General features: G+C 74.9%; 56 protein-coding genes (1 of these 56 running past the window's edge). 31 read left to right on the forward strand and 25 right to left on the reverse strand.

What is annotated here, in order from left to right:
* Both ACFPBZ_RS23855 and ACFPBZ_RS23860 read left to right on the forward strand, forming a co-directional pair.
* Positions 1-581, forward strand: a 581-nt coding sequence (locus ACFPBZ_RS23855) for an HNH endonuclease signature motif containing protein (RefSeq protein WP_378038606.1), incomplete at its 5' end; no start/stop codon positions are given.
* A 17-nt stretch (positions 582-598) separates the two neighbouring features.
* A complete protein-coding gene (locus ACFPBZ_RS23860) occupies positions 599-958 on the forward strand; it encodes a DUF3253 domain-containing protein (protein ID WP_378038607.1) in 360 nt (119 codons plus the stop codon).
* Here ACFPBZ_RS23860 and ACFPBZ_RS23865 read toward each other — a convergent pair whose 3' ends face one another.
* The 4 genes from ACFPBZ_RS23865 to ACFPBZ_RS23880 form a co-directional block, all read right to left on the reverse strand.
* The gene (locus ACFPBZ_RS23865) at positions 959-1,351 is read right to left on the reverse strand and encodes a VOC family protein (protein ID WP_378038608.1); all 393 of its coding nucleotides are present in this window, start codon (positions 1,349-1,351) and stop codon (positions 959-961) included.
* 105 nt (positions 1,352-1,456) lie between these two features.
* Positions 1,457-2,866 carry a pyridoxal phosphate-dependent decarboxylase family protein gene (locus ACFPBZ_RS23870; RefSeq protein ID WP_378038609.1) on the reverse strand — a complete coding sequence of 470 codons (1,410 nt, stop codon included), beginning with the start codon at positions 2,864-2,866 and terminating at the stop codon, positions 1,457-1,459.
* Positions 2,853-4,145, reverse strand: a complete 1,293-nt coding sequence (locus ACFPBZ_RS23875; RefSeq protein WP_378038610.1) for an MFS transporter — start codon at positions 4,143-4,145, stop codon at positions 2,853-2,855. The genes ACFPBZ_RS23870 and ACFPBZ_RS23875 overlap by 14 nt, the downstream gene beginning before the upstream one ends.
* Positions 4,146-4,160: 15 nt before the next feature.
* The gene (locus ACFPBZ_RS23880; protein ID WP_378038611.1) at positions 4,161-4,646 is read right to left on the reverse strand and encodes a flavin reductase family protein; all 486 of its coding nucleotides are present in this window, start codon (positions 4,644-4,646) and stop codon (positions 4,161-4,163) included.
* Positions 4,647-4,836: 190 nt separating this feature from the next.
* Here ACFPBZ_RS23880 and ACFPBZ_RS23885 point away from each other — a divergent pair, with 190 nt between their 5' ends.
* The 8 genes from ACFPBZ_RS23885 to ACFPBZ_RS23920 are packed head-to-tail and all read left to right on the forward strand — an operon-like array spanning position 4,837 to position 11,479.
* The gene (locus ACFPBZ_RS23885; protein WP_378038612.1) at positions 4,837-5,997 is read left to right on the forward strand and encodes an FAD-dependent monooxygenase; all 1,161 of its coding nucleotides are present in this window, start codon (positions 4,837-4,839) and stop codon (positions 5,995-5,997) included.
* Between the two features lie 9 nt (positions 5,998-6,006).
* A complete protein-coding gene (locus ACFPBZ_RS23890; RefSeq protein WP_378038613.1) occupies positions 6,007-6,933 on the forward strand; it encodes a dioxygenase family protein in 927 nt (308 codons plus the stop codon).
* A gap of 3 nt (positions 6,934-6,936) precedes the next feature.
* A complete protein-coding gene (locus ACFPBZ_RS23895) occupies positions 6,937-7,818 on the forward strand; it encodes a LysR family transcriptional regulator (protein ID WP_378038614.1) in 882 nt (293 codons plus the stop codon).
* 13 nt (positions 7,819-7,831) lie between these two features.
* Positions 7,832-8,929 (forward strand): mandelate racemase/muconate lactonizing enzyme family protein, encoded by a 1,098-nt coding sequence (locus ACFPBZ_RS23900; RefSeq protein ID WP_378038615.1) that lies wholly within the window; start codon positions 7,832-7,834, stop codon positions 8,927-8,929.
* A gap of 17 nt (positions 8,930-8,946) precedes the next feature.
* Complete coding sequence (gene catC, locus ACFPBZ_RS23905) at positions 8,947-9,225, forward strand: muconolactone Delta-isomerase (protein WP_378038616.1); 279 nt, start codon at positions 8,947-8,949, stop codon at positions 9,223-9,225.
* A 60-nt stretch (positions 9,226-9,285) separates the two neighbouring features.
* Positions 9,286-10,044, forward strand: a complete 759-nt coding sequence (pcaD, locus tag ACFPBZ_RS23910; protein WP_378038617.1) for a 3-oxoadipate enol-lactonase — start codon at positions 9,286-9,288, stop codon at positions 10,042-10,044.
* Positions 10,041-10,844, forward strand: coding sequence for a CoA transferase subunit A (locus ACFPBZ_RS23915; protein ID WP_378038618.1), 804 nt, complete (start codon positions 10,041-10,043; stop codon positions 10,842-10,844). Before pcaD ends, ACFPBZ_RS23915 begins: the two co-directional genes overlap by 4 nt.
* On the forward strand, positions 10,841-11,479 hold the full coding sequence (locus tag ACFPBZ_RS23920) for a CoA transferase subunit B (RefSeq protein ID WP_378038619.1): 639 nt from the start codon (positions 10,841-10,843) through the stop codon (positions 11,477-11,479). Before ACFPBZ_RS23915 ends, ACFPBZ_RS23920 begins: the two co-directional genes overlap by 4 nt.
* A gap of 70 nt (positions 11,480-11,549) precedes the next feature.
* Here ACFPBZ_RS23920 and ACFPBZ_RS23925 read toward each other — a convergent pair whose 3' ends face one another.
* Together ACFPBZ_RS23925 and ACFPBZ_RS23930 are read right to left on the reverse strand one after the other, a co-directional pair.
* The gene (locus ACFPBZ_RS23925; protein WP_378038620.1) at positions 11,550-12,215 is read right to left on the reverse strand and encodes a class I SAM-dependent DNA methyltransferase; all 666 of its coding nucleotides are present in this window, start codon (positions 12,213-12,215) and stop codon (positions 11,550-11,552) included.
* A 57-nt stretch (positions 12,216-12,272) separates the two neighbouring features.
* Positions 12,273-13,160, reverse strand: coding sequence for a hydroxymethylglutaryl-CoA lyase (locus tag ACFPBZ_RS23930; protein WP_378038621.1), 888 nt, complete (start codon positions 13,158-13,160; stop codon positions 12,273-12,275).
* A 137-nt stretch (positions 13,161-13,297) separates the two neighbouring features.
* Between ACFPBZ_RS23930 and ACFPBZ_RS23935 the strand changes: the two genes are divergently transcribed.
* The gene (locus tag ACFPBZ_RS23935; protein ID WP_378038622.1) at positions 13,298-13,726 is read left to right on the forward strand and encodes a CBS domain-containing protein; all 429 of its coding nucleotides are present in this window, start codon (positions 13,298-13,300) and stop codon (positions 13,724-13,726) included.
* A gap of 38 nt (positions 13,727-13,764) precedes the next feature.
* A complete protein-coding gene (locus tag ACFPBZ_RS23940) occupies positions 13,765-14,739 on the forward strand; it encodes an aldo/keto reductase (RefSeq protein WP_378038623.1) in 975 nt (324 codons plus the stop codon).
* Here the strand turns inward: ACFPBZ_RS23940 and ACFPBZ_RS23945 are convergent.
* The 5 genes from ACFPBZ_RS23945 to ACFPBZ_RS23965 form a co-directional block, all read right to left on the reverse strand.
* Positions 14,736-16,346 (reverse strand): adenylate/guanylate cyclase domain-containing protein, encoded by a 1,611-nt coding sequence (locus tag ACFPBZ_RS23945; RefSeq protein WP_378038624.1) that lies wholly within the window; start codon positions 16,344-16,346, stop codon positions 14,736-14,738. The genes ACFPBZ_RS23940 and ACFPBZ_RS23945 overlap by 4 nt on opposite strands.
* Positions 16,343-17,941, reverse strand: coding sequence for an adenylate/guanylate cyclase domain-containing protein (locus ACFPBZ_RS23950; protein ID WP_378038625.1), 1,599 nt, complete (start codon positions 17,939-17,941; stop codon positions 16,343-16,345). Before ACFPBZ_RS23950 ends, ACFPBZ_RS23945 begins: the two co-directional genes overlap by 4 nt.
* A gap of 68 nt (positions 17,942-18,009) precedes the next feature.
* A complete protein-coding gene (locus ACFPBZ_RS23955) occupies positions 18,010-19,239 on the reverse strand; it encodes a fatty acid desaturase family protein (RefSeq protein ID WP_378038626.1) in 1,230 nt (409 codons plus the stop codon).
* A 46-nt stretch (positions 19,240-19,285) separates the two neighbouring features.
* On the reverse strand, positions 19,286-20,356 hold the full coding sequence (locus tag ACFPBZ_RS23960) for a ferredoxin reductase (RefSeq protein ID WP_378038627.1): 1,071 nt from the start codon (positions 20,354-20,356) through the stop codon (positions 19,286-19,288).
* Between the two features lie 166 nt (positions 20,357-20,522).
* A complete protein-coding gene (locus tag ACFPBZ_RS23965; protein ID WP_378038628.1) occupies positions 20,523-21,362 on the reverse strand; it encodes a MerR family transcriptional regulator in 840 nt (279 codons plus the stop codon).
* A gap of 64 nt (positions 21,363-21,426) precedes the next feature.
* Between ACFPBZ_RS23965 and ACFPBZ_RS23970 the strand changes: the two genes are divergently transcribed.
* From ACFPBZ_RS23970 to ACFPBZ_RS23980, 3 genes are read left to right on the forward strand one after another with little or no spacing between them, the layout of a single operon-like run.
* Positions 21,427-22,485, forward strand: a complete 1,059-nt coding sequence (locus ACFPBZ_RS23970; RefSeq protein ID WP_378038629.1) for a M4 family metallopeptidase — start codon at positions 21,427-21,429, stop codon at positions 22,483-22,485.
* Positions 22,482-22,793, forward strand: a complete 312-nt coding sequence (locus ACFPBZ_RS23975; RefSeq protein WP_378038630.1) for a protealysin inhibitor emfourin — start codon at positions 22,482-22,484, stop codon at positions 22,791-22,793. The genes ACFPBZ_RS23970 and ACFPBZ_RS23975 overlap by 4 nt, the downstream gene beginning before the upstream one ends.
* Entirely contained in the window at positions 22,790-23,347 is a 558-nt protein-coding gene (locus tag ACFPBZ_RS23980) for an SMI1/KNR4 family protein (protein WP_378038631.1), read from the forward strand. The genes ACFPBZ_RS23975 and ACFPBZ_RS23980 overlap by 4 nt, the downstream gene beginning before the upstream one ends.
* A 6-nt stretch (positions 23,348-23,353) precedes the next feature.
* Here ACFPBZ_RS23980 and ACFPBZ_RS23985 read toward each other — a convergent pair whose 3' ends face one another.
* Positions 23,354-23,773 carry a GNAT family N-acetyltransferase gene (locus tag ACFPBZ_RS23985; protein WP_378038632.1) on the reverse strand — a complete coding sequence of 140 codons (420 nt, stop codon included), beginning with the start codon at positions 23,771-23,773 and terminating at the stop codon, positions 23,354-23,356.
* A gap of 180 nt (positions 23,774-23,953) precedes the next feature.
* Here ACFPBZ_RS23985 and ACFPBZ_RS23990 point away from each other — a divergent pair, with 180 nt between their 5' ends.
* The 6 genes from ACFPBZ_RS23990 (at position 23,954) to ACFPBZ_RS24015 (ending at position 28,650) form a co-directional block, all read left to right on the forward strand.
* Positions 23,954-24,418 carry a hypothetical protein gene (locus ACFPBZ_RS23990; protein ID WP_378038633.1) on the forward strand — a complete coding sequence of 155 codons (465 nt, stop codon included), beginning with the start codon at positions 23,954-23,956 and terminating at the stop codon, positions 24,416-24,418.
* Positions 24,419-24,550: 132 nt separating this feature from the next.
* Positions 24,551-25,108, forward strand: coding sequence for a YceI family protein (locus tag ACFPBZ_RS23995; RefSeq protein ID WP_378038634.1), 558 nt, complete (start codon positions 24,551-24,553; stop codon positions 25,106-25,108).
* Between the two features lie 13 nt (positions 25,109-25,121).
* A complete protein-coding gene (locus ACFPBZ_RS24000) occupies positions 25,122-26,009 on the forward strand; it encodes a patatin-like phospholipase family protein (protein WP_378038635.1) in 888 nt (295 codons plus the stop codon).
* A 78-nt stretch (positions 26,010-26,087) separates the two neighbouring features.
* Positions 26,088-26,582, forward strand: coding sequence for an inorganic diphosphatase (locus ACFPBZ_RS24005; RefSeq protein ID WP_378038636.1), 495 nt, complete (start codon positions 26,088-26,090; stop codon positions 26,580-26,582).
* Positions 26,579-27,301, forward strand: coding sequence for a hypothetical protein (locus tag ACFPBZ_RS24010; protein WP_378038637.1), 723 nt, complete (start codon positions 26,579-26,581; stop codon positions 27,299-27,301). The genes ACFPBZ_RS24005 and ACFPBZ_RS24010 overlap by 4 nt, the downstream gene beginning before the upstream one ends.
* The gene (locus tag ACFPBZ_RS24015; RefSeq protein ID WP_378038638.1) at positions 27,298-28,650 is read left to right on the forward strand and encodes a carboxylesterase family protein; all 1,353 of its coding nucleotides are present in this window, start codon (positions 27,298-27,300) and stop codon (positions 28,648-28,650) included. The genes ACFPBZ_RS24010 and ACFPBZ_RS24015 overlap by 4 nt, the downstream gene beginning before the upstream one ends.
* Here ACFPBZ_RS24015 and ACFPBZ_RS24020 read toward each other — a convergent pair.
* Entirely contained in the window at positions 28,617-32,156 is a 3,540-nt protein-coding gene (locus ACFPBZ_RS24020) for an indolepyruvate ferredoxin oxidoreductase family protein (RefSeq protein WP_378038639.1), read from the reverse strand. The genes ACFPBZ_RS24015 and ACFPBZ_RS24020 overlap by 34 nt on opposite strands.
* Positions 32,157-32,362: 206 nt before the next feature.
* Between ACFPBZ_RS24020 and ACFPBZ_RS24025 the strand changes: the two genes are divergently transcribed.
* Together ACFPBZ_RS24025 and ACFPBZ_RS24030 are read left to right on the forward strand one after the other, a co-directional pair.
* Positions 32,363-32,845 (forward strand): Lrp/AsnC family transcriptional regulator, encoded by a 483-nt coding sequence (locus ACFPBZ_RS24025; protein WP_378038640.1) that lies wholly within the window; start codon positions 32,363-32,365, stop codon positions 32,843-32,845.
* 91 nt (positions 32,846-32,936) lie between these two features.
* Positions 32,937-33,137, forward strand: a complete 201-nt coding sequence (locus ACFPBZ_RS24030) for a hypothetical protein (protein WP_378038641.1) — start codon at positions 32,937-32,939, stop codon at positions 33,135-33,137.
* A gap of 64 nt (positions 33,138-33,201) precedes the next feature.
* Here the strand turns inward: ACFPBZ_RS24030 and ACFPBZ_RS24035 are convergent, their stop codons facing one another.
* Entirely contained in the window at positions 33,202-33,933 is a 732-nt protein-coding gene (locus ACFPBZ_RS24035; RefSeq protein WP_378038642.1) for a Clp protease N-terminal domain-containing protein, read from the reverse strand.
* A gap of 372 nt (positions 33,934-34,305) precedes the next feature.
* Between ACFPBZ_RS24035 and ACFPBZ_RS24040 the strand changes: the two genes are divergently transcribed.
* The 4 genes from ACFPBZ_RS24040 to ACFPBZ_RS24055 are packed head-to-tail and all read left to right on the forward strand — an operon-like array spanning position 34,306 to position 37,859.
* Positions 34,306-35,262: a helix-turn-helix domain-containing protein gene (locus ACFPBZ_RS24040; RefSeq protein WP_378038643.1), complete on the forward strand. Its 957-nt coding sequence runs from the start codon at positions 34,306-34,308 to the stop codon at positions 35,260-35,262.
* A 37-nt stretch (positions 35,263-35,299) separates the two neighbouring features.
* Positions 35,300-36,277 (forward strand): phosphotriesterase family protein, encoded by a 978-nt coding sequence (locus ACFPBZ_RS24045; protein WP_378038644.1) that lies wholly within the window; start codon positions 35,300-35,302, stop codon positions 36,275-36,277.
* A 35-nt stretch (positions 36,278-36,312) separates the two neighbouring features.
* Positions 36,313-36,828, forward strand: coding sequence for an SRPBCC family protein (locus tag ACFPBZ_RS24050; protein WP_378038645.1), 516 nt, complete (start codon positions 36,313-36,315; stop codon positions 36,826-36,828).
* The gene (locus ACFPBZ_RS24055) at positions 36,825-37,859 is read left to right on the forward strand and encodes an LLM class flavin-dependent oxidoreductase (RefSeq protein WP_378038646.1); all 1,035 of its coding nucleotides are present in this window, start codon (positions 36,825-36,827) and stop codon (positions 37,857-37,859) included. The genes ACFPBZ_RS24050 and ACFPBZ_RS24055 overlap by 4 nt, the downstream gene beginning before the upstream one ends.
* Here the strand turns inward: ACFPBZ_RS24055 and ACFPBZ_RS24060 are convergent.
* From ACFPBZ_RS24060 to ACFPBZ_RS24070, 3 genes are read right to left on the reverse strand one after another with little or no spacing between them, the layout of a single operon-like run.
* The gene (locus tag ACFPBZ_RS24060) at positions 37,856-38,170 is read right to left on the reverse strand and encodes an MGMT family protein (protein WP_378038647.1); all 315 of its coding nucleotides are present in this window, start codon (positions 38,168-38,170) and stop codon (positions 37,856-37,858) included. The two genes, ACFPBZ_RS24055 and ACFPBZ_RS24060, sit on opposite strands and share 4 nt — an antisense overlap.
* Positions 38,167-39,258, reverse strand: coding sequence for a DNA alkylation repair protein (locus tag ACFPBZ_RS24065; RefSeq protein WP_378038648.1), 1,092 nt, complete (start codon positions 39,256-39,258; stop codon positions 38,167-38,169). Before ACFPBZ_RS24065 ends, ACFPBZ_RS24060 begins: the two co-directional genes overlap by 4 nt.
* 14 nt (positions 39,259-39,272) lie before the next feature.
* On the reverse strand, positions 39,273-40,070 hold the full coding sequence (locus ACFPBZ_RS24070; RefSeq protein WP_378038649.1) for a MerR family transcriptional regulator: 798 nt from the start codon (positions 40,068-40,070) through the stop codon (positions 39,273-39,275).
* Between the two features lie 78 nt (positions 40,071-40,148).
* On the opposite strand from ACFPBZ_RS24070, the gene ACFPBZ_RS24075 reads away from it, so the two are divergent.
* Together ACFPBZ_RS24075 and ACFPBZ_RS24080 are read left to right on the forward strand one after the other, a co-directional pair.
* Complete coding sequence (locus ACFPBZ_RS24075; protein ID WP_378038650.1) at positions 40,149-40,511, forward strand: nuclear transport factor 2 family protein; 363 nt, start codon at positions 40,149-40,151, stop codon at positions 40,509-40,511.
* 14 nt (positions 40,512-40,525) lie between these two features.
* Positions 40,526-41,308 (forward strand): SDR family oxidoreductase, encoded by a 783-nt coding sequence (locus ACFPBZ_RS24080; RefSeq protein ID WP_378038651.1) that lies wholly within the window; start codon positions 40,526-40,528, stop codon positions 41,306-41,308.
* A 161-nt stretch (positions 41,309-41,469) separates the two neighbouring features.
* Here ACFPBZ_RS24080 and ACFPBZ_RS24085 read toward each other — a convergent pair whose 3' ends face one another.
* Genes ACFPBZ_RS24085 through ACFPBZ_RS24095 form a run of 3 tightly spaced genes read right to left on the reverse strand, consistent with a single transcriptional unit; the run spans position 41,470 to position 44,446 of the window.
* Complete coding sequence (locus ACFPBZ_RS24085) at positions 41,470-42,105, reverse strand: LutC/YkgG family protein (protein ID WP_378038652.1); 636 nt, start codon at positions 42,103-42,105, stop codon at positions 41,470-41,472.
* The gene (locus ACFPBZ_RS24090) at positions 42,102-43,580 is read right to left on the reverse strand and encodes a LutB/LldF family L-lactate oxidation iron-sulfur protein (protein WP_378038653.1); all 1,479 of its coding nucleotides are present in this window, start codon (positions 43,578-43,580) and stop codon (positions 42,102-42,104) included. Before ACFPBZ_RS24090 ends, ACFPBZ_RS24085 begins: the two co-directional genes overlap by 4 nt.
* Complete coding sequence (locus tag ACFPBZ_RS24095) at positions 43,577-44,446, reverse strand: (Fe-S)-binding protein (RefSeq protein WP_378038654.1); 870 nt, start codon at positions 44,444-44,446, stop codon at positions 43,577-43,579. The genes ACFPBZ_RS24090 and ACFPBZ_RS24095 overlap by 4 nt, the downstream gene beginning before the upstream one ends.
* A gap of 293 nt (positions 44,447-44,739) precedes the next feature.
* On the opposite strand from ACFPBZ_RS24095, the gene ACFPBZ_RS24100 reads away from it, so the two are divergent.
* The gene (locus ACFPBZ_RS24100) at positions 44,740-47,370 is read left to right on the forward strand and encodes a helix-turn-helix transcriptional regulator (protein WP_378038655.1); all 2,631 of its coding nucleotides are present in this window, start codon (positions 44,740-44,742) and stop codon (positions 47,368-47,370) included.
* A 62-nt stretch (positions 47,371-47,432) separates the two neighbouring features.
* Here the strand turns inward: ACFPBZ_RS24100 and ACFPBZ_RS24105 are convergent, their stop codons facing one another.
* From ACFPBZ_RS24105 to ACFPBZ_RS24125, 5 genes are all read right to left on the reverse strand, one after another.
* Entirely contained in the window at positions 47,433-48,293 is an 861-nt protein-coding gene (locus tag ACFPBZ_RS24105; RefSeq protein ID WP_378038656.1) for a hypothetical protein, read from the reverse strand.
* A 131-nt stretch (positions 48,294-48,424) separates the two neighbouring features.
* Positions 48,425-49,936, reverse strand: coding sequence for a dynamin family protein (locus ACFPBZ_RS24110; RefSeq protein ID WP_378038657.1), 1,512 nt, complete (start codon positions 49,934-49,936; stop codon positions 48,425-48,427).
* Entirely contained in the window at positions 49,929-51,746 is a 1,818-nt protein-coding gene (locus ACFPBZ_RS24115) for a dynamin family protein (protein ID WP_378038658.1), read from the reverse strand. The genes ACFPBZ_RS24110 and ACFPBZ_RS24115 overlap by 8 nt, the downstream gene beginning before the upstream one ends.
* 22 nt (positions 51,747-51,768) lie before the next feature.
* Positions 51,769-52,503: an IniB N-terminal domain-containing protein gene (locus ACFPBZ_RS24120; RefSeq protein WP_378038659.1), complete on the reverse strand. Its 735-nt coding sequence runs from the start codon at positions 52,501-52,503 to the stop codon at positions 51,769-51,771.
* 79 nt (positions 52,504-52,582) lie between these two features.
* Positions 52,583-54,187 carry a hypothetical protein gene (locus ACFPBZ_RS24125; RefSeq protein ID WP_378038660.1) on the reverse strand — a complete coding sequence of 535 codons (1,605 nt, stop codon included), beginning with the start codon at positions 54,185-54,187 and terminating at the stop codon, positions 52,583-52,585.
* A 410-nt stretch (positions 54,188-54,597) separates the two neighbouring features.
* Between ACFPBZ_RS24125 and ACFPBZ_RS24130 the strand changes: the two genes are divergently transcribed.
* Positions 54,598-55,676 carry part of the coding region annotated (locus ACFPBZ_RS24130; RefSeq protein ID WP_378038661.1) for an Hsp70 family protein on the forward strand (this coding region is incomplete at its 3' end). The annotated region continues 372 nt past the right edge of the window, so 1,079 of the 1,451 annotated nt are shown.

A 55,676-nucleotide genomic window follows, 5' to 3' on the forward strand; every position in this document is an offset into this window, starting at 1 on the left:
GGCCGGCCCGGGAACTGCTGCGCCGGGTCCTGCGCGCCCTCGCAAAGGAGCGGGCCCGCCCCGCCGAGGAGCACCCCGCCCGCACCCACGCCGAAGCCGGCAACCGGTTCCCGTCGACCCGGCTGCGGGACTGGGTCACCGCCCGCGACCGCACCTGCCGCGCCCCCGGCTGCTCGCTCGACGCCACCCGCTGCGACACCGACCACACCCTCGCTGTCACCGACCACGGCCACACCCTCGCCGAGAACCTCGGCCCGCTGTGTCGCCGCGACCACCGGTTCAAGCACGACCCCGACACCGGCTGGACCGTGCAGCAGACCCGGCGCGGACGCTTCGAGTGGATCTCCCCCACCGGCCGGATCCACGTCCGAGAGCCCGAGCGCTACCAACCCCTCGGCGACCCGATCGCGCGCGCCGGGCCCCCACCCGCCCTCGACGAGTACCGACCCCGACGCGGACGCCCCGGCGAACCCCGCCCCAACAAACACGGCATCGCCACCTGGGCCTCCCTCGACACCTCCTCCTACCTCCGCCACCGCGCCGCCACCCTCACCGGCCAGACCGACGAGCCCCCCTTCTGAGCGGGTACACCGGAGGCGTGGACGAGAAGACCTGCGCGACCTGCGGCCGCCGCATCGAGTGGCGCAAGAAGTGGGCTCGCGACTGGGAGAACGTCCGCTACTGCTCCGACGCCTGCCGGCGCCACAAGCCGAGCGACACCGACCGGGCGCTCGAGACAGCGATCGTCGAGCTGCTCGACCAGCGGGCGGCCGGGAAGACGATCTGCCCGTCGGAGGCGGCGAAGCAGGTCGGCGGCGACGGCTGGCGCGACCTGATGGAGCCGTCGCGCAAGGCCGCACGACGACTCGTCGACGCCGGGATGATCGAGATCACCCAGCAGGGCCACGTGGTCGACCCCTCCACGGCGAAGGGGCCGATCCGCCTGCGGCGGACGTGATCAGTCGCGCCCGGGGCTGTCCTCGTAGCGCCGGGTGATGATCTCGAGGTGGTGGCCGCCCGGGTCGTCGAAGTACAGCCCGCGACCGCCCCCGTGGTGGTTGATCGTGCCGGCGTCGCGGTAGGCGGGCCCGGGATAGTAGGTCACGCCGCGCTCCTCGAGCCGGGCCTTCACGGCGTCGAACTCCTCCTCGGACAGAAGGAAGGCGACGTGCTGACCCGGGAACTCGAACGGCGGGGCGCCGTAGTCGATGGTCAGGGTGTCGTCGACGTCGACCGCGACGAACGGCCCCGAGACTCGGGGCGCGGGCAGGTCGAGCACGTCGGCGAGGAAGCGGGCGGATTCGTGCGCATCGAGTGCGGCGAGGGCGAGATGGTCGAGACGGACAGCCATGGGAGGTTCTCCAGGGCTCCGGCGCCTCCATCCGCCGGCGGAACACCGGCCCGGACGCGACGCTGAGCGCCATCCCAGCGAAGCGCGGCCCGACCCGTCAAGCACCTACCGGGTCAACCGGTCGAGGAACGCGACGAGCAGGGCCTCCCGCAGCCGCGGGGGCGCCGCGTCGAGCAGCGCGTTGACCGGGGCCATCCGCTCGGGGACCGCCACAGTGCCGTCACCCCCCAACCCGGCGAGGGCGAGGAGCCCGTCGAACGCGGCGTCGTCGAGGGTCGCCGGGTCGAGCGACGCGGCCGCGGCGCGCAGCTCCGGCGCCACGACCACCGGCCCGGCCGCCACCGCCGCGTCGACCGACTCCCGCAGGGCCACGACGAGGTCGTCGAGCCCGCCCGCGGTGGCCGCGGACAGGGTGAGGTGCAGCGTGGCGGGCAGGTCGCGGAACGCCATCTGGGGCTGGACGAACCAGCCGCGCGACGACAGCTCGTCGGCGAGGGTGAACACGTCGAGCGCGTCGTCGGTGGCGACGGCCAGCAGCGACGCGTCGGGCTCGGCGACCGGGCGCAGGTGGTCGGTGGCCCGGACCGCGTCGGCGAGCTCGCGGGTGGCGGCGAGGGTCCGGTCGACCAGCACCCGGTAGCCGTCGTCGCCGATGTGCCGGGTCACGGCCCACGCTGCGGCGAGCGGGCCACCCGAGCGCGTGGACTGCATGGTCGAGTTGAGCATCGTGTAGCCGGGCCAGTCGGCGCTGGCGAAGAACTGCGCCCGCCGCAGGGCGGGGTCGCGGTGCAGCAGGAGCGACACCCCCTTGGGCGTGTAGGCGTACTTGTGCAGGTCGGCCGACAGGCTCGTCACCCCGGGCACGGCGAAGTCCCAGGGGTCGGGGTACGGGCTCCACGGGAGCACCCAGCCGCCGATGCACGCGTCGACGTGGCAGCGCACCCCGCGGGCGGCGGCCGCGGCGGCGACCGGCCCGACCGGGTCGACCACCCCGTGGGCGTAGGAGGGGGTCGAGACCGCCACGAGCACCAGCCGGTCGGCGAGCGCGTCCATGGCCGCCGCCATCGCGGCGGGCACGGCCCGCATCGTCGTGGGGTCGACGTCGACGGCGACGAGCTCCACCCCGAAGTAGTGGGCCGCCTTGTGGAACGCGCCGTGGGCCGTCGTCGGGACGACCATCGCGGGCCGCTGCACGGCCGCGGCGTCCCGCGCCGTCTGCACCGCCAGCAGGATCGACTCCGTCCCGCCCGAGGTGACGGTGCCGACCGCCCCGTCGGGCGCGTGGAACAGCGGCCGGGCGAGGGCGACCAGGTCGCGCTCCATCGCGGCGAGGCTGGGGAACGCGGTGGGGTCGAGGCCGTTGGTGGCGCCGAAGCTCGCGAGGGCAGCCCGGCCGACGGCGTCCGCGTCGGCCAGCCCCGAGTCGTAGACGTAGGCGAGCGTCCGCCCGCCGTGGGTGGGCAGGTCGTGGGCGCGGAGCGCCTCGAGGTGGGCGAGCACGTCAGGGTCGGACATCGGCGCTCCCGGTGAGGTCGAGCGAGTAGCGGGTGATCGGCACGAGGCTCGCGGCGACGAGCACCGCCGGCACCACGGAGAAGCCGACCGCGATCGCCAGGAGCGCGCCGGGCGGCTGGACGGCGCCGCCGTCGACGGACGCGACGTAGCCCCCGACCGCCAGGACGAGCCCGTAGAGCCCGGGTCCGAGGGCCAGGCCGAGGGTCTCGCCGGCGGTCCAGACGCCGGTGAACACGCCCGTGCGGTTGACCCCGGTCGCGCGGGTCGCGGCGGCGGCGACGTCGGGCAGCATCGCGAGCGGGCTGAGCTGGGTGCCGGCGTAGCCGATGCCCGCGAGTCCCGCGGCGGCGTAGGCGAGCCCGGGCAGATCGGTGGCCGCCGCGGACAGGGCCAGCGCCCCGACGACGAGCACCGCCGTCGAGGCGAGGTAGCCGGCGCGCTTGCCCCGGCGGGCCGAGAAGCGCTCCCACAGCGGGCTCACCAGCAGCGCCGGCCCGACGAAGGCCACGAACAGCAGCGAGGCCGCCGCCGGGTCGGCGAGCAGGTACCGGGCGACATAGGCGACGCCGGCGAGCAGGATCCCCACCCCGAGCGCCTGCACGACGAAGGCGAGGAGCAGCCGCCGGAAGTCGGGCACCGCGAGGACCACCCGCAACTGCTCGCGCAGGGTGCCGACCGGGGCCGCGACCGGCTCCTCCACCACCCCGCGGGTCGCGACGTGGGCGCCGACGGTCCCGACGAGGAGCAGCACGCCGACGTAGGCCCCCATCGCGGCGTGGCCGAGCGCGGTCACGACCAGGGGCGCCGTCCCGCCCGAGAGCAGGATGGCGACCGCGATCACCGCGACGCGCCACGACATCATCCGGGTGCGCTCCGCCGGGTCCGCCGTGATCTCGGCGGGCATCGCGTTGAACGGCACCTGGAAGAACGCGTACGCGGTGGCGCACGCCAGGAACGCCACCACCACCCACACCGCGGCCACCGCCGGCGGCCCCGCCGGGCCGGAGAAGACGAGCGCGAAGGTCACCGCCAGGGCGACGCCCGCGCGCAGCAGGAACGGACGCCGCGCGCCCCGCCGGTCGCTGATCCGCCCGGCGACCGGGTTGAGGACCACGTCCCACGCCTTGGGCACGAACACGATCAGGCCCGCCGCCGCGGCCGCGACCCCGAGCGTGTCGGTGAGGTAGGGCAGCAGCAACAGCCCCGGCACCGTGCCGAAGGTGCCCGTGGCGATGCTGCCCAGCGCGTAGCCGCGGCGGACCCGCGCGGACAGGGCCACGGCGCGGCCGAGCCGTCAGATGACGGCGTCGGTGCGCGCGTACGCGCCCCGGTGGAACACCAGCGGGGCCAGCTCGTCCTCCGCCGCGAGGTCCTGCACCGCCCCGACGACGATGAGGTGGTCACCGCCGTCGTGCGAGGCGTGCAGGGTGCAGTCGATCCACGCGGTGGCGCCGGCCAGCACCGGCGAGCCCGACGGCGACGGCCGCCACGACACCCCGGCGAACTTGTCGGTGCCCGACTTCGCGAACTTCGTCGACAGCTCGCCCTGGTCCTGCGCGAGCACGTTGACGCAGAAGCGCCCCGTCGACTCGATCTTCGGCCACGACGAGGAGCCGCGCCCGGGCAGGATCAGCACGAGCGGCGGGTCCAGCGAGAGCGACGAGAACGACTGACAGGTGAAGCCCGCGGGCTCCCCGTCGACCAGCCCGGTCACGATCGTCACGCCCGACGGGAAGTGCCCGAGCACCGAGCGCATCGTCGTCGGGTCCGTGCTCGCCATGGGGCGTCCTCCTCGTCGATGCCGTACTCCACCCACGCTAGGGGTTTCCCGATCTCCCGGCCACGGCGACTCTGAGACCTCCACCATCTCAATCGTGCTGCATTCTGCTCTTTTTCCTCCTGGATGAGCTGTGTCACGCTCGAAGCCGAGACGGACCCGACCGAGCGGCCGTCGAGGTGGAGGTGGTCGCGTGCGGGTGAGCGTGGTCGGCGCGGGCATCGGGGGCCTGACCCTCGGGCTCGCCCTGCACGCCCGGGGCGTCGAGGTCGACCTCTACGAGCGGGCGGACGAGCTGCGCGAGGTCGGCGCCGCCGTGGCGCTGTCGGCCAACGGCTCGCGGGAGCTCATCCGGCTGGGCGTCGGGGAGGCCCTCGACCGGGTCTCGACGATGCCCACGGAGCTGATCTACCGCGACGGGCGCTCGGGCGAGCGGATCGCCGCCCACCCCGGCGGGGCCGCCTACCGGGAGCGCTTCGGGGCGCCCTACTGGGGCATCCACCGCGTCGACCTGCAGCAGGGACTCGCGAGAGCCTTCGGGCCGGAGCACCTGCACCTCGGGCACGGCGTGACGGGCGTGCACGACGACGGCCGGACGATCGCCCTCGACGACGGCCGGACCGTCACCGCGGACGTCGTCGTGGGCGCCGACGGGGTCCACTCGGTCGTCCGCGGGTACGTGACCCCGGACTCGGGCCCGACCTACTCCGGCACCAGCGCGTTCCGCGGCCTCGTGCCTCGTCGGGACCTGCCGAGCCTGCCCGACCCGCTGGCCATCCAGTTCTGGGCCGGACCCGACGCGCACCTGCTGCACTACGCGCTCGGCGGCGTCGAGCGCGACGACGACACGGTCAACTTCTTCGCCGTCCTCTGCGGGCCGGAGCAGTGGGACGGGGGCAATCGTCCGGCGGCGGACGGTGAGCTGCTCGCGGCCTTCGCGGGCTGGCACCCCGCGGTCGTCGAGATGCTGGGCGCCGTCGAGCAGAGCCCGCGCTGGCCGCTGCTCTCCCAGCCGCCGCTGACGCGCTGGTCCCGCGGCCGTGCCGTGCTCCTCGGCGACGCCTGCCACGCGATGCTGCCGCACCACGGGCAGGGCGCGAACCAGTCGATCGAGGATGCCGTGGTGCTGGCCGACCTCCTGGCGGCCGGAGACGCCGACGCCGCGCTGGCCCGCTACCCCCGGCTCCGGCGCGGCCGGACCCGCGCCGTCGCCGCCAGCGCCTGGGAGACCGGGACGCTGCTCCACCTTCCCGACGACGACGTCGACGGCCTGAAGGCCCGCGACGCCCGTTTCGAGAACTACCTGCCCGCGAACGACTGGGTGCACGACCACTCCGCCACCACCACGACCTGAGGACCACGCATGACCACCACCGAGAGCCAGTCCGTGTCCGATGCCGTCACCGCCGGCAGCCACGCCACCGACATCGCCCGCTCCGGCGCGGCCACCTTCCGCACCGCGGGCGGGGGTGCCGACGAGGCCCGCGTCGCCACCGTCGTCGGGGCCGCCCTCGAGGGCATCCGCTCGGCGATCCGCGAGCACAAGGTGACCTACGAGGAGTTCGACGCCTTCAAGCGCTGGCTGATCAGCGTCTCCGACACCGGCGAGTGGCCGCTGTTCCTCGACGTCTACCTCGAGTTCGAGGTGGAGAAGGTCGCCGCCGAGACCCAGGACGGCTCGGTCGGCACCATCCTCGGCCCGTTCTGGCTCGACGGGCAGGCACAGCTCGACTCCCCGGCGACCCTGCCCATGCGCGACGACGAGCCCGGCACCCCGATGATCCTGGCCGGCCAGGTCACCGCCACCGACGGCACGCCGCTGGCCGGCGCGAAGGTCGACATCTGGCACACCGACGACGAGGGCTGGTACTCCGGCTTCGCCGCGAAGCCGCCGGCCGGGAACCTGCGCGGCGTGGTCACCTGCGACGACCAGGGCCGCTACGAGATCCACACCCGCCGGCCCGCGCCGTACACGATCCCGCTCGACGGGCCCACGGGGCAGATGACCCTCGCGGCGGGCTGGAGCCCGTGGCGCCCGGCGCACATCCACCTGCTGGTCACCGCACCCGGGCACCGGACGCTCACGACCCAGCTCTTCTTCACCGGCGACCCCTACCTCGGCCACGACGTCGCCTCGGCCGACAAGCCGGAGCTCACCCTCGACCCGCAGCCCACCGGCAACGGCGACGAGGTGCGGTCCGACCGGGACTTCGTGCTGGAGGCGGAGGGAGACAGGATCCAGGACAGCACGCCGATAGGGCAGCGGAGCTCGACCAGCGAGGCGCAGTAGGCGATGGAGGTCCGGCAGCTGCGCTACTTCGTCACCGTGGCGCACACGCGGCACTTCGGGCGGGCGGCCGAGCAGCTGCACATCGCCCAGTCGCCGTTGTCGCAGGCGATCCGGCAGCTGGAGTCGCACCTCGGCACGCCGCTGTTCGAGCGGACCACGCGCCGGGTCGACCTCACGGCCGCCGGGGAGGCGCTGCTGCCGGAGGCGGTCCGCATCCTCGAGTCGGTGGCGGCCGCGCGGGACCAGGTGTCCCGGGTGGCCGCCGGTGACCTCGGGTCGCTGCGGATCGGGACCACGGCGCTGGCCACCTACCGCCACGTGCCCGGTCTCGTCCGCCGGCTGAAGCAGGAGCTGCCGGGGCTGTTCCTCACCTTCCGCACCGAGATGCTCACGCCTGCCCTGGAGTCGGCCCTCGCCGACCACCGGATCGACCTCGCCGTGCTCCGCCCGCCGGTGCGCGACGAGTCGCTCGCGACCCACCTGCTCGCCAGGGAACGGCTGGTGCTGGCGGTCCCGGAGACCATGGCGGCCGACGACCCGGTCGACCTCGCCACGCTCGCCGAGCACGACTTCGTCGTCTACTCCGCGCCCGGCTCGGTGGTCGGCGCCGCCGCCGACCGGGCGTGCCGGGCGGCGGGCTTCGTCCCGCGGCACACCCACGAGGCCGACCAGACCTCGATCGTCCTGGCGCTGGTCGCCGCCGGGCTGGGGGTGGCGCTGCTGCCGGAGTCGGTGCTCGCCGTCGTCGTGGCGGGCGTGCGCTACCTCGAGCTGCGCGACCCCCCGCCGGTCACCGCCGACGTCGCCCTGGCCTGGCGCCGCGACGACCCCTCCCCCGCCCTCGGACGCGCCCTCACCGTCCTCACGAGTGGAGCCCCAGCATGAAGGTGGCACAGCCATGAAGATCCGCTCGGTCGAGGCCATCCCCCTCGCCATCCCCTACCGCCGCCCCTTCGCGTTCGCGAGCGGCAAGGTCACCGCCGCCGACCACGTGCTCGTCCGGATCACCACCGACGACGGCCTCGTCGGGGTGGGCGAGGCCCCGCCGCGGCCCTACACCTACGGCGAGACGGCCGCGTCGGTCGTGGCGGCGGTCCGCGACCTGTTCACCCCGGTGCTCGTCGGGGCCGACCCGTTCGCCCGCGAGCGCATCCGCGCCGACCTGGGGCGGACCGTCGCCAACAACGCCGCGAAGGGTGCCGTCGACACCGCCCTGTGGGACCTCGCCGGGCAGGCCTGCGGGCAGCCGGTACACGTGCTGCTCGGGCACGCCGCCGACGAGGTCCGCGCCGCGCACATGATCGGGCTGGGCACGCCGAAGGAGATGGTCGCCGACGCCGCGGGGATGCGCGACGAGCACGGCGTCGACGCCTTCAAGATCAAGGTGGGCCGCGAGCTGGGCGTCGACCTGGCGGCCGTCCGGGCACTGCGCGCCGAGCTGGGCGAGCACGTCGAGCTCTACGCCGACGCGAACCGGGGCTGGGACGCCGACACGGCCATCGTCGCGTCCCGGCGGCTCGCCGACCACGGCGTGTCGATGCTCGAGGAGCCCAACCCGGCCGACGACGTCCTCGGCCGCCGCCGCATCGTCGCGGCCAGCCCCATCCCGGTGGTCGGCGACGAGTCGACGATCACCCTGGGCGGGGTGGCCCGCTCGCTGCTCGACGGCGACTCCGAGGCGATCAGCGTCAAGGTCGCCCGCACCGGCTTCACCGACTCCGCGAAGATCGTCGGGCTCTGCGAGGGGCTGGGCGTGACCACGGTGATCGGCAACCAGATCGACGGGATGATCGGCACGGTCGCGTCGGTGGCGCTCGGCTGCGGACTGCGCGCGCTGGCCCGCCACCCCGTCGAGGTCACCAACTACCTGCTCATGGCCGACGACGTCCTCGTCGACCCGCCGGTGATCGCCGACGGCCGGATCGCCGCCCGCCAGGCCCCCGGTCTCGGCGCGACGATCGACCCCGACAAGCTCGCCCACTACCGCCTCGCGTGACCGACCCAGGAGTGACCGTGCAGTTCCTCGTCCGGATGGACGTCCGCCTCCCCCACGACATGAGCCAGGAGGTGGCCGACGACCTGCGCGCCCGGGAGCGCGAGCGCGCCCTCGAGATCCAGCGGTCGGGCCGCTGGCCGGAGCTGTGGCGCATCGTCGGGCAGTACGCGAACTACAGCCGCTTCGACGTGGCCTCCGGCGACGAGCTCCACGAGCTGCTCTCGAGCCTGCCCCTCTTCCCCTACATGCAGATCGAGGTGACCGCGCTCACGCGCCACCCCTCGAAGCTCGACTGACCTGCCGACCACCGGAACTCCCCGTGTCGTACCGGCGGGTCATGAGAGAGGGTGGGGCCCGTGCGTCTCCATGTGGTCGACGAGGGTCCGTCCGATGCCCCCGTCGTCGTCCTGCTCTGCTCCCTCGGCTCCACCGTCGACATGTGGGCCCCCCAGCGTCGTGAGCTGGCCGGTGAGTACCGGGTGCTGACCATGGACACCCGCGGCCACGGCGGCTCCCCCGTGCCCGACGGCCCCTACTTCGTCGAGGACCTCGGCGACGACGTCCTCGAGACCCTCGACCACCTCGACGTCGACGTGGCCGCCTTCGCCGGCGTGTCGCTCGGCGGCGCCATGGCCCAGGCGATCGCCCTGCGCGTCCCGGAGCGGGTGAGCGCCCTGGCGCTGGTCTGCACCTCCGCGCAGTTCGACAACCTCGACTCGTTCGTCGAGCGCGCCGAGACCGCGCGCACCGACGGCGTCGCCGCGATCGCGGATGCGGTCGTGTCGCGCTGGTTCACCGACGACATCGACCCCGCGACCCGCACGACGATGCGCGACATGATCGCGGCGACCCCGGACGAGGGCTACGCGGGGTGCTGCGAGGCCATCGTCGCGTGGGACTCGACCTCGCGGCTGGCGTCGATCACGGCACCCACCCTGGTCATCTCGGGGGCGCAGGACCCGGCGACCCCGCCGGCCCACGGGCACGTGCTCGCCGACGGCATCCCCGGCGCGCGCCTCGAGGTCCTCGAGCACGCCGCCCACCTCGCCTCCTACCAGCGGGCCGAGGTCGTCACCCCCCTCCTGGCCGAGCTCCTGAAAGGAACCACTGCATGAGCGAGATCGACAAGGTCTGGGCGTCGGCCGACGAGGCGGTGGCCGAGATCGCGAGCGGCGCGTCCCTCGCCGTCGGGGGCTTCGGGCTCTCGGGGGTGCCGATCGTCCTGATCGACGCCCTGAACCGGACCGACGCCGACGACCTCAAGGTCGCCTCGAACAACTGCGGCGTCGACGGCTGGGGCCTCGGTGTGCTGCTCGAGCAGCACCGCATCTCCCGGGTCACCGCGTCCTACATCGGGGAGAACAAGGAGTTCGCCCGCCAGTACCTGGGCGGCGAGATCGAGGTGGAGCTCAACCCGCAGGGCACGCTGGCCGAGCGCCTGCGCGCCGCGGGCACCGGCATCCCGGGCTTCTACACCCCCGCCGGCGTGGGCACGATGATCGCCGACGGCGGGCTGCCGTGGCGCTACGACGCCGAGGGCAACATCATCGCCACCTCGCCGGCCAAGGAGGTCCGCGAGTTCGAGGTCACCCAGGCCGACGGCACGCGGCTGCGCAAGCCCTACGTGCTCGAGACCGCGCTCGACATCGACGTGTCGCTGGTGCGGGCCGCGAAGGGTGACCGGCACGGCAATCTCGTGTTCAACAAGTCGGCGCGCAACTTCAACCCGCTCTGCGCGATGGCCGGCCGGATCGCGATCGCCGAGGTCGAGGAGCTCGTCGAGCCCGGCGAGATCGAGCCCGACGACGTGCACCTGCCCGGCATCTTCGTCCACCGGGTCGTCGCCCTGACCGCCGAGGAAGTCCAGCGCAAGCACATCGAGAAGCGCACGACCCAGGAGACGATGAACCGATGAGCCTCACCCGCGAGCAGATGGCCGCCCGCGCGGCGAAGGAACTCCACGACGGCTCCTACGTCAACCTCGGGATCGGCCTGCCCACCCTCGTACCGAACTACGTCCCCGAGGGCGTCGGCATGGTGCTGCACTCCGAGAACGGGCTGCTCGGCGTCGGGCCGTACCCGAACGACGCCGACGTCGACCCCGACCTCATCAACGCCGGCAAGGAGACCGTCACGACGCTGCCCGGGGCGAGCTTCTTCGACTCGGCGCTCAGCTTCGGGATGATCCGCGGCGGCAAGGTCGACACCGCCATCCTCGGCGCCATGCAGGTCTCCCAGACCGGCGACATCGCCAACTGGATGATCCCCGGCAAGATGGTCAAGGGCATGGGCGGCGCGATGGACCTCGTCCACGGCGCCAAGACCGTCATCGTGCTCATGGAGCACGTCGCGAAGGACGGCACCCACAAGATCGTCGAGAAGTGCGACCTGCCGCTGACCGGGCAGGGCGTGGTGCAGCGGATCATCACCGACATCGCGGTCATCGACGTCACCGAGGCGGGCCTGGTGCTGCGCGAGCTCGCCGACGGCGTCACCGAGGACGAGGTCCGCGAGAAGACCGGGGCCGAGCTCACGGTCGACCTGGACTGATTCCCCGGGCTGGAGCGAACGGCACTCTCGCGCACATAGAAGCAGCGAGAGTGCCGTTCGCTCCGCGGGGTCAGGCCACCCGCAGCGCGACCATGCGGGCGTGGACGTCGGCCGAGCGGCGATAGTCGACCACGTCGGTCGACACCACCTCGACCATCGCCATCTGCTCGAGCCGGTCGACCTCGGCGCGGTAGCCCCCCGCGTCCCAGATGTCGTCGAGCACCGTCGCGACGATCGACCCGCCCGGGCGGGTCAGCCGCACGAACTCGCCGAACGCGTGCGGCCCGACGTGCCCGTGGGTGAGCGTGCCGACGCAGACCACCACGTCGTAGGAGTCGGCCGGCGCGGGCAGGGGGCGGGAGAGGTCGGCCGGGGCGAGCCGGCGGTAGGCCCCGGTCGCCTTGGCCCGGGCCAGCATGCCGGGCGACAGGTCGACGCCGTCGATCGTGGTCGCCCCCAGCGCGGCGAGCTCGATCCCGACGAGCCCCGTGCCGCACCCGGCGTCGAGGATCTCACCGTCGGTGCCCGCCACCCGGGCGACGGTCTCCGCCGCGAGGCGCGGCCCGACGTAGCCCTGGCTGGCGTCGTTCAGGTCCTCGTCGTAGCTGTCCGCCCACTCGTCGTACAGCGCCCGGGCCTCGTCGGGCCCGGTGAGGGTGTACGCCCGCTGGATCAGCGCGCTGCCGCCGGTGTTCGTGTCGAGGGGATCGGGAGCGGTGGCTCCGGTGTCGGCCATGACCCACATCCTCGCCCATCGGCGCGGGCCCAGCTCGGGAACGTCAGCTCGCGAACCTCAGCCCGGGAACGTCCCCGCCCGCGGCAGCAGCGCCGGCACCCGGTAGCCGAGCTGGTCGGACAGGAAGTGCGCGATCGGGAGCAGCGCCGGTAGGTCCAGGCCGGTCGGCGCGCCCATCCGCTCGAGGAGGTAGACGAGGTCCTCGGTGGCGATGTTGCCGGTCGCGGCCGGGGCGAACGGGCAGCCGCCGATCCCGCCGTTGGACGAGTCGAGCCAGTCGACGCCCCACTCGTAGGCCGCGATGGCGTTCGCGAAGCCGGTGTTGCGGGTGTTGTGGAAGTGCGCCCGGGTGATCACCTCGGGGGCCACCGACCGCACGCCGTCGAGCAGGGTGCGCACCTGCGTGGGGACGCCGACGCCGATCGTGTCGGCGATCGCGATCTCCTTCGCGCCCGCCGCCGCGGAACGGCGCGCGACCTCCACGACGCGGTCGGGGTCGACCTCGCCGTCGAAGGGACAGCCGAACGACGTCGCGATCGTCACCGTCGCGAACAGTCCGGTCGACGCCGCCTCGGCCAGGACCTCCTCGGCGACCTCGGTGAGCGCCTCGGTGGTGGAGTTCTGGTTGGCCTTGGCGAAGCCGTCGGAGGCGGGGACCACGACGTTGACCTCGTCGACCCCCGCCGTGACGGCCCGGTCGAACCCGCGACGGTTGAGCACCAGCCCGATGTGCGAGACGCCCTCGGGGCGCGGGACCCGCTCCATCACGGCCTCGGCGTCGGCCATCGCCGGGACGAGCTTCGGGTGCACGAACGACGCCGACTCGATCCGCCGCACGCCCGCCGCGATCGCCTGGGTGATGAGCTCGACCTTCGCGTCGGTCTCGAGCAGCGCCTTCTCGTTCTGCAGCCCGTCACGCGGGCTGACCTCCACGATCCCGACCACCACGACCTCCGTCCGCCCGAGTCCCCGACGACCCTAACCGGGTCGCGATCGTCCGCGTCCGGGCGACGAACCCTTTCCGCGACGAACCGGACATGCGATCGTCGTCACATCGGGATCGCCTGACGAGGGAGTCGACGATGCGTATCCGGGACGTGCTCGCCAGCAAGCCCACCGACGTGCTCACCGTCTCCCCGGACACCCCGGTGCCCGATCTCCTTGCCGCCCTGGCCGACCGCGGGGTCGGGGCCGCGGTGGTCGTCGACGCGGGCGGCGCGGTCGTCGGGATGGCCTCCGAGCGCGACGTGGTGCGCCACCTGCACCGCCGCGGCGCCGACGTGCTCTCCGACGCCGTCTCGACGCTCATGACCGGCCCGGTCACCACCTGCGGTCCCGACGACGAGGTCGACTCGCTCGGGGCCGTGATGACCGAGCGGCGCATCCGCCACCTCCCGGTGCTCGAGGAGGGGAGGCTGACGGGGATCGTCAGCATCGGCGACGTCGTCAAGACCCGCCTCGACGAGCTGGAGAGCCACCGTTCCCAGCTCGAGGCCTACATCAACGGCTGACGCCGTTCCGCGCGCCCGGGCCACGGGTACGCGACCGTATGAAGACGACCAGGCTCGGCAAGACGGATCTCCAGGTGTCCCGGATCGCGTTCGGGACGTGGCAGGTCTCGGGCGAGTGGGGCTCCTACGACACGGAGAAGGCCCAGGGGGCCATCCGCCACGCGCTCGGGCTCGGCGTGAACTTCTTCGACACCGCCCAGGCCTACGGGTTCGGCGAGGCCGAGGAGGTGCTCGCGAACGCCCTGCGCCACGAGCTCGACCACGACCGCGACTCCGTGGTCATCGCGACCAAGGGCGGCATCAACCCCGGCTCCGACAGCCCCCGCGACTCCAGCCGCGAGTACCTGCGCTCGGGCGTCGAGTCGAGCCTGCGCGCCATGAAGATCGACCACATCGACCTCTACCAGATCCACTGGCCCGACGAGCAGACGCCGTTCGAGGACGCCGCCGGGTACCTGCAGGAGATGGTCGACGAGGGCAAGCTGCGCCACGTCGGCGTCTCCAACTTCGACGAGCAGCAGATGGCGGCGTTCGACCGGCGCCGGCCCGTCGAGACCCTGCAGCCGCCGTACCACCTGTTCCGCCGCGGCATCGAGGAGAAGATCCTCCCGTACGTGCGCGAGAACGACATCGGCACGCTCGTCTACAGCCCGCTCGGCTCGGGGCTGCTGACCGGGACGATGGACTCCTCGACGACGTTCGAGGACAGCGACTGGCGCGCGCAGGCCACCGCGTTCCAGGGCGACAAGTTCGAGCAGAACCTCGCGGTCGTCGAGCGGCTCCGGTCGTTCGCCGCCGACAAGGGCATCGAGGTCTCGCAGCTCGCGATCGCCTGGGTGCTCGCGCAGGACGGCATCGACGTCGCGATCGTCGGGGCCCGCTCCGAGCGCAACATCGAGCGGTCGCTGGGCGCGGTCGACGTCGAGCTCTCGCGCGACGACCTCGCCGAGATCGAGCGCATCACCGCCGACGGCGTGCAGGTCAGCGGGGCGTCGCCGGAGGGTGTGGCCTAGCCACGCCCGGTGATCTCCGCGCGGGGCGCCTCGACGGGGACCGGGGCCGTGACCCAGCGGTCGCGGGGGACGGCCACCTCGGTGGGCGCGGTGCGGCCGCGCAGGTGCTCGGAGCCGATCACGATCCAGCGGGCGGCCTCGTCGCCGGCCCGGTCGAGGGCAGCTCCGGAGGCGGCGACGTGGGTGGCGGAGGTCTTGGCGAGGTCGCAGAGCCGGGACGCCTCGTTCACCGGGTCGCCGATCACGGTGTACTCGTAGCGCCGGGCGTCGCCGACGTTGCCGGCCACCGCCTCCCCCGCCGAGACGCCGATCCCGGCGCGCACGTCGATCGCCCGCAGCCGCCCCGCCAGGGCCCGGGCGGCGGCGAGGGCCCCGGCGGCGGGGTCGGTGAGCTCGTTCGGCGCGCCGAACACGGCCAGCGCGGCGTCGCCCTCGAACTTGTTGACCCAGCCGCCGCAGCCCTCCACCACGTCGACGACCTCGCTGAAGAACACGTTGAGCCGGGCGACCACCTCGGTCGGCGGGCGGGAGGCGGCCATGTGCGTGGAGCCCACGAGGTCGACGAAGAGCACCGCCACCTCGCGGACCTCGCCGCCGAGCTCCAGCTCGCCCGCCACCGCCGCCTCCGCGACGGCCTCCCCGACCTGGCGGCCGAACAGCTCGCGCACCCGGTCGCGCTCGCGCAGGCCCGCGACCATCGTGTTGAAGCCCGCCTGCAGCAGCCCGAGCTCGGTGGTGTCGGAGACCTCGACCGTCACGTCCAGGTCGCCGCGCTCCACCCGCCGCTGCGCCCGGCGCACGGCCGTCACCGACGCGACGAGCGAGGTGGAGGACAGCGCCGTGACGAGGAAGCCGACGGCGAAGGAGAGCAGGGCCAGCACGAGCACCACGAGACCCAGCCGGCTGACGGTGAAGTAGTCGGCGTAGACCAGCGCCGTGCCCGCGGTGAGCGCCACCCCCAGCAGCGGCACCCCGGTGCCCATCACCCAGGCCCCCAGCGAGCGCACGGCCACGCCCGGCAGCCCGCGCTCGGTGGGCGCCTGGTGGACGAACACCCGGGCCACCTCCCGGCGCAGCGCGAGCTCGCAGGACCGGTACGCCACGGTCACCGTCGTGATGCCGCCCAGCGCGATGGTGCAACCGACCGCGACCGCCAGCATCACCGAGTAGTACGTGGCGTCGACCGCGGCGAACAGCGCCACGCCGAAGGTCCACGGCACCGCCTGGACCACCGCCAGCCGGAGCGGGGCGCGCAGCACCACCCGCCGGGCCCGGGCGCGGTGGCGCTCGAACGCCGCCGCGGTCGCCGTCGGGGCGGGCGGCGGGGGCACCCGCAGCCAGGACCAGCCGACGGCGAAGGCGGCCAGGCCGGCGAGCGGCGCGTAGACCCCGAGGAGCACCAGGTTGACGGTGATGGCCCCGGAGACGTCGGTGACCAGGGCGTCGAACGGCAGGACGTAGACCGCCAGCCCGACGAGCAGTGCCGCCCCGACCACGTTGGAGATCACGATGATGGCCCCGACGATCACCTTGGTCGACATCGCGACCGTGTGCGGGGCCTCGGGCGGCCGACCGGTCGCGACGGGGGCGGCGGGGGCGGCGGTCACGCCCGCGCCGCCGCGTCCTCGGTGACCCCCGGCGCGTCGGGCTCGCAGGCCTCGTGGGCGCGGAGCCGGACCGACGGGGCCGAGTACGTCGTCTCGCGGTGCCGCCCGCGCAGCTGCTGCGACCCGACGACCTCCCAGTGGGCGGCCTCCTCGTCGTCGGCACGGGCGAGCGCGGCGTCGGACGCGGCGACGCACCCCGGCACGGTCTTCGCGAGGTCGGTCAGGCGGGCGGCCTCGTTCACCGGGTCGCCGATCACGGTGTACTCGTAGCGGCGGGCGTCGCCGATGTTGCCGGCGACGGCCGGGCCGGCCGACACCCCGATGCCCGCCGACACCTCGTCGAGGGCGTCGAGGCGGGCGGCGAGGTCGCGGGCGGCCGCGAGGGCGCTGCCGGCCGGGTCGTCGAGGGCGCCGGGCGTGCCGAACACGGCGAGCGCCGCGTCGCCCTCGAACTTGTTGATCCACCCGTGGTGGGCCTCGACGGCGTCGACCACCTCGGCGAAGAACGTGTTGAGCAGCTCGACGACCTCCTGCGGGGGACGGTCGAGCGCCATGCGGGTGGACCCGACGAGGTCGACGAAGAGGACGGCGACCTCGCGGACCTCGCCGCCCAGCTCGAGGTCGCCCTCCATGGCGACCCGCGCGACCTCCTCCCCGACCTGGCGGCCGAACAGGGCGCGGATGCGGTCGCGGTCGCGCAAGCCCGAGACCATCGTGTTGAACCCCGCCTGCAGCAGGCCGAGCTCGGTGGCGTCGGTGACCGGCACGGTGACGTCGAGGTCCCCGCCCTCCACCCGGCTCAGCGCCCGGCGGACGGCGACCACGGGCGAGGCGATGGAGACCGCCGTCAGCGCCGTGAGCAGGAACCCGACGGCCAGCGCGATGAGCGCGAGAACGAGGACGACGAGGCCCAGGCGCGTCACGGTGTAGTAGTCGGGCACCAGGAGGCTCGTCGCCGCGATCAGGGCGACCCCCACCACCGGCACCCCGGTCCCGAGCACCCAGCCGCCGACGGCCCGGGCGGCGACACCGGGCAGGCTCAGGCCGCCCGGCGGGTCCTCCGCGAGCACCCGGGCCACCTCGCGGCGCAGGGCGAGCTCGGTGAGGCGGTAGGCGACGGCCACGGTCGCGAGCCCGCCGAGGGCGACCACGCAGGTCACCACCACCGCGAGGCGCGGCGAGTAGGCCGCGTTCATGCCGGCGAACAGCAGGACCGCCACCAGCCACGGCACGGCCTGCACGATCGCGAGCCGGACGGGCGCGCCGAGCACGATCGCACGGACCGCGCGGCGGTGCCGCGTCCACTCCTCGGCACCGCGCCCGGAGGCGGGCAGCGGCGGGACGCGGACCCAGGCCAGGCCCCAGAGGAGCCCGACGACCACCGCCAGCACCACGTAGACGGCGAACACGGCGACGTTGCGGGCGAGTGCGCCCTCCTCGTCGGTGACCAGCGCCCGGGTGGGCAGCACCCACCCCGCGAGGGCGAGGACGATCGCCGCGCCGACCACGTTGGCCACGACGACGAACACGCCGACCTGCACCTTCGTGAACCCCTGGAGGGTCCGGTGCGGGCCGGCGTGCTCGGACTGTCTCACTCGTTCAGTCTATCGGTACCTCGGGTACCGCCTAGCCTCGAACGGTGGACGTCACCCGGCGGCCGGGCTCAGCCGTCCGAGGCGGACGCGGCCGGCATGCCCGGCGTGTTCGTCGGCATCGGCGGCCGCTGCGGGGTCTCCATCTTGTCCGGGCCGGTCGACTTCGCCGCGCCCGGGCGCGGGAGGCCGAGCTCCTGACGACGCTCACTCGCCTCGCGGAGCTTCTTCGCCGGGAGCGAGAGCCGCCAGATCGACCGCGTCGCCTGCCAGAACTGCCGCGGGAACGAGCCCGTCGTGTAGGGGAGCTCGTACTTGTCGCACAGCGCCCGCACCCGCTCCGCGATCTCCGGGTACCGGTTGGACGGGAGGTCGGGGTACAGGTGGTGCTCGATCTGGTAGCCGAGCGAGCCCGACATGATGTGCATGAGCCGGTTGCCGGTGAAGTTCGCCGAGCCCAGCAGCTGGCGCAGGTACCACTCGCCCTGCGTCTCGTTCTCGAGTTCCTCCTCGGTGAACACCTCGGCCCCGTCGGGGAAGTGCCCGCAGAAGATGATCGCGTACGACCAGATGTTCCGGATGATGTTCGCGGTGAAGTTCGCCGTCGCCGTGCTCACGGCGTTCGGGCCGGTCAGTGCCGGGAACAGCACGTAGTCCTTGCCGATCTGCCGGGCCTGCTTGCGCCCGATGTCGATCAGCTTGCGCTTGAACTCGTCCGGGTCCTCGACCTCCATCCTCCGCAGTCCCTCGATGTCGAGGTCGTGCAGCGAGACGCCGTACTCGAACGCCAGCATGAGCAGCGTGTTCACCACGGGCTGCGTCAGGTAGTACGGGTGCCACGGCTGGTCCGACCGGACACGGAGGATCTCGTACCCGACGTCCTTGTCCTTGCCGATGACGTTCGTGTACGTGTGGTGCAGGTAGTTGTGCGAGTGCTTCCACTGGTCGGCGGGGCAGACGTTGTCCCACTCCCACGTCGACGAGTGGATCTCCGGATCGTTCATCCAGTCCCACTCGCCGTGCATGACGTTGTGGCCGATCTCCATGTTCTCGAGGATCTTGGCCACGCCGAGCGTGAGCGCGCCGGCCCACCAGAGCTCGCGGCGGTTGCTGCCGAACATCATCACGCGGGCGGCCACGTTCAGGCGCCGCTGGATGGTGATCAGCCGACGGATGTAGGCGGCGTCGGCGTCGCCGCGCGACTCCTCGATGTCGGACCGGATCTGGTCGAACTCCCGACCCAGCGCCTCGACGTCCTCCTGGCTGAGGTGGGCGAACTCCTTCACGTCCCGGATGGCCACGGCGACTCCTATCGTTGGCTTGCGGCTGCGGTGGTTGTCGCTGTTGTCAGGCGTCGACGACGCAGTCGCCTGCGGCCGCCGTGACACATGTCTGAATCTTGACGGCGTCCCAGCTCTGTCCGCCGGAGCCGTCCGCGCGGTGCTCGGTGCCGTCGCGCAGGTCGCGCACCGTGCCGGAGCGCAGCGGGACGACGCAGGTGTGACAGATACCCATGCGGCACCCGTACGGAAGTTGCAGGCCGACTTCCTCACCGGCCTCGAGGATCGTCGTCGCGCCGTCGATCTCGATCTCCTTCTCCGACTGGGAGAAGGAGACGGTGCCGCCCTCGGCCTCCCCGCCCGCGAGGTTGGCCGAGAAGCGCTCGACGTGCAGCTGCTCGGAGACCCCGGCCTCCTCGTAGACCCGCTCGGCCTCGTCGAGCATCTCGTTGGGCCCGCAGACCCACGCCTCGCGCTCGGTCCAGTCGGGGCAGACCTCGTGCAGGGAGTCGAGGTCGAGGTGGCCGTCCTCGCGGGTGTGCCGGCGCAGGACGGAGATCGAGGAGTGCCGCTGCTCGAGATCGGAGAGCTCGTCGGAGAACAGGAAGTGCTCGGGGTCGGGCGCCGAGTGCACCACCTGGACGTCGGGCACGGTGCCCCGGCGGTCGAGGGTGCGCAGGAACGCCATGATCGGCGTGATGCCCGACCCGGCCGTCAGGAAGAGGATCTTCTTCGGCGGCGGGTCGGGGAGGACGAAGTCGCCCTGCGGCGGCGCCAGCCGGACGATCGTCCCCGGCGCGACGCCGCGGACGAGGTGCTGGGACAGGAACCCCTCCGGCTGCGCCTTCACGGTGACCGAGAGGTGCCCCGCGTCGCGCTTGGGCGGGGAGGTCAGCGAGTACGAGCGCCAGTGGAAGCGGCCGTCGACCTGCACGGCGATGCCGACGTACTGGCCCGCCTGGTGGTCGAACGACCAGCCCCAGCCGGGCTTGATGACGAGCGTCGCCGCGTCGTCGGTCTCCTGCACGACCTTGACCACCTTGCCGCGCAGCTCCCGCGCCGACCACAGCGGGTTGAGCAGCGTCAGGTAGTCGTCGGGGAGCAGGGGGGTGGTGAAGCGGGCGGCGGCCGAGCGCAAGCGCTGGACCGACCTGGGAAGACCCGCCGACGCCTCGTTCACAGCAGCCTCCGTCTCGACACTGACACGTCACCACCCGTCCCGTGTGACCGGGATCGCTGGGCCGGGGGTGACCCGGGTGACGTGGATCAAAACACGTTGGGGTGTCATATGACATCCCGGGGTGTCACGTGTGGGGTACGTCCTGCCCACCGTCGGTGTCCTCGGCAGCCTCGGTCTCGTCCGGCTCCGGACCGAGCACCTGGGACGCCTCGCGTACCAGCTCGCCCACCGCCCGCGGCATCGTCTCGCGGAAGGCGGACATCACCGTGCGCGCCGCGATCGGCTGCAGGCTCGCGACCGCGTGGCGGACCTCGTCGAGCCGCTCGACGGGCAGCCCGGCGGCGACGAACTCCTGCCACAGCGTCCCGCGGAACAGGTCGACGAAGCCGTCGGCCACCTCGTCGAGCCGGTCCATCACCGCGCGGCGGGTCCGCAGCAGCGCGTCGATCGGCAGGCCGAGCCGCGCGGCCTCGGCGCCCGCCCGCACCATCTCCGGGCTGTGCACGCGGATGCGGCCGTCCTCGATCTCCTCGGCCATCCCCGCCTCGACGAGCGCGTCGAACGACGCCACCTCGCCGCCGAGCCACGAGGTGAACTCGCCGTGGTCCATCTCCACCGGCTCCTCGGCCCGCCACGGGGCGAGCATCTCGAGGTACTGCGCGAGCGCGCGCTCCGCCGACTGGTTCGGGGCGGCCTCCACGAGGCGCTCGATGGCCGCCAGCGAGAAGCCCTCGGCCTGCAGGTGCGTGATCAGCTCCAGGCGGGCCAGGTGCTCGGCGCCGTAGAACCCGGTCCGCCCCTGCATGCGGGGGCTCGGGAGGAGACCGCGGGCGGCGTGCGCGCGGACGTTGCGCACCGTCATCCCGGCATGGGCCGCCAGACGGTCGATAGTCCAGTCGGCCGGAGAGCCCACCACGTGACACCACGCTACGGCTCGCCCCTGCCGGTACCGGTTCGTGTTCACACCGGGTACCGCGTAGCCGGTCGGCGGTGCCGGGTCGTCGTGCCCCTGTGTTCAATTGCGGGCCATGCACGTGTGCGCGATCGCCCCGCCCTCCCTGCTACTGCGGCTCGCCGAGGCCGGGTCGGAGTCCGCCCGGGAGACCCTCCGTGTCTCGGAGCGCCTGCGGGGTCGCCGGCTCGCGGTGGCCCGGGCCCTGCGCGAGCAGGGCGTCGGCGTGCCGCCCGACCGGCCCGGGGTCACCGCGAACTCCGTCTACGACGTCGGGGGCGGCGAGGAGTCGGCCCTGCCCGGGACCCTGGTGCGCGCCGACGGCGACCCGCCCTCGGCCGACACCGCGGTGAACGAGGCCCACGACAACGCCGCGGCCACCCTCGCCTTCTACCGCGACGAGTTCGCCCGCGAGTCGATCGACGGCCGCGGACTCGACCTCGTGTCGTCGGTGCACTTCGGGCAGCGCTACGACAACGCCTTCTGGACCGGCGAGCAGATGGTCTACGGCGACGGCGGGGGCGGCACCTTCGTCGCGGGCGCCCTCACCCGCTCGCTCGACGTCATCGCCCACGAGCTCACCCACGGCGTCACGCAGTACACCGCGAACCTCGTCTACGAGTCGCAGAGCGGGGCGCTCAACGAGTCGTTCTCCGACGTGTTCGGCATCCTCGTCAAGCAGCGCGCCGGCGGGATCGACGCCGCGTCCTCCGACTGGCTGATCGGCGAGGGCGCGCTCGACCCCGCCCTCGGGAAGGCCCTGCGCAGCATGCTGGCGCCCGGCACCGCCTTCTCCGGCGACGACCAGCCGGCCGACATGGACGCCTACGTCGAGCTCCCCGCCGACGACGACCCACGGAACGACAACGGCGGCGTCCACGTCAACTCCGGCATCCCCAACCGCGCCTTCGCCGAGGCGGCCCGCGCGCTCGGCGGCAACGCGTGGGAGACCGTCGGCCCGGTCTGGTACGCGGTACTGACCGACCGGCTGCGGGCGACCGCGCAGTTCGCCGACGCCGCGGCCGCCACCATCGCGGTGGCGGGCGAGCGCTACGGCGAGGGCTCCCGCGAGCACGACGCGGTCCGCGGCGGGTGGGACGCCGTGAAGGTCGTCCCCACCCCGGACCCCCGATGAGGGTCACGGTGGTGCGCTCCGGTGGGATCGCCGGGATGGTCACCACGACGACGGTCGACGCCGCCGACCTCGACGGTCCCGGCGCCGACGCGCTGCGCTCGGCCGTCTCCGGCTGCTCGTTCCGCGAGCGCTCCGGCCCCGTCGCACCCGCGGTGCGCGACGGCTTCGCCTACGAGGTCAGCCTCGCCGACGACGACGGGTCCACCCGGCAGGTGCGCTTCGTCCAGGGCACCGCGCCCGAGGGCATGGACGCCCTGCTGCGCTGGGTCGACGAGTGCCCGGCGGGCCACCGGGAGACCGACCGATGACCGACGGACGCCAGCCCCTGTTCTCCACCCCGCGGGGGAGCGCCCGCGGAGGCGTTCCCGACGACGAGCTCCGCACGGCCTGGTCGGGCTGGCTCGGCTCGCTGCGGGCCCACGGGCTCGACCCCTCACCGGTGCTGCGCCCCGGGGCGGCCCCGACCATGCTCGCCGCCGCCGAGCAGGAGATCGGGACCGCGCTGCCCGAGGACGTGCGCGCCCTCTACGCCCTGTGCGACGGGCAGGAGGACCCCGACGAGGTCGGCGGCCCGGTCCTCTTCCCGGCCCACGCGTTCTGCTCCCTCGCCCGGGGGCTGGACGCCTGGCGCGCGGGCGCCCCCGGGGCGGGCTGGCCGCTGGCCGGGGACGACCGGGGCCACCTGCTGCGGATCGAGCTCGGGAGCCCGGGCGGGCGGGTGCTCGCCGACGGCGACGAGCGGCCGCGGGAGCTCGCGCCCGACCTCGTCACCTACCTCGGGCTGCTCGCCCACGCCCGCCTCGAGCTGCCCGACGCCCGCGCCTCCGGCGACGCGGCCTGGGACGCGCCGACGCTGCGCTGACCGACGTCAGGGCGCCCGGAGCATCGGGACGTGCGGGATGCCGTCCTCGTCGTACTCCGGGCCCGACACCGCGAACCCGAACCGCTCGTAGAACCCGCGCGAGCGGACCTGGGCGCCGAGCACCACGGGGCCGGGCAGGGTCGCGAGCGCCGCGGCGAACAGGGCCGCCCCGGCGCCGGTGCCGCGGACCGCCGGCGCCGACACCACCCGGCCGATCCGGGTGGTGCCGTCGCCCTCGTCGAGCACCCGCAGGCACGCCGTCACCCGCCCGTCCGCGGTCGACCACCAGTGCTCGGCGTCGGGGTCGCGCCCGTCGAGCTCGGGATAGGCGCACTGCTGCTCGACGACGAAGACCTCGACCCGCAGCCGGAGCACCTCGTAGAGGTCGCGGGGCGCCATCGCGTCGAGGCGCGCACGGTGGATCACCCCACGAAGGGTGGCACCACGGACGACCGCCGGTGTATGAACCCCGTGTGGGCATCGTCGATCTCGAGCGGTTCTGGCCGAGCCGCCGCCTCGACGCCTTCGACGAGTTCTGTCGCCCGGACGCCTGACCTCCCCGTCCGTCCCGCGCAGCACCCCTCGTCCCGGAAGGCCCTCCTCGTCATGCCCACGATCACCGCGCCCGCTCCCGCCCCCGTGACCACCACCGGGGTCGGTCCGGTCGTCCTCCTCGACCCCGTCGGCCACGGCCTGGTCGACCCCGCCGGCGGCAGCCGCGACCTCGACGCGATGCTCGACGAGGCCCGCGAGGCCGAGCGGTCGGGAGCGTCGGCCGTCGTCGTGCCGGCCGTGGGTGCCGGGGCCCCCGCCGCCCGGGAGTGGCCCGTCACCGCCCAGGCCCTCGCGGTCCTGCTCGCCACCACCCGCGTGCAGGTGGTCGTGCCGATCCGGGCCCGCGCCTGGGACCTCGACGCCGTCGCCCGGTTCGCGGCCAGCGCCACGGGCCTCGCCGGCGACCGCCTCGTCGTGCGGGTCCTCGGCGCGGGGGCGGCACCGTTCGCCACCCGCCTCGGTGCCCGCTGGGCGGGCCGGGTCGTGGTCGGCGAGTCCGACCTCGCCGCCGCCTGACCCTCGCCCGATCCCCGGCGCGGTCGCACGCCGTCGCGTGCGACCGCGACCACAGCCCCGACACTTGAAGTTTGAAGTGATGGTGCTACGCTCTGCCTTGTCAGTTGATGCTTCAAGCGTCCGGAGGACGTCATGACCGAGACCGCCGCCCCGCAGCTCACCCTCACCGGCGACTACCAGATCGACCCGGCGCACAGCCGCATCGGCTTCACCGCGCGCCACGCCATGGTCACGAAGGTCCGGGGCTCGTTCGGCGAGTTCCGCGGCTCCGCCGTGATCGACGAGGCGAACCCCGCCGCCTCGAGCACCGAGATCATCATCGCCGCCGGCAGCTTCGACTCCAGCCAGGAGCAGCGCGACGGCCACGTCAAGAGCGGCGACTTCCTGAACGTCGAGGTCTACCCGGAGATCACCTTCCGCTCCACCGCGGTCGAGCGCGACGGCGACGTCTGGCGCATCACGGGCGACCTGACGATCCGCGACATCACGAACTCGATCACCGTCGACTTCGAGCAGAACGGCGTCGCGAAGGACCCGTTCGGCAACGTCCGCGCCGGCTTCGAGGGCTCCACCACGATCAACCGCAAGGACTACGGCATCACCTTCAACGCCGCCCTCGAGACCGGTGGTGTGCTCGTGAGCGACAAGGTGGGCCTCGAGTTCGACATCTCCGCGATCAAGCAGGCCTGACAGGATCGGCCGCATGAGCAGCGCGGCGCAGCCCGACGCAGGACCCACCGGCACCACGGCGCTCGTCCTCGGCGGTGGCGGGGTCACCGGCATCGCCTGGGAGATCGGGGTCCTGCACGGGCTGCGCGCGGGCGGCGGCACGCTCGCCCGCGCGCTCGACGCGCCCGCGCTCGTCGTCGGGACCTCCGCGGGCTCCGTGGTCGGGACGATCGTGGCCGCGGCCGCCGACGCCGGCCCCGGCTGGGACCTCGCGCCGGCGCTGGCCGCCCAGCACGCCCCGCCGACGTCGGAGATCCCCCGCGACATCGACCTCACCGCGCTGTTCGAGCGGATGTCCTCCGTCGCCGCCACCGACCCGCTGGAGGCCCGCCGCCAGGTCGGCGAGTTCGCCCTCGCGGTCGACCGCGACGTCGCCGACGACCGCAGGGCCGCGATCGCGGCGCGGCTGCCGGTCCGCGACTGGCCCGCCACGACGCTGCGCGTCACCGCCGTCGACGCCCGCACCGGGGCGCTGACGGTGTTCGACGCGCACAGCGGGGTCGGGCTCGACGAGGCCGTCGCCGCGAGCTGCGCGGTGCCGGGCGTCTGGCCGACGGTGCCGATCGGGGACGCCGAGTACATGGACGGCGGGATGGCGTCGCTCTGCCACGCGACCCTCGCCGCGGGCCACGACCGCGTCGTCGTCCTCGTGCCCTTCCCCGCCGAGGGCAGCGTCGGCACCCGCTCGCTCGACGACGAGCTCGCCGAGCTCCGCGGGACCGGGGCAGAGATCGTCGTGATCGGACCCGACGCGGAGTACCTGGCCGGTCCCGGGCGCGCCGCCCTCGACCCCGCCGGGCGGTCCGCCTCGGCGGACCTGGGCGGACGGCTGGGCCGATCGGTCGCCGTCGATCATCGATGACCCGTTGGGGTGGCCCTCCCGGGGCCGCACCGCCACACTGTCCCCCGCACTAGTCGGTCACCGGGGAGGAGCAGGGGCGTGGAGTTCGACGTCTTCGTCGAGGTGCCTCGGGGCAGCCGCAACAAGTACGAGCTCGACCACGAGTCGGGGAAGATCCGGCTCGACCGGACCCTGTTCACGGCCACGCAGTACCCGGCCGACTACGGCTTCATCGAGAACACCCTCGGCCAGGACAGCGACCCGCTCGACGCCCTCGTGCTCGTGCAGGAGCCCACGTTCCCGGGGTGCCTGGTCCGTAGCCGCGCCATCGGCATGTTCCGCATGACCGACGAGGCCGGCGGCGACGACAAGGTCCTGTGCGTCCCGGTGGACGACCCGCGCCTCGAGCACCTGCGCGACATCCACCACCTCGACCAGTACCACCGCATGGAGATCCAGCACTTCTTCGAGGTCTACAAGGCGCTCGAGCCCGACAAGAAGGTCGAGGGCCACGAGTGGGTCGGCCGGGCCGCGGCCGAGAAGGAGGTCCAGGCCTCCGTCGAGCGCGCGAACGAGGCGGGCTTCACGACATGACCCGGGCGGTGCCGCAGCCCGAGGACTACGACGACGACGGCGGCGCGTTCCTCGGTGTCTCCTACCGCGACGACGGCGACGTGCCGAAGCTGGTCATCGTCGGGATCGCCTGGACCGCCGGCGGCGTCGTCGCCCTGATCGCCGCGGTCCTGGCGCAGAACCTGGCGCTCGCGGTGTTCGGCGGGCTCAGCACCATCGCCGGTGGAGCGCTGTGGATCGCCCTGCGGGCGCGCGACCAGCTCCAGGACGGCGAGTACGTCCCCTACGCCGACCCGTCGGCCGGGTTCGTCGACGGCGACTACGACGACGAGGACGCCTTCGAGGAGGAGCACCCCACCCGGGTGATGTCCGCCGGGGACGGCGGGGACGAGCGCGGCGACCCCGACGACATCGAGGACGCCGAGTACACGGAGTACACCGACTACATCGAGCGGACGCCGTCGGAGCAGGACGACGGGACGGGCTACGACGACGACCGGGTGGCCCAGGAGCGCTGGGAGCAGAGCCAGCGGGACCGGGAGGCCGCCGCCGCGGCCGCGGAGCGCTCCGATCCCGACGAGCCCGCCGACGAACCCACCGACCGACCCACCGACGAGCCGGCCGACCGCCCCACCGACGAGCCCGCCGACGACGCGCCGACCGGGGCCATGACCCCCGGGGACCCCGACGACACGGCGTCCGGGGACTCCGACGACGACCGCCGCGGGAGCCGCGCGTGACCGCCCTCGCCGAGGACGACCCCGTCGTCACCACGCCCTCCGGCGAGGTCCGGGGGCGCGTGCACCGCGACGGCGGCGTCGTCGAGTTCCTCGGGATGCGCTACGCGCGGGCCGCCCGCTTCGCGGCGCCGACGCCGGAGCCCGCGTGGACCGGCGTGCGCGACGCCCGCAGCCCGGCCCCGCAGTGCCCCCAGCTGGCGTCGCGGATGGACGAGATCGCCGGGCCCTCCAACGCCGCCGACCTCGGCCAGGACGAGGACTGCCTGCACGTGACGGTGCGGGCGCCGCGCGACGTCGGTCCCGACGAGCGCCTCCCGGTGATGGTCTGGATCCACGGCGGCGCGTACGTGATCGGCGGGGTCGACCTCGCCTGGTACGACACCGCCCGGCTGGTGACCGAGGGCCGGGTCGTGACGGTGAGCGTCGGGTACCGGCTGGGGATCCTCGGCTGGCTGCGCGCCCCCGGGGTCTCCGAGGGCAACCTCGGGCTGGCCGACCTCGCGGCCGCCCTGCGCTGGACCCGCGACCACGTGGCCGCGTTCGGCGGCGACCCCGCCGCGGTGACGCTGGTCGGGGAGTCGGCGGGCGCGCACGCGATCGCCTGCCTGATGAGCTCCCCGCCGCTGCGCGGGCTCTTCCACCGCGTGATCCTGCAGAGCGGGCAGCTCGGGCTCGGGCTGGGCACCGAGCGGTCGGCCGCCCGGGTCGCCGGGTTCGTGCGCGAGGCCCTCGACGAGATCGCCGGGCCGGGGGCCGACCCGCGCACCGTCGGGATCGACGACCTGCTCGAGGCGCAGAAGCGGGCGATCGTCCGCCACGCCGGCCCGGGCGGGATCAACTCCGCGCCGGCGTTCACCCCGGTCGCCGGGGTGACGCCGCTGGTCGGGGTGTCGGCGGCCGATCCCTGGGTCGCCGCCGCCCACGCCGGTCACCCGATGATCATCGGGACCACGGCCGACGAGGCGCTCACCTTCGTCCGGATCGCCCCGGGCCTGCGCCGGCTCGAGCAGCGGTTCCCCACCGCGGTCCGCCTCGGCGCCGGCCTCGCGACCCACCGCATCTTCGCCGCCCCGGCCCAGCGGCTCGCCACCCGCGCCGCGGCCGCCGGGGCCACCGTGAGCACCTACCGCTTCACCTGGTCGGCCCCCGAGTCCGGGCTGGGCGCCTGCCACGCCATCGAGCTGCCGTTCCTCTTCGGCGGCCGCGAGGCCTGGCAGGACGCCCCGATGCTGGCCGGGGCGTCCTGGGACCGCGACGTCGAGCCGTTGGGCCGCGACCTCCGCCGCTGGTGGCTCGACTTCGTGCGGGGCACGCGTCAGGTCAGCTCGAGGGCCAGCGCCTCCCGGTAGCGGGCGACGTTGGCGAGCTTGATGTCCTCGTAGCCGCGCGCCATGTCGGGCAGCGCCGCGATCCGGGCGGCCCGCTCCACCTCGCCCGCCGCCGCCAGCTCCACGAGCTGCGGGACCAGCGCCCGGTACTCCGCGACGAGCTCCCGCTCCACCCGGCGCACCTCGGCGCGCCCGAACGGGTCGAGCGGGGTGCCGCGCAGCCGGCGCATCGAGCGCAGCGCCGTGTAGCCGGGCCGGAACCACGGGCCGAGGGTGAGCTTGCGGCGCAGCCCCATCGCCCGGAGCACCGGCGGGTGCAGCTTCCACGAGACCGTGGCGTCGGCGCCGAACTCCGCGCGGACCCCCGCGTCGAACGCCGGGTCGAGCGAGAGCCGGGCGACCTCGTACTCGTCCTTGTAGGCCATGAGCTTGTGCAGGCCCACCGCGACGGCCTCGGCGAGCTCCGCCGGCCCGTCCGCCAGGTCGGCGACCACCGCGGCGTAGGACCGGGCGTACGCCGCGTCCTGGTAGGCGACGAGCTCCGGCACGCGGATCCCGACGAGCCGCTCGAGCTCGCTGCCCGCCGGCGCCCCGACCGCGGCGACGATCTCGGCGGCGGCCGCCGCGCCCGCGGCGTCGAGGCCGGGGACCCCACCCTCGGCGGGACGGGTGACGCCGTCGACGAGCGCGGCGAACCCGGCGGGGTCGGCCACCGACTGCCGGCCCCGGCGGAACGCCTGGACGTTGCGCTCCACCGCGGCGCCGTTCAGCTCGAACGCCGCCTCGACCGCGGCCGCGGGCAGCGGCAGGGCGCCGAGCTGGTGGGCCGCGCCGAGCAGCAGCGACAGCGCGAACTGGTCGTCGCCGAAGAGCGCCTCGGCCAGGGCCCGGGCGTCGAGCACGGCGCCCACGTCGGCCCGCACCGCGGCCCGGATCCGGTCCAGCACGGCATCGACCGGTGGGTAGGTCACGGAGGGGTCGACCACCTGGTCCCCGGTGGGGATCTTCGCCGAGGAGATGACGCCGACGGTGCGCGACGACGAGGCCGCCTTCAGGTTGGCCGGCTCGGCGGCCACGAGCAGGTCGGCGCCGAGGTAGAGGTCGCACTCCCCCTCCGCGGCCCGCCCGGCGAGCTCGGCGGTCCCGATCTTGACGTCGGAGACCACCGCGCCGCCCTTCTGCGCGAGCCCGGTCTGGTCGAGCCCCCGGGTGGGCCGGCCGGCGATGCGGGCCGCCGCGGAGAGCACCTGCGCGATCGTCGTGACCCCGGTGCCGCCGATGCCCGCGAGGCGGACCACGGCGTCGTCGGGAACGGTCCGGACCGGCTCGGGCAGGACGTCGGCGGCCAGCGGCTCCACCGTCACGGTCTGCGGCGTGGCACCCGGCTCGACGACGGTGAACGCCGGGCAGTCGCCGTCGAGGCAGGAGTAGTCCTTGTTGCAGGACGCCTGGTGGATGCGGGTCTTGCGGCCGAACTCGGTGTCGACGGGCGTGACCGACAGGCAGTTCGAGGTCTGCCCGCAGTCGCCGCAGCCCTCGCAGACCCGCTCGTTGATGACGACGCGGGTGGTCGGGTCGGCGAGCTTCCCGCGCTTGCGCTTGCGCCGCTTCTGCGCCGCGCACTCCTGGTCGTGGATGAGCACCGTGACCCCGGGCGTGGCCGCGAGCAGCTCCTGCGCCTCGTCGATCCGCGAGCGGTCCCAGACCTTCACCCCGCGGGCGAGGCGGACGCCGCGGTACCGGGAGAGGTCCTCGGTCGTGACGATCACGCGGGTCACGCCCTCGTCGAGCAGGACCTTCACCAGCTGCGTCATCGACAGCTCGCCGACCGCGTGCTGGCCGCCGGTCATGGCGGCCGCGCCGTTGCGCAGGAGCCGGAAGGTGACGTGGGCCTTCGCCGCGACCGCGGCGCGGACCATGAGGCTGCCGGAGTGGTGGAAGGTGCCGTCACCCATGTTCTGCACCCAGTGCGAGGCCTTCGCCGGGTCGGCGAACGGCTCGGTGCCGAGCCAGTGCGCGCCCTCGCCGCCCATCTGCGTGATGCCGGTGACGTCGCCGACCTGGGCCTCCGGCATCAGCATGACCATCGTGTGGCAGCCGATGCCCGCGCCGACCAGCGAGCCCTCGGGCGCGGAGGTCGTCGAGGAGTTGTGCGGGCAGCCCGAGCAGTAGTACGGGTGGCGGGAGGCGCCGGCGATCGGCAGGTCGATCCGGGTGCGCCGGGTGCGGCGCCGCTCCTCCCACGCCTGCACGCTCGGCACGTCGCCGTGCGCGAGCAGCCGGCGGGCGAGGCCCGCCGCGACCGCGTCGGGGTCGAGGTCGCCGTGCTCGGCGAAGAGCGTCCGCTGCCCGGGATCCCGCTTCCCGACGACCGCCGGTGCCCCGGCCCGGCCGTAGAGGCGGTCCTTGATCTGGGTCTCGAGGAACGCCCGCTTCTCCTCGACCACGACGATCTCGTCGAGCCCCTCGGCGAAGCGGTCGACGATGCCGCCCTCGAGCGGCCAGGGCATCCCGACGCGCAGCAGCCGGACCCCGCGGCGGACGAGTTCCTCGTCGTCGAGCCCCAGCGTGGCGAGGGCCTGGCGGAGGTCGAGCCAGCTCTTGCCGGCGGCGACGATCCCGATGCGGGCCGGCCCGCGCCCGACGATGCGGTCGAGGCCGTTCGCGGCGGCGTAGCGGCGGGCGAGGACGAGACGGCGGGCGTGCAGGTCGCGCTCGAGCGGGGCGAGGCGGGGCCCGAGGAGCTTGGCGTGCGGCTCGTGGGCGAAGGCGACGCCGTCGAAGGTGGTGTCGGGGGCGACCGGGGTGACCCGGTCGGGGTGCACGACCGCGGTGCCGGAGCCGTCCGCCACGGCGGTGACCATCTTGAGCCCCACCCAGCAGCCGCTGGTCCGCGACAGGTGCACGGCGTGGCGGCCGAGGTCGAGCACGTCCTGGACGTCGACCGGGTAGAGCACGGGCACGGCCATGTCGGCCAGCGCCGCCTCAGAGGCGCACGGCACCGACGAGGACTTCGCGGCCGGGTCGTCCCCGACGATCGCGAGCGCGCCGCCGTGGCGGGACGTGCCGGAGAGGTTGGCGTGGCGCAGCGCGTCGGTGGAGCGGTCGAGTCCCGGGGCCTTGCCGTACCAGTAGCCGGTGATCCCGTCGGCGACGTCGGCCCGCAGCGCGCCGGTCGACGGGGCGAGCTGGGCGCCCTGGACCGCGGTCAGCGCGATCTCCTCGTTGAGCCCGGGGGCGAACACCACGCCGTGGGCGTCGAGCAGGTCGCGGTGGCGGGCGAGCTCGAGGTCGTAGCCCGCGAGCGGCGAGCCCTCGTAGCCCGAGACGTAGCCCCCGGTCCGCAGCCCGGCGGCCTCGTCGGCGCGCCGCTGGTCCATCGGGAGGCGCACGAGGGCCTGCACGCCGGTCAGCTGGATCTCGCCGTCGGTCCGCGTGTAGCGGTCGCGCAGCGTCAGGCCCTGCGGGGCGGGGGCCGCCACGGGCTCCGGGCGCGAGGCCGGCCGGGCAGGAAGGTCGAGGGTCATGGTGGCGACCTCCGGTGGGTCCCGGGGCCGGCCCGCCCCGTGATCACCGTGGCGGGCCGACCCGAGCGTCTGGTGCTCGGATGGTCGGTGACGTTAGGGAGTTACCCACCAGTGGTCCATTGTTTCACTAGGCAACTGAGCCGTTGGTACAGTCCTGTGAGCCCGACCACGTCCGGATCGGGCCGATGGACCACCGGGAGGCGTCCGTGACGCTCGACGACCTCGACCGCGCGCTGCTGCTCGCGCTCCTCGAGCGGCCGCGGGCGGGCCTGCGCGAGCACGCCCGGGCCCTCGGCGTGGCCCGCGGCACCGCCCAGGCCCGGTTCGTGCGGCTGCAGGAGACGGGCGTGATCACCGGGTTCGCCCCGCGGGTGGCGCCGGCGGCGCTCGGCTACGGGGTGCTCGCCTTCGTCACGCTCCACATCGCGCAGGGCCGGCTCGACGCCGTCGCCGAGCACCTCGCCGGGATCCCGGAGGTGGTCGAGGCCCACAGCATCACCGGGGACGGCGACCTGTGGTGCCGCGTGGTGGCGCACTCCAACGCCCACCTCGAGGAGGTGATCCAGGGCCTGCTCGCGGCCCCGGGGGTGGAGCGGACCCAGTCGGAGATCTCGCTGACCGAGCGGGTCCCCTCGCGCGTGCTGCCCCTGGTCCGGGCCCTGCCGCGCGCCGGTCGGCGACGCGACTGACGCGGCGGGCGCCACGGACGGGTCGTCGGCGTCACCCCCGACGGCGCGGGGTATCACCGCATCAGGTGTGCCCACTGCCCCGGAGGACCCGATGACCGCACCCGAGCTCCGTCCCGCCGCGCTCGACGACGCCGCCCTCGCCGACGTCCGCCGCCTCGAGGAGACCCTGGGCACGCCCGTGGTCGCCTACGAGCCGGAGAGCCCGTACGCCCCGCTGTCCGCCGAGCAGCTCGCCGAGGTGCAGCGCGTCGAGACCGCCCTCGGCGTCCGACTGCTCGCCTACCGCGCCTGAGCCGCCCCCGTCACCGCCATCCCGCCCTGGCCCGCCGGCACCGGCCCCACCGGTGCCGGGAGGCTCAGGCCGGGACGTCGACCGGGCGCGCCCGCCGCTCGGCCGGGACCGGCCGCAGCAGCACGGTGACGGGCGCGAGGCCGACCGCCGGCCCGGGGACGGACGCGGGGACGACGACCGTGTCGGGCTCCGGCGCCCGCCCGCACTCCAGGACGTCGACGAGGTCCGCGACGTCCACGCCCCGGTCGCGGAGCAGGTCGGCGACCCGCCCCGTCCGCAGGAGGGCGAGCACGACGTCCACCGCCTCGAGGGGCCGGCGGGCGCGGCCGGCCTCCTGGGTCACGCGCCGCAGCACCGTCCGCGCGACCGAGCTCAGGGCCACCGAGTCCGGAGCCGAGCCCAGGGGCGGGGTCCCGTCCGCGTCGGTCGTGCCGGCGCCCGCGGCGAGCACCAGGACCGCCGGCCCGGCGCCACGCATCCCGAAGGCGCGGCCGACGTCGCCGCCGTCGCGGACCGCGGCCAGCAGGAGGTGCAGGGTGTCGACGCAGCCCTGCCCGAGGGCCACGGCCTCGCGCCGGGCCCCCTCGACGAGCCGCGCGAGCTCGTCCTGCGCGTCGGTGTCGTCGTCCGCGACGGGGGCCAGGCAGCCCCGGCCGAACGCCGCGGCGTCGACCTCGGGCCCGGCCGGCCGGGGTCGCGGCGACGGCCGGCGCTGGGCGGGCCCGGGGGCCGGGCGGTCCCCGGCCGGGGTGCCCAGCCGCGCCACCAGGTCGTCGAAGATCGGTGTGACGGTCATGCGGACGGTGTCTCCCCCTCGGTGCCCGGCGGCTCGGACGGCAGAGGTATAGCCGCGCTCCGCACCCGAATCCGGGACCCCGCCGACCCCTCGGCGCGCGAGGGTGATCCATCGATCGAGTGAACCGACGCCGCGACGTGACCGCCACGCCCGACGGAGGCGACAGCACCGGCGCGTCGCCCACCCGGACGGCCCAGTGCGGTCGCCCTCCGCCACCCGCATCACCCCCCGGCGCCCCGTGGCGGGCCCCGGGATCACCATCGGGGGAATTCCCGGCCCCTCGCGTGGGGAGCAGCTCTCCCGGCCGTCGGGCGTTCTCCTCTGTGACGCTCCGGTGAGCCCCCGGAGCCGCGACGCGAGGAGGTCTGCGCCATGGGAACGGCCGGACGGGACACCTCGGACGTCACCGGCGACCCCACTCGCGGCGACCACGCCCACGGCGGCGCTGCCCGCAGCGACCTCGCGCGCTCGGTCGTCGGCGCGCTCGCGGAGGCGGCCCCGCCGGCCCGCGACCGCGACGCCGCGGCGGAGGCGGCCGCGATCGTCCGGTGGGCCCGCGTCCGCGACCGCGCCCACCTGCTGGCCGCCGAGCTCGACTCGCCCGACGCCGCGTCCCGGCTCGTCTCCCTCCTCACGCGGATCGGTACCGACGACGGCGCGGTGCGGGGCGACTCGACCCGGGGCCGCTGGCGGGTCGAGATCCCCCGGGGCACCGGGGCCGACTCCCTCCCCGTCCGGCTCGGGCTCACCGACAGCCGGGGCCGGGCGCTGCCCGCCCCGCCCTCCTGGCTGACCGGCGGGTCGCTGCCCGGGGCCGTGGCCACCTGGCGGGGCGCCCTGCTCGCCCGGGGGACGATCACCGGCGAGACCGTGACGCTGCCCTGCCCCACCCCCGGCGCGGCGCTCACCCTCGCCGAGACCGGCCTGCGCCTCGGGGTCCGGGCGCGGCGCGACCCCGCGGGCACCGCGGTGACGGTGCACGGCCGCGCGGAGGTCGCCCTCCTCCTGACCACGTGCGGCGGCCGGGCCGCCGCCGTCGTCGCCGGGCTCGACGACGGGGACCCCGTCGGCCGGACGGGCACGGCGAACGACGCCCGGGCCACCGTCGCGGCGTCCCGCGCCAACGCCGCGGTCGAGGAGGCCTTCGGGACCCTCGCGCGGGCCGGGGTCGAGGTCCCGGAGGGGCTGGCCGAGGCCGGCCGGCTCCGCCTGGCCCACCCCGATCTCGGCCTCGGCGAGCTCGCCGCCCGCGCCGACCCGCCGCTGTCGAAGGACGCCCTCGCCGGCCGGCTGCGCCGGCTCGTCACGCTCGCGGGCCGTCACCGCTAGTCGCGCCGAGCCGGACGGGTCGCGCGACGATGACCCGATGGTGCAGACGGTGCGCGGCGCGGTGGACCCCTCGGAGCTCGGGACGACGCTCATGCACGAGCACGTCTTCGTCCTGACCCCCGACCTCCTGACCAACTACGGCCGCGACTACTGGGACGAGGAGGTGCGGGTCGCCGACGCGGTGGACAAGCTGCGCCGGCTCCGCGAGCTGGGCGTCGACACGATCGTCGACCCCACCGTGGTCGGGCTCGGCCGCGACATCGTCCGCGTGATGCGGGTGAACGCCGAGGTCGACCTCACCATCGTCGTCGCCACCGGCCTCTACACCTTCGACGAGCTCCCCCGGCAGCTCCAGTCGCGCGGGCCGGGATCGCTGCTCGGCGGGGAGGAGCCGATGGTGGAGATGTTCATCCGTGACATCACCGAGGGCGTCGGCGAGACCGGGGTGCGGGCGGCGTTCCTCAAGGGCGTCGTCGAGGAGAAAGGGTTCACGCCCGACCAGGAGCGCGTGCACCGGGCCATCGCCGCGGCCCACCGCGAGACCGGCGCCCCGATCACCGTGCACACGAACTCCGAGCACGAGACCGGCCGGCTCGCCCTGGACCTGTACGAGGCCGAGGGCGTCGACCTGACCAAGGTCGTCGTCGGGCACGCCGGGGACTCCAACGACCTCGACTACCTGCGCGCCCTCGCCGACCGCGGCGCCCTGCTCGGCTGCGACCGCTTCGGGCTCGACCGGTTCAACCCGACCGACCGGCGGGTCGCGACCGTCGCCGCGCTGTGCGCCGAGGGCTACGCCGCGAGCATCGTGCTCTCGCACGACGCGTCCTGCTACATCGACTTCTACGCCGGCGAGGAGGCGCAGCGGCGCCTGAGGGCCGGGGCGCCGAACTGGCACTACGAGCACATCCACCGCGACGTCCTGCCCGCCCTGCGCGCGGCCGGGGTCACCGACGAGCAGATCACGACGATGCTCGTCGAGAACCCCCGCCGCTACTTCACCCCGGCTGGGTAGCGCCCGGCAACCCAGCGGCTCTAGGGTCCCGGGCCATGGAGTGGACCGGAGCCCGCTACGCCGACCAGCCCGAGGTGGAGGTCGAGGCCTTCGTCGCGGCCCCGCCGGAGCGCGTGTGGCCGCTGCTCGACCCCGCCCGCATGCCGCCGACGAGCACCGAGCTGCAGTCGGTGGAGTGGATCGACGGGGCGACCGGGCCCGCGGAGGGCTCACGCTTCCGCGGGCGCAACGCCCACCCCTCGCTCGGCGAGTGGTCGGTCACCGGCACCGTCGTCACCTGCGAACCCTCCTCGACCCTCGTCTGGGAGATGGATTCGGCCGACGTGGGCGAGGGGATGCCGTCGTCGCGCTGGACGCTGCGCTGCGTCCCCGAGGGCGACGGCACGCGCGTGCACCAGCAGGTGCGGCTCGGGCCGGGACGCTCCGGTCTCAGCCGGGCGATCGAGTCGATGCCCGACAAGGAGCAGAAGATCGTCTTCGTGCGGCTCCGGGAGTTCGAGGGCGCGATGACCCGGACCCTCGAGGCGATCCGCGCGGACGCGGAGGCGTGAGGACCGCGACGACGGTCGAGGCCTCGTCCGACCCCGACGTCGCCACCTTCGTCGTCGAGGCCGAGCGGATCGGGCTCGACGAGTGCTGGGTGGCCGAGGCCTGGGGCAGCGACGCCCCGTCCCTGCTCGGCTTCCTCGCCGCGCGCACCGAGCGGCTGCGCCTCGGCAGCGGCGTCATCCAGGTGGGGACCCGGTCGCCGGTCGCGATCGCGCAGGCCGCGCTTACGTTGGCCGAGCTGAGTTCCGGACGGTTCTCGCTGGGCCTGGGATCGTCGGGTCCGCAGGTGATCGAGGGGCTGCACGGCGCGTCCTTCGCGCGGCCGCTGACCCGGATGCGCGAGACGATCGCCGTGATCCGCCAGGCTCTCGCGGGCGAGAAGGTGTCGTTCGCCGGGCGGTCGGTCGCGATCCCGCGCCCCGGCGGCGAGGGGCGGCCGATGCGGCTCTCGACGACGCCGAACCCCGACATCCCGGTCTACGTCGCGTCGCTGTCCCCGCGGATGCTGGAGCTGACCGGCGAGGTCGCCGACGGGTGGCTGGGCACCAGCTTCGTCCCCGAGGGCGCCGCCGCCTACCTCGACCACCTCGACGCGGGCCTCGCCGCCGCCGGCCGGACCCGGGCGGACCTCACGGTCTGCCAGGGCGCCGAGGTCGCGTTCGCCGAGTCCCCCGAGGAGCTCGCGACCATGGTCGGGGAGCGGAAGAAGGGGCTCGCGTTCTCCCTCGGCGGCATGGGTACCGAGAGCACGAACTTCTACGCCGACGCCTACGCCCGGCAGGGCTTCGCCGAGGTCGCCGAGGCCGTCCGCGAGCGCTGGCAGGCGGGCGACCGAGACGGCGCCGCGGCGCTGGTGCCCGACGCGATGGTGCTCGCGACGACGCTGCTCGGCCCCGAGGAGGGGGTCCGCGCGCGCCTGCGGGTGTGGGCCGACGCCGGCGTCGACACCGTGCGGCTCTACCCCGCGGGCGACTCGCTCGACGAGCGGCTCACCACCCTCGGTCGCGCGATCGACCTGGTCCGCGGCCTCTAGGGCGGACCGTCGGCCTCGACGTGCCAGGTCGCGGCCGCGAGGTCGACCGTGTAGACCCCGTCGCCGAAAGCGATCAGCGGGGTCCCCTCCTCGAGATAACGCTCGTGTGCCGCGGCCTCGGCCCCGGGAGCGGGGCGCCCGCCCGCGGTGACGACCCGCCACCACGGCACGCCGTGGCCGTCCGTCCGCAGCGCGTGCCCCACGCTGCGCGCGCTCGCGCCCTCGACGACGTCGGCGATCGACCCGTAGGTCGTCACCCGCCCCGGCGGGACCGACTCCACGATCGCGAGGACCTGCTCGGTGGTGCTCACGGGGACTCCTCCGGTTGGATGAGGTGGAAGGTGTCGCGGCCGTGGGGCCGCCCGTTGACCTGGAGCCCGATCGCGTGCTCGCCCGGATGGAAGCTCCGGGTCGTCCGGGCGTGGAACGAGTAGGACTTGTCGACGACCACCGTGTCGCCCGGGGCGATCAAGAGGGACGCGAGCTTGAAGACCTTGGGGCGCAGCACGCCGCGGGCCGTCCGGAAGTGCAGCACGAAGTCGATCGCGGTCCGGGCCGGCCGGGTCCCGGTGTTCGTGATCCGCGCGGTGAAGTCGACCGCGGCGCCCAGGGGGACCCGGCGCTCGGTGACGGTCGGCCCGTCCACCCGGAACTCGTCGCCCTCGAACCCCATGAGGGCGAGCGCCCTCGGATGCCCCTTCTTGATCAACGTACGCAGGGCATGCCCGGCGACGCGGGGCGTGTTCTCCTCTGGACGGTCCAGCCACCCCGCCACGATGTCGGCGGCCAGATCGGGATCGTCCCGGCTGAGGTCGTTGACGTGGTTGGCCACCGACCGGCGCACGTACTCCGAGTCGTCGGTGTAGAGCGCGTCGACGATCGCGCGGGTGGCCCCCGGCCGGCGGACCAGGTCCGGCACGCCCGCGGCCCACGGGAGGTGGGAGCGCGTCCCCTCGCTCGCGAGCCGGCGCACGTGCAGGTCCGGGCTGCGCGTCCAGCCCGTGGCCACCTCGAGCGTCCGCTCGAGATCCGCGTTCAGCATCCGGCGGATGGCGAACTCGCCGGACAGCCGGGTGGTGAGCAGGGCGAGGACGTCCAGCGCGTCGTCGAAGCTCCGCGCGGACCCCGCCGCCAGGGCCCGGTCGACGACGGCCTCCGACACCGGCCACAGCATCCAGCCGGTGAACGCCTCGTCGGAGAACGCCGCGCGCACCGCCGCGGCCGCCTCCCCGTACCCCGGCGGCAGGTCGACCAGGAGGGCGTCCCGCACGACGTCGACCCGTCGACGGAGCTTCTGATCGGCGACCCGGACCGCCTCGAGCGCGGTCGGCTCGACGCCGACCTGCCGCAGCAGCCGCGCGAGCTGTCCGATCAGCGCGGCGTCGACCATCTCGTCCATGGCTCCCACGACGATCAGCCGACCCGGAAGACCGGCCAGCCGATCTCGGTGCGCCACGCGGCCGGATCGGGGGTGTCCCGCGGCCCCACCAGGTAGCGCTCCCGGACCGGCCCGGCCACCGACATCGCGTTCTCCACCACCCAGGTCCCGAGCTGGCCGTAGGTGACCTCGACGCCGTCGTGCTCGCCCACGTGCGTGGTGACGGCCAGTTCCACGGGCGGCAGGTCCGCGGGGTGGACACGCCCCGTACGCGGGGGCGCCGCGGCGGTCGGCAGGTACAGGAGCGCGTGGCCGCGCTCCTGCTCGAAGAGGGCGTTGTCGAAGGTCCCCCCGAGAGGTCCGGCCGCGGCGGGGCCGACGGCCGCGTCCAGCTCGGCCACCGCGCCGGCGAACCAGCTCTCCACTTCGTGGTGGGAGACGACGCCCTCCACCGCCGCGACCGTCCGGGCGGGCTCCGCGCGCAGCTCGACGTCGAGCGGCGCGGGGTCGGGCCGCAGCAGGCGGCGCAGGGAGACGACCGCGGCCCGCGTGCGGTCGAGCTCGACCTCGAGGCGCTGCAGGTGGTCGGCGACCAGCGTCGCGCGGACCTCGGGGTCGGGGGTCCGCAGGATCCGCCGGACGTCGTTCAGCGGGACGTCGAGCTCCCGGAGCCGCTGGATGACCTGCGCGGTGGGGATCTGGTCCACCGCGTAGTAGCGGTACCCGGTGGCCTCGTCCACGACGGCGGGCTCGAGCAGGGTCGCCTCGTGGTAGCGGCGCAGGGTGCGCACGCTGAGATGGGTCAGCTGCGAGAACTCCCCGATGGTCAGCACCCCTGCAGCCTGGACCCTCCCCCGGGGAGAGGGTCGAGGGCTTGACCCTCCCGCGCGGCGAGCTCGCACGGTGGTCCCATGACACAGCACACCGACCTCCCGTCCGACTCGCTCCCGGCCACCGTCCGCGACTTCGTGACCGCCCACGTCGCCGGCGACGACGACACCGCGTCGGCCTCCTTCACCAACGACGTGGTGCTCGTCGACCAGGGCCAGACCCTCCACGGCCGGGAGGAGGCGCTCGCGTTCCTGCGGGACGCCTCGAGCCAGTTCGAGTACACGGTCGAGCAGACCGGTGCCCGCCGCATCGACGCCACCCACTGGACGGTGACGCTGCACCTGGAGGGCGACTTCCCTGGCGGGGTCGCCGACCTCGACTACCGGTTCACGCTGCGGGACGACCGCGTGGCCGAGCTCGTCATCGGCAACCACGAAGCCTGAGCGGTACCGACACCATGGGAACGGAACGCGATCGTCTCGACGGGCGCCGGGCGCTCGTCACGGGTGGTTCGAAGGGCGCGGGGAAGGCCGTCGTCGAGCGGCTGCGGGAGATGGGCGCCGACGTGTACACGACGGCCCGGACGATGCCCGACGGGTACGACCGGCCCGACCGCTTCGTCGCGGCCGACACCGCAACGGCGGCCGGCACCGACGCCGTGGCCCGCCGGATCTCCGAGGAGGGGCCGCTCGACATCCTGGTGCACGTCGTCGGGGGTGCCTCGACGCCGACGGGCGGGTTCGCGGTGATCACCGACGAGCAGTGGCTCGTCGAGCTGAACCTGAACCTCCTGGGCGCGGTCCGGCTCGACCGGGCCCTCGTGCCGGCGATGGTCGAGGCCGGGTCCGGCGTGGTGCTGCACGTGACCTCGATCCAGCGGGAGCTGCCCCTGTACGACGCGTCGCTGGCGTACGCGGCGGCGAAGGCAGCTCTGCGCACGTACAGCAAGGGACTCGCCAACGAGCTCGCGCCCCGCGGCGTCCGGGTCACCGCCGTCAGCCCCGGCGGGATCGAGACCGAGGCCTACGAGCAGTTCGTGGACCGCATCGCCGAGGGCAACGGGCTCACCCGGGACGGGGCGAAGCAGCTGATCTTCGACTCCCTCGGCGGAGTACCGCTGGGCCGGTTCGCGAGGCCCGAGGAGATCGCCGACCTGATCGGCTTCCTCGTCTCGGACCGGGCCACGGCCGTCGTCGGCGCCGAGTACGTGATCGACGGTGGCACCGTCCCGACGGTCTGAGAGGAGACGACGTGAACCCGCACGCGGCGATGACCCGGGACGCCGTCGCCGCCCGGGCCGCCTGGCTGCGCCGCCGGCTGGTCGGTCCCGAGGGGGCGTCGTCGCCGGGCCGGTGACCCGCGGGGGCTCGTGTCGTGCCGGGGACGGATCTCCGGACCGGGTCAGGGGCCGACGAGCACCACGTCGAGCCGCCGGGGCCCGTGCACGCCCTCGACGCGGTCGAGCTCGATGTCGCTCGTCGCCGACGGGCCCGAGACGAACGTCAGCGGCGACGACGGGTCGAGCCGGGCGATCGCCTCGGGCACCGAGGAGACGACGGCGTCGGCGTGGATGACGCACACGTGGTGGTCGGGGACCAGCGTGATCGCACGTCGACCCTGGTCGGGAGCGGCGACCGCCAGGACGAACGTCCCGGTGTCGGCAATCGCGACCGCCGCCCCCGTCACCACCGCGTCGGTGGCGTCGAGCTCCGCCACCGACAGCGCCGGGTCGTCGGCGCGCACGGCGCCGGCGAACGCGCCGAGCCAGGCGTCCGGGAGCCCGGGCGGGACGACGACGGTGCGGGCGCCGGAGAGGAACGCGGCGACCGCGCCGGGCACCTCGTCGGCGGTGGCCACCCGCGTCACCGTGGCCTTGTAGTCGGTCAGCGTCTCGTCGAGCCGCGCGACCGTCTCCTCCGCCCCGGGGACGAGGCGCCCGCTCGTCGTGTACTCCCGGCTCACGACGACCGGGCTGCGCGGGGCGCCGGCGTCGCGGGCGCTGCGCAGCCGCGCCAGCACCTCCTCGCGCGCGTTCACGTCCGGTCCCCGTGCGTCCGCGACCACCACTGCCGGAAGGTCTCCTTCGGGGGCTCCGGGGCGTCGCGGGCGTTCGTCCAGCCCGACATCGGCCACGGCAGGGAGGTGATGCGACCCTTCCGACCAGCGAGGATCCGGCCCGCGCCGAGGGCGCGCTCGGCGAGCTTGAACCGCCCCGGCGTGGTCATGGCGATCGCGGCCGCCTTCATCGCGAGGTCCTGGCCCGTCGGCCTCGTGTGCGCGGCGACGGCCGCGGCCCGCTGCTGCACGAGCAGGTGCGGGATGTCGATGCGCACCGGGCACGCGTCGAAGCACGCCCCGCACAGCGACGAGGCGAACGGGAGCGAGGCGTTCACGTCGTCGGGCCCGGAGATGCCGGTGAGCTGCGGGGAGAGCACCGCACCGATCGGGCCGGGGTAGACCGAGCCGTAGGCGTGCCCGCCGGTCCGCTCGTAGACCGGGCAGACGTTGAGGCACGCCGAGCAGCGGATGCAGTGCAGCGCCGTGCGCCCGTCGGGCGAGGCGAGGACGTTCGAGCGGCCGTTGTCGAGCAGGACGAGGTGGAAGGCCTGGGGGCCGTCGCCGGGGGTGACCCCGGTCCAGGTCGACGTGTACGGGTTCATCCGCTCGCCGGTGGAGCTGCGCGGCAGCAGCTGGAGGAACACCTCGAGGTCGCCCCAGGTGGGGACGAGCTTCTCCACGCCCATGACGGTGATCAGGGTGTCGGGCAGCGTGAGGCACATCCGGCCGTTGCCCTCGGACTCGACCACCGAGATCGTGCCGGTGTCGGCGACGGCGAAGTTGGCGCCCGAGATGCCGACCTTCGCCGAGAGGAACTTCCGGCGCAGGTGCGTGCGGGCCGCCATGGCGAGCCGGCGGGGCTCGTCGGTGAGGTCGGGGTCGACCCCCGGCATCTCGCGCAGGAAGATCTCGCGGATCTCGGCCCGGTTGCGGTGGATCGCGGGCACGAGGAAGTGCGAGGGCCGGTCGTGCGAGAGCTGGATGATCAGCTCCGCGAGGTCGGTCTCCAGTGCCGCGATCCCGGCGCCCTCGAGCGCCTCGTTGAGCCCGGTCTCCTGCGTGGCCATGGACTTGACCTTGACGACCTCGTCGGCCCCGGTGCCGCGCACGAGGTCGACGACGATGCGGTTGGCCTCCTCCGCGTCGCGCGCCCAGTGCACCACCCCGCCGCGGGCGGTCACCCGCTCCTCGAGCTGCACCAGCAGCTCGGGCAGCCGCGCCATCGTGTCGGCCTTGATGGTCTCGCCGGCGCGGCGCAGCTCCTCCCAGTCGTCGACCTCGGCGACCACCCCGGCCCGCTTCGCGCGGATCGTCCGGGTGGCGTGCCCGAGGTTGCGCCGCAGCTGGGTGTCGGCGAGCGCGGTGTGCGCGGCGTCGGGGAACGACTCGGTGCCCCGCAGGTGCCCGTGCGGATCCGACGCGACCGTCGGCATCCCCAGCGGTGTGATCGTCATGCCCGCACCCCCTGGTCCCGGGCGCCCGCCGGCCCGTGCGCCTGCCCCGCGGCCTCGCCGGTGCGCCGCGTCGAGCGACCGACCGCCGCGTCCTCGACGATCACGTCGGCCGACCGGTCGTCGCCGTCGGTGCTGGCGAGGATCTCCGCGAGGTGCACGGTCTTCACGCCCGCCCGCAGCCGCGACAGCCCGCCCCCGATGTGCATGAGGCACGACGAGTCGCCGGCGGTGCACACCTCCGCCTTCGAGGCCAGCACGTTGCCCATCTTGTCGGCGAGCATCGCGGTGGAGGTCTCGGCGTTCTTCACCGCGAACGTGCCGCCGAAGCCGCAGCAGACCTCGGCGTCGGGGAGGTCCACGAGGTCGAGGCCGCGCACGGCCCGGAGCAGCTGCAGCGGCTTGTCCCCGACCCGCAGCATCCGCAGCGAGTGGCAGGTGGGGTGGTAGGTGACACGGTGCGGGTAGTAGGCGCCGACGTCGGTGACGCCCAGGACGTCGACGAGCAGCTCGGAGAGCTCGTAGGTGCGCGCCGCACCCTGTTCCGCCGCGGTCGCGAGGCCCTCGTCGCCGCCGCGGCGGGCGACCATCGCGTGCTGGTGGCGCACGCTGCCGACGCACGAGCCCGACGGCACGACGATCGCGTCGGCCCCGTCCGCGAGGGCGCGGCCGAACACCTCGACGTGGTGGCGGACCACCGGCAGCGCCGCGTCGAGGTAGCCCGTGTTGACGTGCATCTGCCCGCAACAGGTCTGGTCGGCGGGGAACACGACCTCGTGGCCCAGCCGTTCGAGCAGCTGGACGGTCGCGATCGGGGCCCGGGGGAACATCGCGTCCCCCAGGCAGGTCGCGACGACGGCGATCCGCACGGGCGGTCCCTCCGCTGCTCCTGGCTCGGGTGGTGGACGCCCGAGTCTGCCCCTTCCGGGAGGGCACCGCTCGCCGCCGGAGGCCGGCGGGACCCACCCGGCGGACACCGCCCGTGACCCCGCCACCCGGTCGACCCACCGTGAGCACGGCGCGAACCCGTTTCGTCACGCTCCGCACGCAGTAGTCGGAGTTCCGACTACTGCACGGGGCCGGCAACGGTTCCTCCGCTACCGAGGGTGCGTGACAATCGCGCCATGCCGTGGCCCTCCTCCCCTCGTGGGGTGCTCTGACGATGGACGCCGGCCGGACGCGCGGGCCGGCGGCCGCCGAGGCCGAGCCGCGCCACGACCCGATGGTGGCCGGCCTGCCGGGCGCCGTCGCGCTGCTCACCGCGCACCGGGCCGACCCGCACGCCGGGCTCGCCGCGGCGGTCGTCGGGCCCGGCGGCTCGGGCAAGAGCGCCCTCGTCGCCGCGATGGTCCGCTCCGCGCGCCGCCGGGGCCTCACCACGCGCCGGATCCGCAGCGGCGACTCCGTGCCGTTCCCGTCCGACGAGGACTCCCTCCTGCTCGTCGACGACGCGCACGCCCTCGAGGCGGCCACCCTCGCGGAGCTCACCGACGTCGCGGACGACCCCGACGCCCGGCTCGTCGTCACCGCCCGGCCCTGGCCGTGCCCGCGGGCGCTGTCGACCCTCTGGCTCACGCTCGGCCGCGCGCGGGCCCCGGTGTCCCTGGACCCCCTCGACGTCGTCGGGGTGGGCGAACGCGCGTCCGTGCTGCTCGGGGCGCGCTGTCCCCCGGCGCTCGCCGCCACGCTGGCACGGCTCTCCGGCGGGTCGCCCGCCGTCGTCGACCGGCTGGTGGCGCAGATGCGCGACACCGGGCCGCGGGTGGTGTCGGCGGCCGCCGAGCGCGGCTCGTCGGAGGTGCCGCCCGGGGTCCTCGACCTGCTGCGCCACGAGGTGCAGGGGCTAGACGACGGGCCGCGGCGGTTGCTGCTGGCCCTCGCCGTCGGGGCACCGCGGGTCCCCGCCGCGCTCGCCGACGTCCTCGAGGTCGACCGCACCACCCTCGACGACCACCTCGAGCACGCCCGCGCCTCCGGGCTGCTGCTGCCCGCGGCGGACGCCCCGGCGGAGCTGGGGGCCGTGGCGGAACGCGTCGCCCCCCTGGCCCGCCGCACGCTGGTCCGCCTCTGCGCGGCCGACGAACGCCTCGGGCTCGAGCGCCGGATCGCCGAGCAGGCCCTCGCGCGGGGCGCGTCGGTGCTCGCCCCGGCCCGCCGGCTGCTCGGCGCGGGCCTGCGCGGGGGCGATCTCCCCCGGGTCTTCGCCGCGGCCGGGGACGAGGCCCTCGCGTCGGCCCCGCAGCTCGCGGGCGCCCTCTACGTCGACGCCGTCGCCGCGGGCGCCGCCCCCGAGTCGGTCGTGCTGCGCCGGGCCGAGGCGGCCGCGCTGGCCGGCGACCTCGACACGGCGCTACGCCTGGCCGACCCGCTGACCTCGCCCGCCGCGGGTACGGACTACCCGCGGGCCGTCGCCGTCGTCGCCACCGTCATGGCCCACCGGGGCATGGGCCGGCGGGCCGCGGCGATGCTCGCCGAGGTGCCCGGCCTGGGCGACCTCGCGGTCCCGGGCCTCGTCGGCGGCGGCGAGCCCGCGCGGGCCCGCGAGCTGCACGACCGGCACGACGACGGCGCGCACGCCTCGACGACGGTGCGCTCGGCCGTCGCGCTCGCCGCCGAGGGCCTGCTCGCCTCGCTCGGGCAGGGACCGGGAGCGGCCCCCGCCGCCCTGTCCGACCTCGCCCGCGCCGCCTCGCTCGTCGAGCCCCTGGGCGGCGGGATCCTCCTGCCCGACTCGCCGGCCGCCCTGGCCGCGCTCGTCGCCCTGCACGCCGGGGACCTGGAGCTGGCCGACTCCGTGCTGCGCCGGGCGTGCGAGACCGCCCCCGGCGGCCCCGCCCTCGTCCCCCGGCACCGCCTGCTGCGGGCCTGGGTGGCGATGCTGCGCGGGGACGTCGCCGCCGTCCGCGAGCACGTGACCGCGGCCGGTCGCGGGCGCGTCGCCCTCGAACCCCGCGACGAGCTGGCGGCCGCGGCGATCGAGGTGGGCACGGCACGGCGGTCCGGCGACTCGGCGGCGCTGCGGGCGGCGTGGGGCCGCGCCCGCGAGGCGCTCGTCCGCCACCCCGTGGACCTCTACGTCCTGCTGCCGCTCGGCGAGCTCGTCGTCGGCGCGGCGCGGCTCCGGGAGCAGGCGGCCGTCCGGTCGGCCTGGGAGGCCGCCGAGAACCTGCTCGAGAGCCTGGGCGATCCGCCGCTGTGGCGGGCGACCACCAGCTGGTACGGACTGGCCGCGGCGATCACGGCCGAGGACGTCGGGGGCGCGGGACGCCATCTCGACACCCTGACCGGGCTCGCCGAGCGCCTCCCCCTCGCCGCGGCGCTCGCCCCGGCGGCCCGAGTGTGGGTCGCGGCGCTCTCGGGCGAGGTCGACCCGGTCGTCGTCGAGACCGCCGCGCGTGGACTGCACCGGCTCGGCTGGACCTGGGACGGCGCGCGCCTCGCCGGCGAGGCGGCCATCCGAACCCGCGACCGCCGCGCGATGGCGACTCTCCTGGCCTGCGCGCGCTCCCTCGCCGACACCGGCCGGCCCGCGACCGACGGCACCGGCCCCGAACCGTCCGGCATCCCGACCTCGGGGCTCGCCGGCGACGGCGGCGAGGTCGTGCTCTCCGAGCGCGAGCGGGAGGTCGCCCGGCTGGTGCTCGCGGGTCTCACCCACAAGCAGATCGGGACGCGGCTCTACATCTCGGCGAAGACGGTCGAGCACCACGTGGCCCGCATCCGTCAGCGGCTGGGCTCGACGAGCCGCGGGGAACTGTTCGCCCAGCTGCGCGAGCTGGTGGGCGAGCCCTAGACCCTGGGGGGCAGGGAACGCGTCCCGGGTCCGACCCCCGTCGGACCCGGGACGCGAGGTCTCTAGGAGGCCGCGCCCGCGAGCTGGGCGCCCGCCGGCCCCGGCACGGCCGGCAGGGGCCCGGAGGAGATCCGCGGGGCCGGGAAGGACGGGTCGTCCTCGTCCTCCGGGCCGCGGGTGAGCTCGAGCGTCGTCGGCTCGAAGCCGAGCAGGCGCTGGAAGTGGCGGAGCCCGCCGTCGAGCCAGAGCGCGGTGTCGACGGCGAGGTGGCGCACCCCGCGCCCGATCAGCTCGCCGACGACGTGGGCCGAGAGCAGGTACCGGGCGGGGCCGGCCTCGCGGTCGGGCGCGGAGAGCATGAGGTCGAGCCGGGCGAAGGTGCCGTCGGTGGAGGTCAAAGCGATCACCTCGGTGAGGTCCCGGGCGTCGCGGGCCACCCAAGCCTGCACGAGCCCCGAGACGAGGTCGGCGCGCACCCCGGGGAGCAGCTCCTCCTCGTCGCGGGCCCGCAGCAGGGCCGCGAGGCGCACGTCGGCCTCCACGCGCCCCATCCGGCGGCAGGTGACCCCGGCCTCGCGGGCCCGGCGGCTGTTGGTGCGCAGGGCCTGCTTCGACCGGCCCCGGGTGTACTCCTCGGGCGAGTCGGGCAGCGTCAGCACCGAGACCGCGAGCCGGCGGGGCACGCCGTGGCGGGAGCCGGCGTACTTGTCGGCCATGCGGTCGCCGGCCGGCGAGCACGAGCAGATCACCGTGAGCTGCGGGAGGTCGGCGAGCACCGGCATCCGGTCGCGGACCGCGGGCACGGCGCAGGCCACCGTGGCCGCCGTGCGCCGCATCCGGCCCTGGGTGCGGTGGCGGCGCTGCAGGACCTCGCCGAGACGCACGAACTCCGGATCGGCCAGTCCGTTCGGTGCAGAGCCCACACACGCCTCCGTCGTCGGCGGACGTGTCGGGAGGGTTTTCCCGACGCTGTCCACTCCCGCTAACGGCGCGTCCGTATGGACCTCCTGATACTCCGAATGGTGCTACGGCCGTTGCACCACTCGTTCGAGTGTCAGGAGGCGGTGAGCACGGCCAGCATGCCCTCGCAGCTCCGGACGACGACTGCGCACGCGTCCACGGTGGCCCGGGACGCGACCGGGTTGGCCGCCCGCCGGCGCCACCGGCCCAGCGCCTCGACGGCGGCCGCGCGGCAGGTCCCCACGTCGGCCTCCGGGTCGAGGTCGAGCCGAGCCGCGGCCCGCGAGCCGTTCCCGCCGACGAGCCGCTCGGCCTCCGCGAGGGCCTCCGGCGGCAGCGGCACGGACCGGGCCCGCAGGGCCGCGAGCAGCCGCAGCTCCGCGAACTCGTGCGCCCCCGCGACCACCCGCTCGATCTCCGCGGCCAGCGCGGCGGCGGCGGGGCGCGGCTCGTGGCGCAGGACCAGCTCGACGGCGAGGAGGGCGGACCGGGCCTTGAGCAGGTCCCGGCGCTCGCCGAACTGCGTGGCGAGGACCTCGCGCAGCTCGTCGAGCCCGCTCACCGCGACGAGCTCCGCGGACAGCTGCGCGGCGTCGGGGGCGTGGTCGCGCAACGCGGCGAGCGAGGTGCGCACCCCGAACACCCCGAGCCGCTTCAGCAGCGCGTTCCGGGCCGCGGCGTCGGGCGCGTCGGGGCCGAGGCGGTCGCGCAGCGAGTCCGGGGGGTGGACGAAGCGGTCGGCGGAGAGCAGGAGCGCCTCGGTGACCTCCGGTCCCGCCGCGGCGAGGGCGCGCAGCCCGAGGTACTCGGCCTGGCGCAGGGTGCGGCCCGACAGCGCGACGAGGCCGGCCACCGCGACCACCGTCTGGCACAGCGAGGAGAGCTTCTCGTCGGAGCGGTAGCGCGCGGCGATCCGGCGGGCGGAGTCGATCGCGTCGAGCCGGCCCGCCCCGATCTCGTCGGCGCGGGAGAGGACGGCGATCGTCGAGACCGGGGTCGCGCGGGCGACGTGGCGGTCGTGGAACGACTCGAGGAACCGGGCGTCGGCCGAGTGCAGGTGCCGCATCAGGTAGAGCACGGCGTCGGCCTGGCCCGGGGCGTCGTCGGGCGTGAGGAACCGGCCGGCCCGGTCCGACGCGTCCGCCGTGAGCGACGCGATCCCCGGGGTGTCGATGAGCGAGGTGGTGCGCAGCCCGGACGAGGGCCAGTCGACGGTCAGCCGGTCGACGGCCTCGGGGTCCTCGCCCTCGAGGTCGACCACCAGGCCCCCGTGCTCGCCGCGGCGGGTGCGCAGCTGCCGGGGTGGGCCGTGCCGCGGGTGCAGCACGATCCGCGGGCTCGGACCGTCCTGGTACCAGGTGACGACCCGGGTGCACTCCCCCGCGTCGGTCGCCGCGATCTCCTCCCCGACGAGGGCGTTGAGCAGCGTCGACTTGCCGGCCTTGACCTTGCCCGCGACGGCGAGGCGCAGGGGCTCGTCGAACCGCTCGAGGTGGTGGCGCAGCCAGCCCGCGGCCTGCGGGCTGTCGCCGTAGGCGTCGAGGGCACGCCGCAGCAGCGTGCGGGTCCGCGCGCCCGGCCCGTCCCGCCCGGCCGTCTCAGTCATCGGCCACCAGGGCCCTGGCCTTCTTCTCCACCGCGGCGATCCGCTCGAGCTCGGCCCTGAGGTTCCGCATCCGCTCGTCGCGCCCGCCCGTGGCCGCCTTCACGGCCTCCTGGGCGGAGGCGACGGACTCCGACATCGACGTCGCCAGCTCCTGCGCGACCTCCTGGAAGTGGTCGCGCAGCGTCCGCTGGACCCGCCGCAGCATGTCGCGGGAGTCCTTGCCGACCTGGAAGGTCACGTCGTCGATGTGCTTGCGCACGGCCTGCTTGCTGTCCGCGCGCCGCTTCTCGAGCAGCCGCTTCTTCTCGTCGTGGGCGCCCTTGAGCCCGAGGAGCACCGCGGCGGCCCCCGAGATCGGGTTGATCATCGCCATGCCGGCCAGGCTCGTCACCATCCCGAACATCATCATCCCGCCCTGGCCGCCCCGGAGGCCCGTGAGCAGCGCGGTCCCGACCCGGAACTTCGCCATCTCCGGCTGGATCATCGGGTTCACCTGCCCCCCGAGCCCGCCGGAGGTGTGCCGGGAGAGGTCGGGGAGCGCCACCCGCCCGCCGGCCACGAAGTGGTCGGCGACCAGCGTCGACAGGTGCCGCGCGCGCTGGCTGGCCCAGACGAAGTTCGTCGAGGCCGCGTGCGCGACCTGGGCGTGCAGCCACTCGGCGAACTGGTCCCAGATCTCGCCCGGATCCTCGCCGTCGAGGAGCTCCTCGGTCTGCTTGGTCAGCGAGCGCATCCGGTCGCGCAGGTCGTGGTCGATGTCGGACTGCAGGTCGCCGAACCCGTCGTTCAGCGTCGTCTGCCACCGCGCCGACCGCTTCTTGAGGTCCTCCGCCCGCCCCTTGGCCTCCTGGAGCCGGGCGATGAGCAGGTCGGCGCCGACCGGGTCCTGCTGGGCCTGGAGCTCCGCGCGCATCCGGTGCGCGATCTGCTCGAGCGCCGAGAGCACGTCCTGGGAGGCGGTCCGCCGGTCGACCCGCTCCGCCCCGGCGATCACGTGCTCCCGCAGGTAGGTCACGAGGGCCTTGAAGCCCGACTCCTCGTTGAGCGCGGTGTCGTTGGCCGCCGCGGCGGCGCGGCGCAGCACCGACGACACCGGCAGCATCTCCGCCCGGATCCCCTGCCTCGCCAGGTGGCCGCGGTCGAGGTCGGCGATGCGCCGCCACTCCGGGTGGAGGTCGGTCTTGGTCAGCACGCACGCGACGTGCGGGCACAGGGCCCGCGCCTGCTGCAGGAACCGCAGTTCGGGGGCCGTGTACTCGGTGGCGGCGTCGGAGACCAGCAGCACGGCGTCCGCGGTGGTGAGCGCCGCCATCGTCATCGCGGCGTGCGCCGACCCCAGGCCGCCGACCCCGGGGGTGTCGATGACGACGAGCCCGCTCGCCAGCAGCTTGCGCGGCACCGCCACCTCGACGTGGCTGACCTTCTCCCGGTTGCCGGGGTTCCCCGCCTCGGACACGTAGCGCTGCAGGTCGGTCAGCGGGACGTCGGTGCGCTCCTGGCGCCGCTCCCCGTCGCCGGGGCCGGCCGTCTCCCGCACCACGGTGACCGAGGGCTTGCCCGAGGTGTACTTCACGGCCGTCGTCACCGACGTCGCGATGTCGTCGTCGACCGGGCAGATCTCGGCCGACACCAGCGCGTTGACCAGGGCACTCTTGCCCTGCTTGAACTCCCCGACGACGAGGACGCGCATGTCCGGGTCGGCCACCCGCCGCCGGGTGACGCGGAGGCGTTCGGTGAGGTCGGGCCGTCCGTAGGCCTCCGTGGCCTTCATCGTCAGGTCGATCAGGTCCAGAGCCGGCTGCGACGGCACGGCGTGCTCCTCTCGCGGGGCGTCAGGCGAACCATGCGGCGTCGGCGCCGTCCGGGCCGGGGTCGTCGGGGCCCGGGTCGTCCGTGGGGGGCGACGGGTCGTGCGGGTCCGGCTCCGGCGCCCACTCCGCCGGGGCCCACTCCGCCGGGGGCCCGTCGAGGAGGTCGTCGTCGGGGAGGTCGTCGGGCACGTCGACGGGGACGTCGTCGGTCGCCCCGACCGGGAGGACGGTCACGCTCGCCAGGCCGGGGTCGGGACCGTCGACCCCGGCGGGGTGCCCGACCGGGGCGTCGTCGAGATCGTGGTGACCGCCGGGGTCGAGGTGGCCGTCGAGGTCGTCCGGGTCGTGCGCGGGACCGGCCGGGGCGTCGAGGTCGTCGAGATCGACGGGGTCGTCGGGGTCCTCGGGGTCGTCGTCGAGCTCGTGCACCGGCGGGGCGGCGGCGCCGGCGGCGAGCACCGACTCCGTCACCACCCCGAGCTGGCGGGCCAGGGCGTTCGCCGGATCCTCGCCCGCCAGCTGGGCGGCGGTCGTCGCCAGCGCCGCGGTGTCGACGTCGGCGCCGAGGCGGGCCGCCACGGAGTCGGAGACGAGCGGCAGGGCGTGGCGCAGGTCCGCGGGCGTCAGATCCGCGAGGCCCTGCTCGGCGAGGACGCTGCGGGGCTCGTCGGCGAACCGGGCCCGCAGCGCCGGGTCGGTCGCGAGACCGGTCACCCAGTCCAGCAGGCTCGACGGCTCGTCGGCGAGCTCGGTCATGGCGGTGGGTCACCTCCTCCGGTGGGGCGGGCCGGGTGTGTCGGCGCGGCACGCGGTGACCCGCGTGCCGCGCCGGGCCTCAGAAGGAGGCCATGTCGTGGTGGCCGTCGTCCGAGCCGCCGGAGCCGCTGCTCCCCGAGTCGGACGAGTGGTGGTCACCGCCGGACCCCGACTGCTGGTGGTCGTCGTCCAGGCCGGACGAGTGCTCCGGCACGGGGTCGACCGAGAGGTCGGGCGCACCCGGGTCGTCGCCGCGCTGGTCGGTCCCGTCGCTGCCCGTCCCGGTGTCGCCCGCGTCGGTGGGCTGCGGGTCGGTCGGCTGCGCGTCGGTCGGCTGCGGGTCCGCGGCGGGGGCGCCGGTCCCGAAGTCGTCGATCGGGTCCGCGGGCGACGGGATGTGGTCCGTCGGGTCGGCACCCGGGTCCGACGACGGCGCCGGGGCGTCGAGGTCGTCCAGGTCGTCCGCCGGCACGGTCTCCGGTGGCGTGGTGTCGACGGGCGTGGTGTCCACCGGCGTGGTGTCGACCGGCACGGTCTCCGTCGGGGCCGGGGTGCCGAGGTCGTCGAGGTCCGAGGGGTCGTCGGGGACCGCGGTCGTGGGGTCGAGCGGCGGCGTGGTCGACGGGTCCGTGGTCGCGCTGCCGGTGTCGGCCGGCGTGCTCGGCTCGTCCAGGTCGGTGTCAGGTCCCAGCGGGTCGGTGGGCAGCGTGGTGCCGGTGCTCATCGGTTCGTTGAGGTCGGGACCGCCCGGGGTGGTCGGGTCGACCGGCGCCACGACCACCGGCGGGGTGGCCGGGCCCGTGCCGGTGGGGGTTCCCGGGCCGGTCGGGGTCGTGGGGACCCCGGGCGTGGTCGTGCCGGTCGGCGCCGTCGGGTCGGTCGGGTCGGTCGACGGGGTCGGGTCGGCCGGGTCGGTGGTCGTCGGCGGGAGCTCGTCGACGTCCGGCGGGCGGGGCGTGTGGGTGACGACGACCTTGCCGTGCTCGTCGTACTCGACGTCGATCTTGATGTAGAGGATCTCGGTGTAGCTCTCGTTGATGTAGTGGGTGAACACCCGGTCGCAGGTGTCCCAGTGGCTCTCGCCGTGGCACGGGGTCGGGTCGCAGCCGCCGTGGTGGTGCCCGTGCTCGTCCCACCAGCCCCCGCTGTGGCCACCGCTCCAGCCGTCGTGCCCCCCGCCGTGCCCGCCGCCGTGCCCGCCGCTCCAGCCCCCGTCGTGGCCGCCGCTCCAGCCACCGTCGTGCCCGCCGCCGTGGCCGCCGCTCCAGCCGCCACCGTGGTGCTCGGAGCTGCTCCAGCTCTCCGTGCGGCTGTAGCTGTACGAGCGCTCGATGGCGATCTGCAGGCTGTAGCCGTCGACCCCGCTCAGGCCGAACATCTCGAGCAGGTGGGCGCGGTCGGACAGGGCCAGGGCCCGCTCCTCGGGCGAGAGACCCGCCAGGTGCTCGATCAGGCGGTCCCAGTTCTGGGCGTGCTCCTCGATCTCCGGCGTGGTGGCCTCGGGCTCCGGGATCGACGGGTTCGTCTCGCCCACCGCGAAGCCGGCGTCCGGGTCGTCGTCGATCGTCGTGTCCGGGCCGGTGAGGTCGTCGACCGTGGTCTCGGCGGCGGGGTCGACCGACGCCGTGCCGGTGGGCTCCGAGCCGCCGTCGGTCGACGGAGCGGCCGTGGTGGGCTGGGTCATCGTCATCACTCCTGGAGGTCCGGGCGGGGTGCTCGCCGGTGTCTGGTCCCGCCCGGTCGGTCCCGGGTCGGTTGCTCGATGGGGAGAACGCTAGGAACCGGCGGCCCCGGGGCCATCGGGGCGGGACCGACGACCCGGGGGGATCGACCTCGGAGTGTCATGACCGCCCGTGATGGGTGACAAGGGGATCGTCACCCGAACGGATGCGGGGATTTGCCCTAGTCCGTCGTCCGCTCGCTCACGGTCGATCGGCGGCCCGCGATACTGCCGATGTTCCCCGCGAGATGCGCCCATCCGGCCGCGACAGAGAGGACGGGCCCCATGACCCCGCGTACCGACCGGCCGGGCCCCGACCTCGGGACGTCCCCCGCCGCGGTCCCGTCGCCCCGGGCGGCCGGAGCGGGTGCGCGATGAGCGGCTACCGCCTCGGGATCGACCTGGGCACCACGTACACGGCGGCCGCGATCAGCCGGCGCACGGGGAGCGGCGAGACCTGGTCCGAGCCCGAGATCGTGCCGCTCGGCAGCCGGTCGGCGTCGGTCGCCTCGGTGCTCTACCTCGGCGCCGACGGGACGGAGCTGCTCGGCGAGGCCGCGGAGCGTCGCGCCCTGACCGAGCCCGACCGGGTGGTCCGCCAGGTCAAGCGCCGCATCGGCGACGACGTCCCGCTCGTGGTCGGCGACGCCGTCCACACCGCCCACGAGCTCGCCGCGCGGATGGCGCGCCGGGTCACCGACAAGACCGCCGAGCGCGAGGGCGGACCCGCCGACCTCGTCGCGGTGACCCACCCCGCGAGCTGGGGGGAGCACAAGCGCGAGCTGCTCGCCGGCGCGCTGCGTGAGGTGGGGCTCGGCGCCACGACGTTCCTCCCCGAGCCCCAGGCGGCCGCCGTCGCCTACGCCGCGAAGGAGCGCGTGGAGTCCGGCGACACCGTCGCGGTCTACGACCTCGGCGGCGGCACGTTCGACGCCGCGGTCGTCCGGAAGACGGCGCAGGGCTTCGAGCTGCCCGGCCGGGCCGAGGGCATCGAGCAGCTCGGCGGCGTCGACTTCGACGACCGCGTGGTCGACCACGCCCGCGCCGGGATCGGGGCCGCGTTCGACGAGCTCGACCCGGAGGACCCCGACGTCCTGTCCGCGCTGACCCGGCTGCGCCGCGAGTGCGTGGAGGCCAAGGAGGCGCTCTCGTCCGACACCGAGGTCACGATCCCGGTGATGCTGCCGTCGGTGCGCACCAACGTGCGCCTGACCCGCCACGAGTTCGAGGCGATGATCCGCTCGTCGATCGACCACACGGTGGGCGCGCTGACCCGCACGGTCGACTCGGCGGGGCTCTCCCCCACCGACCTGCAGGCCGTCCTGCTCGTCGGGGGCTCCTCCCGGATCCCGCTGGTGGCGCAGATGGTCTCCGAGGCGCTGGGGCGACCCGTCGCGGTCGACGCCGACCCGAAGACCTCGATCGCGGTCGGCGCCGTGCTCGCCGTCGCGCC

Source organism: Actinomycetospora atypica (assembly GCF_042653685.1).
GTDB classification, from domain to species: domain Bacteria; phylum Actinomycetota; class Actinomycetes; order Mycobacteriales; family Pseudonocardiaceae; genus Actinomycetospora; species Actinomycetospora atypica.

Bases quoted from the DNA above. Each gene is read 5' to 3' on its own strand.
- ACFPBZ_RS24030 (WP_378038641.1), top strand. From the start codon at position 32,937: ATGACCGCACCCGAGCTCCGTCCCGCCGCGCTCGACGACGCCGCCCTC.
- ACFPBZ_RS23940 (WP_378038623.1), top strand. From the start codon at position 13,765: ATGAAGACGACCAGGCTCGGCAAGACGGATCTCCAGGTGTCCCGGATC.
- ACFPBZ_RS23970 (WP_378038629.1), top strand. From the start codon at position 21,427: ATGCACGTGTGCGCGATCGCCCCGCCCTCCCTGCTACTGCGGCTCGCC.
- ACFPBZ_RS23870 (WP_378038609.1), bottom strand. From the start codon at position 2,866: ATGTCCGACCCTGACGTGCTCGCCCACCTCGAGGCGCTCCGCGCCCAC.
- ACFPBZ_RS24045 (WP_378038644.1), top strand. From the start codon at position 35,300: ATGGTGCAGACGGTGCGCGGCGCGGTGGACCCCTCGGAGCTCGGGACG.
- ACFPBZ_RS23900 (WP_378038615.1), top strand. From the start codon at position 7,832: ATGAAGATCCGCTCGGTCGAGGCCATCCCCCTCGCCATCCCCTACCGC.
- ACFPBZ_RS23980 (WP_378038631.1), top strand. From the start codon at position 22,790: ATGACCGACGGACGCCAGCCCCTGTTCTCCACCCCGCGGGGGAGCGCC.
- ACFPBZ_RS23935 (WP_378038622.1), top strand. From the start codon at position 13,298: ATGCGTATCCGGGACGTGCTCGCCAGCAAGCCCACCGACGTGCTCACC.
- ACFPBZ_RS24020 (WP_378038639.1), bottom strand. From the start codon at position 32,156: ATGACCCTCGACCTTCCTGCCCGGCCGGCCTCGCGCCCGGAGCCCGTG.
- ACFPBZ_RS24080 (WP_378038651.1), top strand. From the start codon at position 40,526: ATGGGAACGGAACGCGATCGTCTCGACGGGCGCCGGGCGCTCGTCACG.
- ACFPBZ_RS23995 (WP_378038634.1), top strand. From the start codon at position 24,551: ATGACCGAGACCGCCGCCCCGCAGCTCACCCTCACCGGCGACTACCAG.
- ACFPBZ_RS23890 (WP_378038613.1), top strand. From the start codon at position 6,007: ATGACCACCACCGAGAGCCAGTCCGTGTCCGATGCCGTCACCGCCGGC.
- ACFPBZ_RS23990 (WP_378038633.1), top strand. From the start codon at position 23,954: ATGCCCACGATCACCGCGCCCGCTCCCGCCCCCGTGACCACCACCGGG.
- ACFPBZ_RS23895 (WP_378038614.1), top strand. From the start codon at position 6,937: ATGGAGGTCCGGCAGCTGCGCTACTTCGTCACCGTGGCGCACACGCGG.
- ACFPBZ_RS23915 (WP_378038618.1), top strand. From the start codon at position 10,041: ATGAGCGAGATCGACAAGGTCTGGGCGTCGGCCGACGAGGCGGTGGCC.
- ACFPBZ_RS24125 (WP_378038660.1), bottom strand. From the start codon at position 54,187: ATGACCCAGCCCACCACGGCCGCTCCGTCGACCGACGGCGGCTCGGAG.
- ACFPBZ_RS24090 (WP_378038653.1), bottom strand. From the start codon at position 43,580: ATGACGATCACACCGCTGGGGATGCCGACGGTCGCGTCGGATCCGCAC.
- ACFPBZ_RS24040 (WP_378038643.1), top strand. From the start codon at position 34,306: ATGGGAACGGCCGGACGGGACACCTCGGACGTCACCGGCGACCCCACT.
- ACFPBZ_RS24100 (WP_378038655.1), top strand. From the start codon at position 44,740: ATGGACGCCGGCCGGACGCGCGGGCCGGCGGCCGCCGAGGCCGAGCCG.
- ACFPBZ_RS23975 (WP_378038630.1), top strand. From the start codon at position 22,482: ATGAGGGTCACGGTGGTGCGCTCCGGTGGGATCGCCGGGATGGTCACC.
- ACFPBZ_RS24110 (WP_378038657.1), bottom strand. From the start codon at position 49,936: ATGACTGAGACGGCCGGGCGGGACGGGCCGGGCGCGCGGACCCGCACG.
- ACFPBZ_RS24065 (WP_378038648.1), bottom strand. From the start codon at position 39,258: ATGGACGAGATGGTCGACGCCGCGCTGATCGGACAGCTCGCGCGGCTG.
- ACFPBZ_RS24010 (WP_378038637.1), top strand. From the start codon at position 26,579: ATGACCCGGGCGGTGCCGCAGCCCGAGGACTACGACGACGACGGCGGC.
- ACFPBZ_RS23880 (WP_378038611.1), bottom strand. From the start codon at position 4,646: ATGGCGAGCACGGACCCGACGACGATGCGCTCGGTGCTCGGGCACTTC.
- ACFPBZ_RS23925 (WP_378038620.1), bottom strand. From the start codon at position 12,215: ATGGCCGACACCGGAGCCACCGCTCCCGATCCCCTCGACACGAACACC.
- ACFPBZ_RS24075 (WP_378038650.1), top strand. From the start codon at position 40,149: ATGACACAGCACACCGACCTCCCGTCCGACTCGCTCCCGGCCACCGTC.
- ACFPBZ_RS24035 (WP_378038642.1), bottom strand. From the start codon at position 33,933: ATGACCGTCACACCGATCTTCGACGACCTGGTGGCGCGGCTGGGCACC.
- ACFPBZ_RS24000 (WP_378038635.1), top strand. From the start codon at position 25,122: ATGAGCAGCGCGGCGCAGCCCGACGCAGGACCCACCGGCACCACGGCG.
- ACFPBZ_RS23865 (WP_378038608.1), bottom strand. From the start codon at position 1,351: ATGGCTGTCCGTCTCGACCATCTCGCCCTCGCCGCACTCGATGCGCAC.
- ACFPBZ_RS24050 (WP_378038645.1), top strand. From the start codon at position 36,313: ATGGAGTGGACCGGAGCCCGCTACGCCGACCAGCCCGAGGTGGAGGTC.
- ACFPBZ_RS23920 (WP_378038619.1), top strand. From the start codon at position 10,841: ATGAGCCTCACCCGCGAGCAGATGGCCGCCCGCGCGGCGAAGGAACTC.
- ACFPBZ_RS24120 (WP_378038659.1), bottom strand. From the start codon at position 52,503: ATGACCGAGCTCGCCGACGAGCCGTCGAGCCTGCTGGACTGGGTGACC.